At 72.8% G+C, this 57,671-nt stretch carries 44 protein-coding genes (2 of these 44 running past the window's edge); 26 read left to right on the top strand and 18 right to left on the bottom strand.

Translation table 11 applies throughout. The features are described 5' to 3' along the window. Positions 1 to 1,296, top strand: the 3' portion of a protein-coding gene (locus AWX74_RS14410; RefSeq protein WP_091276510.1) for a bifunctional 3-(3-hydroxy-phenyl)propionate/3-hydroxycinnamic acid hydroxylase. 276 nt of this gene lie to the left of the window's left edge; 1,296 of the gene's 1,572 nt are visible here — the last part of the coding sequence; the start codon falls outside the window, past its left edge; the stop codon is at positions 1,294 to 1,296. A gap of 22 nt (positions 1,297 to 1,318) precedes the next feature. On the opposite strand, the gene AWX74_RS41260 is transcribed toward AWX74_RS14410, so the two are convergent. The 6 genes from AWX74_RS41260 to AWX74_RS14380 all read right to left on the bottom strand — a co-directional run bounded on the left by AWX74_RS41260 (position 1,319) and on the right by AWX74_RS14380 (position 9,782). After that, positions 1,319 to 1,786, bottom strand: a complete 468-nt coding sequence (locus AWX74_RS41260; protein ID WP_226930889.1) for a hypothetical protein — start codon at positions 1,784 to 1,786, stop codon at positions 1,319 to 1,321. 180 nt (positions 1,787 to 1,966) lie between these two features. Beyond that, positions 1,967 to 2,953, bottom strand: coding sequence for a lysophospholipid acyltransferase family protein (locus AWX74_RS14400; protein ID WP_091276507.1), 987 nt, complete (start codon positions 2,951 to 2,953; stop codon positions 1,967 to 1,969). Further along, the gene (gene larAH, locus AWX74_RS14395) at positions 2,950 to 4,530 is read right to left on the bottom strand and encodes an NPN-dependent hydroxyacid isomerase, LarAH14/15/16 family (protein ID WP_091276504.1); all 1,581 of its coding nucleotides are present in this window, start codon (positions 4,528 to 4,530) and stop codon (positions 2,950 to 2,952) included. The genes AWX74_RS14400 and larAH overlap by 4 nt, the downstream gene beginning before the upstream one ends. A 175-nt stretch (positions 4,531 to 4,705) precedes the next feature. After that, positions 4,706 to 5,986 (bottom strand): zinc-dependent alcohol dehydrogenase, encoded by a 1,281-nt coding sequence (locus AWX74_RS14390; protein ID WP_091276501.1) that lies wholly within the window; start codon positions 5,984 to 5,986, stop codon positions 4,706 to 4,708. Further along, entirely contained in the window at positions 5,983 to 8,376 is a 2,394-nt protein-coding gene (locus AWX74_RS14385; protein ID WP_091276499.1) for an HAD-IB family hydrolase, read from the bottom strand. Before AWX74_RS14385 ends, AWX74_RS14390 begins: the two co-directional genes overlap by 4 nt. Positions 8,377 to 8,789: 413 nt before the next feature. After that, a complete protein-coding gene (locus tag AWX74_RS14380; protein WP_091276898.1) occupies positions 8,790 to 9,782 on the bottom strand; it encodes a 5'-3' exonuclease in 993 nt (330 codons plus the stop codon). Between the two features lie 278 nt (positions 9,783 to 10,060). Between AWX74_RS14380 and AWX74_RS14375 the strand changes: the two genes are divergently transcribed. The 3 genes from AWX74_RS14375 to lnt all read left to right on the top strand — a co-directional run bounded on the left by AWX74_RS14375 (position 10,061) and on the right by lnt (position 15,227). Continuing rightward, positions 10,061 to 10,522, top strand: coding sequence for an Lrp/AsnC family transcriptional regulator (locus AWX74_RS14375; RefSeq protein ID WP_006539935.1), 462 nt, complete (start codon positions 10,061 to 10,063; stop codon positions 10,520 to 10,522). A 28-nt stretch (positions 10,523 to 10,550) separates the two neighbouring features. Beyond that, complete coding sequence (locus AWX74_RS14370; RefSeq protein WP_242666230.1) at positions 10,551 to 12,155, top strand: amidohydrolase; 1,605 nt, start codon at positions 10,551 to 10,553, stop codon at positions 12,153 to 12,155. Between the two features lie 444 nt (positions 12,156 to 12,599). After that, complete coding sequence (lnt, locus tag AWX74_RS14365) at positions 12,600 to 15,227, top strand: apolipoprotein N-acyltransferase (protein WP_091276492.1); 2,628 nt, start codon at positions 12,600 to 12,602, stop codon at positions 15,225 to 15,227. Positions 15,228 to 15,411: 184 nt separating this feature from the next. On the opposite strand, the gene AWX74_RS14360 is transcribed toward lnt, so the two are convergent. Next, positions 15,412 to 15,762 carry an RNA polymerase-binding protein RbpA gene (locus tag AWX74_RS14360; protein ID WP_006539931.1) on the bottom strand — a complete coding sequence of 117 codons (351 nt, stop codon included), beginning with the start codon at positions 15,760 to 15,762 and terminating at the stop codon, positions 15,412 to 15,414. Between the two features lie 142 nt (positions 15,763 to 15,904). Here AWX74_RS14360 and AWX74_RS14355 point away from each other — a divergent pair, with 142 nt between their 5' ends. The 3 genes from AWX74_RS14355 (at position 15,905) to AWX74_RS14345 (ending at position 17,711) form a co-directional block, all read left to right on the top strand. Beyond that, entirely contained in the window at positions 15,905 to 16,321 is a 417-nt protein-coding gene (locus AWX74_RS14355) for a hypothetical protein (RefSeq protein WP_091276489.1), read from the top strand. A 139-nt stretch (positions 16,322 to 16,460) separates the two neighbouring features. Beyond that, positions 16,461 to 16,889, top strand: a complete 429-nt coding sequence (gene msrB, locus AWX74_RS14350; RefSeq protein WP_091276486.1) for a peptide-methionine (R)-S-oxide reductase MsrB — start codon at positions 16,461 to 16,463, stop codon at positions 16,887 to 16,889. A gap of 156 nt (positions 16,890 to 17,045) precedes the next feature. Continuing rightward, positions 17,046 to 17,711 (top strand): DUF4262 domain-containing protein, encoded by a 666-nt coding sequence (locus AWX74_RS14345; RefSeq protein WP_091276483.1) that lies wholly within the window; start codon positions 17,046 to 17,048, stop codon positions 17,709 to 17,711. 381 nt (positions 17,712 to 18,092) lie between these two features. Here AWX74_RS14345 and AWX74_RS14340 read toward each other — a convergent pair whose 3' ends face one another. After that, the gene (locus tag AWX74_RS14340; protein WP_207550315.1) at positions 18,093 to 18,905 is read right to left on the bottom strand and encodes a GNAT family N-acetyltransferase; all 813 of its coding nucleotides are present in this window, start codon (positions 18,903 to 18,905) and stop codon (positions 18,093 to 18,095) included. Between the two features lie 208 nt (positions 18,906 to 19,113). Here AWX74_RS14340 and AWX74_RS14335 point away from each other — a divergent pair, with 208 nt between their 5' ends. The 3 genes from AWX74_RS14335 (at position 19,114) to AWX74_RS14325 (ending at position 21,514) form a co-directional block, all read left to right on the top strand. Continuing rightward, positions 19,114 to 19,806: a TetR/AcrR family transcriptional regulator gene (locus AWX74_RS14335; protein WP_091276475.1), complete on the top strand. Its 693-nt coding sequence runs from the start codon at positions 19,114 to 19,116 to the stop codon at positions 19,804 to 19,806. 260 nt (positions 19,807 to 20,066) lie between these two features. Beyond that, complete coding sequence (locus tag AWX74_RS14330) at positions 20,067 to 20,690, top strand: cyclodeaminase/cyclohydrolase family protein (RefSeq protein WP_091276472.1); 624 nt, start codon at positions 20,067 to 20,069, stop codon at positions 20,688 to 20,690. Continuing rightward, positions 20,687 to 21,514: a bifunctional 5,10-methylenetetrahydrofolate dehydrogenase/5,10-methenyltetrahydrofolate cyclohydrolase gene (locus AWX74_RS14325; RefSeq protein ID WP_091276468.1), complete on the top strand. Its 828-nt coding sequence runs from the start codon at positions 20,687 to 20,689 to the stop codon at positions 21,512 to 21,514. The genes AWX74_RS14330 and AWX74_RS14325 overlap by 4 nt, the downstream gene beginning before the upstream one ends. A 99-nt stretch (positions 21,515 to 21,613) precedes the next feature. Here the strand turns inward: AWX74_RS14325 and AWX74_RS14320 are convergent, their stop codons facing one another. Together AWX74_RS14320 and bioA are read right to left on the bottom strand one after the other, a co-directional pair. Continuing rightward, positions 21,614 to 23,401, bottom strand: a complete 1,788-nt coding sequence (locus AWX74_RS14320) for a GGDEF domain-containing protein (protein ID WP_226930891.1) — start codon at positions 23,399 to 23,401, stop codon at positions 21,614 to 21,616. A 446-nt stretch (positions 23,402 to 23,847) separates the two neighbouring features. After that, positions 23,848 to 25,161: an adenosylmethionine--8-amino-7-oxononanoate transaminase gene (bioA, locus tag AWX74_RS14315; protein ID WP_091276464.1), complete on the bottom strand. Its 1,314-nt coding sequence runs from the start codon at positions 25,159 to 25,161 to the stop codon at positions 23,848 to 23,850. 144 nt (positions 25,162 to 25,305) lie between these two features. Here bioA and AWX74_RS14310 point away from each other — a divergent pair, with 144 nt between their 5' ends. The 3 genes from AWX74_RS14310 to AWX74_RS14300 all read left to right on the top strand — a co-directional run bounded on the left by AWX74_RS14310 (position 25,306) and on the right by AWX74_RS14300 (position 29,732). Beyond that, positions 25,306 to 26,151 (top strand): 4'-phosphopantetheinyl transferase family protein, encoded by an 846-nt coding sequence (locus AWX74_RS14310; protein ID WP_242666229.1) that lies wholly within the window; start codon positions 25,306 to 25,308, stop codon positions 26,149 to 26,151. Between the two features lie 141 nt (positions 26,152 to 26,292). Then, a complete protein-coding gene (locus AWX74_RS14305) occupies positions 26,293 to 26,787 on the top strand; it encodes an SRPBCC family protein (RefSeq protein WP_242666228.1) in 495 nt (164 codons plus the stop codon). A gap of 194 nt (positions 26,788 to 26,981) precedes the next feature. After that, on the top strand, positions 26,982 to 29,732 hold the full coding sequence (locus AWX74_RS14300) for a HelD family protein (protein ID WP_091276461.1): 2,751 nt from the start codon (positions 26,982 to 26,984) through the stop codon (positions 29,730 to 29,732). A 377-nt stretch (positions 29,733 to 30,109) separates the two neighbouring features. On the opposite strand, the gene AWX74_RS14295 is transcribed toward AWX74_RS14300, so the two are convergent. Next, positions 30,110 to 30,352, bottom strand: coding sequence for a hypothetical protein (locus AWX74_RS14295; protein WP_054570141.1), 243 nt, complete (start codon positions 30,350 to 30,352; stop codon positions 30,110 to 30,112). A gap of 239 nt (positions 30,353 to 30,591) precedes the next feature. Here AWX74_RS14295 and AWX74_RS14290 point away from each other — a divergent pair, with 239 nt between their 5' ends. Both AWX74_RS14290 and AWX74_RS14280 read left to right on the top strand, forming a co-directional pair. Then, positions 30,592 to 33,225 (top strand): DEAD/DEAH box helicase, encoded by a 2,634-nt coding sequence (locus tag AWX74_RS14290; protein ID WP_091276457.1) that lies wholly within the window; start codon positions 30,592 to 30,594, stop codon positions 33,223 to 33,225. A 932-nt stretch (positions 33,226 to 34,157) separates the two neighbouring features. Next, positions 34,158 to 35,006: a helix-turn-helix transcriptional regulator gene (locus AWX74_RS14280; protein WP_006539916.1), complete on the top strand. Its 849-nt coding sequence runs from the start codon at positions 34,158 to 34,160 to the stop codon at positions 35,004 to 35,006. A 214-nt stretch (positions 35,007 to 35,220) separates the two neighbouring features. Here AWX74_RS14280 and AWX74_RS39490 read toward each other — a convergent pair whose 3' ends face one another. Beyond that, entirely contained in the window at positions 35,221 to 35,601 is a 381-nt protein-coding gene (locus tag AWX74_RS39490) for a hypothetical protein (protein WP_131799460.1), read from the bottom strand. Positions 35,602 to 35,980: 379 nt separating this feature from the next. On the opposite strand from AWX74_RS39490, the gene AWX74_RS14275 reads away from it, so the two are divergent. Beyond that, positions 35,981 to 39,025, top strand: a complete 3,045-nt coding sequence (locus tag AWX74_RS14275; RefSeq protein WP_242666227.1) for an MMPL family transporter — start codon at positions 35,981 to 35,983, stop codon at positions 39,023 to 39,025. A 296-nt stretch (positions 39,026 to 39,321) separates the two neighbouring features. Next, complete coding sequence (locus AWX74_RS14270) at positions 39,322 to 40,143, top strand: acyl-CoA thioesterase (RefSeq protein WP_091276885.1); 822 nt, start codon at positions 39,322 to 39,324, stop codon at positions 40,141 to 40,143. A 36-nt stretch (positions 40,144 to 40,179) separates the two neighbouring features. Here the strand turns inward: AWX74_RS14270 and nagA are convergent, their stop codons facing one another. Further along, positions 40,180 to 41,412, bottom strand: coding sequence for an N-acetylglucosamine-6-phosphate deacetylase (nagA, locus tag AWX74_RS14265; protein ID WP_091276447.1), 1,233 nt, complete (start codon positions 41,410 to 41,412; stop codon positions 40,180 to 40,182). Positions 41,413 to 41,458: 46 nt separating this feature from the next. Then, positions 41,459 to 41,887, bottom strand: a complete 429-nt coding sequence (locus AWX74_RS14260) for a cold-shock protein (RefSeq protein ID WP_091276444.1) — start codon at positions 41,885 to 41,887, stop codon at positions 41,459 to 41,461. Positions 41,888 to 42,414: 527 nt separating this feature from the next. Here AWX74_RS14260 and AWX74_RS14255 point away from each other — a divergent pair. Then, positions 42,415 to 43,131 (top strand): nuclear transport factor 2 family protein, encoded by a 717-nt coding sequence (locus AWX74_RS14255; RefSeq protein ID WP_091276441.1) that lies wholly within the window; start codon positions 42,415 to 42,417, stop codon positions 43,129 to 43,131. 63 nt (positions 43,132 to 43,194) lie between these two features. On the opposite strand, the gene AWX74_RS14250 is transcribed toward AWX74_RS14255, so the two are convergent. Next, positions 43,195 to 45,606 (bottom strand): PAS domain-containing protein, encoded by a 2,412-nt coding sequence (locus AWX74_RS14250; protein WP_091276438.1) that lies wholly within the window; start codon positions 45,604 to 45,606, stop codon positions 43,195 to 43,197. Positions 45,607 to 45,855: 249 nt separating this feature from the next. Between AWX74_RS14250 and AWX74_RS14245 the strand changes: the two genes are divergently transcribed. Further along, positions 45,856 to 46,749, top strand: a complete 894-nt coding sequence (locus tag AWX74_RS14245; RefSeq protein ID WP_091276882.1) for an aminotransferase class IV — start codon at positions 45,856 to 45,858, stop codon at positions 46,747 to 46,749. An 83-nt stretch (positions 46,750 to 46,832) separates the two neighbouring features. Continuing rightward, positions 46,833 to 48,113, top strand: coding sequence for a nickel pincer cofactor biosynthesis protein LarC (gene larC, locus AWX74_RS14240; RefSeq protein WP_091276435.1), 1,281 nt, complete (start codon positions 46,833 to 46,835; stop codon positions 48,111 to 48,113). Between the two features lie 41 nt (positions 48,114 to 48,154). Here the strand turns inward: larC and AWX74_RS14235 are convergent, their stop codons facing one another. Then, positions 48,155 to 48,376 (bottom strand): hypothetical protein, encoded by a 222-nt coding sequence (locus AWX74_RS14235; protein WP_091276432.1) that lies wholly within the window; start codon positions 48,374 to 48,376, stop codon positions 48,155 to 48,157. Between the two features lie 391 nt (positions 48,377 to 48,767). On the opposite strand from AWX74_RS14235, the gene AWX74_RS14230 reads away from it, so the two are divergent. After that, positions 48,768 to 50,345, top strand: coding sequence for an ABC transporter substrate-binding protein (locus AWX74_RS14230; RefSeq protein ID WP_091276429.1), 1,578 nt, complete (start codon positions 48,768 to 48,770; stop codon positions 50,343 to 50,345). 72 nt (positions 50,346 to 50,417) lie between these two features. On the opposite strand, the gene AWX74_RS14225 is transcribed toward AWX74_RS14230, so the two are convergent. Further along, complete coding sequence (locus tag AWX74_RS14225; protein WP_091276427.1) at positions 50,418 to 51,410, bottom strand: ParA family protein; 993 nt, start codon at positions 51,408 to 51,410, stop codon at positions 50,418 to 50,420. A 338-nt stretch (positions 51,411 to 51,748) separates the two neighbouring features. Between AWX74_RS14225 and AWX74_RS14220 the strand changes: the two genes are divergently transcribed. After that, positions 51,749 to 52,861: a DUF2637 domain-containing protein gene (locus AWX74_RS14220; RefSeq protein ID WP_242666226.1), complete on the top strand. Its 1,113-nt coding sequence runs from the start codon at positions 51,749 to 51,751 to the stop codon at positions 52,859 to 52,861. A 42-nt stretch (positions 52,862 to 52,903) separates the two neighbouring features. Here the strand turns inward: AWX74_RS14220 and AWX74_RS14215 are convergent, their stop codons facing one another. Beyond that, a complete protein-coding gene (locus AWX74_RS14215) occupies positions 52,904 to 54,346 on the bottom strand; it encodes a selenium-binding protein SBP56-related protein (RefSeq protein ID WP_091276421.1) in 1,443 nt (480 codons plus the stop codon). 254 nt (positions 54,347 to 54,600) lie between these two features. Between AWX74_RS14215 and AWX74_RS14210 the strand changes: the two genes are divergently transcribed. The 4 genes from AWX74_RS14210 to AWX74_RS14200 all read left to right on the top strand — a co-directional run. Then, complete coding sequence (locus AWX74_RS14210; RefSeq protein WP_091276418.1) at positions 54,601 to 56,037, top strand: FAD-binding oxidoreductase; 1,437 nt, start codon at positions 54,601 to 54,603, stop codon at positions 56,035 to 56,037. A gap of 914 nt (positions 56,038 to 56,951) precedes the next feature. After that, positions 56,952 to 57,257 carry an LLM class flavin-dependent oxidoreductase gene (locus tag AWX74_RS14205; RefSeq protein WP_226931816.1) on the top strand — a complete coding sequence of 102 codons (306 nt, stop codon included), beginning with the start codon at positions 56,952 to 56,954 and terminating at the stop codon, positions 57,255 to 57,257. Continuing rightward, positions 57,176 to 57,418: an LLM class oxidoreductase gene (locus AWX74_RS41255; RefSeq protein ID WP_226933201.1), complete on the top strand. Its 243-nt coding sequence runs from the start codon at positions 57,176 to 57,178 to the stop codon at positions 57,416 to 57,418. The genes AWX74_RS14205 and AWX74_RS41255 overlap by 82 nt, the downstream gene beginning before the upstream one ends. 57 nt (positions 57,419 to 57,475) lie before the next feature. Further along, on the top strand, positions 57,476 to 57,671 hold the 5' portion of the coding sequence (locus AWX74_RS14200; RefSeq protein WP_091276416.1) for an LLM class flavin-dependent oxidoreductase. It continues 1,013 nt past the right edge of the window; 196 of the gene's 1,209 nt are visible here — the first part of the coding sequence; its start codon is at positions 57,476 to 57,478; its stop codon lies off the right edge, out of view.

Genomic DNA, 57,671 nt, shown 5'->3' with positions numbered 1-57,671 from the left:
GAGCTCGGCGTCCCCGTCGGAGCGTTCATCCACCAGCCATCCCTGGAACGTTCCCTGCGCGCGGGCATCGCCGACCTGCCCTCGGTGGACGTCCGCCTCGGGGTGGGGGTGAGCGGGCTGCGTGAGAGCCCCGACGCGGTGCAGGTCGATCTGGACGACGGCAGCGTCGTCCGGGCCCGCTGGGTGGTCGGCTGCGACGGCGCGTCCAGCACCGTGCGCACCCTGATCGGCGCCGGGTACGAGGGCACGACCTTCGCCCAGCCCTGGCTCGTCGTCGACGCACGCTCACCCGGGCCGCTGCCCATGCCTGCCGACATCGCCTTCGTTCTCGATCCGCGCCGGCCGGCGGTGACCATGCCCATGCCGGGCGGACACCGATGGGAGTGGATGCTGCTTCCCGGCGAGGATCCCGCGCGGATGACCCGGCCGGAGACGGTCACCCGCCTGCTCACCCCCTGGATCGACCCGGGCACGGTCACGATCGAACGGGCCGCCGTCTACACGTTCCACGCCCGGATGGCCAGCCGGTGGCGGGTCGGCCGGGTGCTGCTCGCCGGGGACGCGGCGCACACCATGCCACCGTTCGCCGGGCAGGGCCTCGCCTCCGGCATCCGGGACGCCGCCGCGTTGGCCTGGCGGCTGACCGAGGTCGTCACCGGGCGCCGCGACCCGCGGACCCTCGACGACTACGAGCGGGAACGCCGGCCCCAGGTGGCGGCGATCACCACCCGCGCGATCCGCGCCGGACGGGTCGTGCAGACCACCAGCCCCACCCGCGCGGCGCTGCTGCGGACGACACTGCGCACCGCCGCGCACACCCCCGGTCTGCGCCAGGCGCTGCGCTCCGGGGCGGCGCGGCCCCGGACCCGCCTACCCCGGGCGGCGCGCACGCCGCGCGATGGTGGCCGCTGGGCCGGCCGGGTCCTGGCGAACCCGCGGGTACGCACGTCGGCCGGTACGACCGGCCACCTCGACGACCTTCTCGGCCTGTCCTGGGCGCTGCTCGGGCTCGGTGTCGACCCCGGCGAGCACCTGCCCCCGCAGGTCCGACGGTGGGCGGACCGTCACGGTGCCGCCGTGGTGACGGTCACCGGCCCCGGCCGGGCCGGTGACATCCGCGCGGGCGGCCCGGCCGGCAAGGACCTTGTCGTCGAGGACCTTGAGGGCACCGTGCTGTGCATGCGTGGGCGGCATGGCCGCGCACGGATCGCCGTCGTTCGGCCGGACCGCTACCTGCTCGGCGTCTTCGAGCCGTCGCACCTGCCGAACGCACTCTTCGACCCGGACGAGCTCTGACGGACGCCGACGGGCCGCCCTCTCAGGCGGACAGCCGGCCCGCGGGGCTGGTGGCCGCGGCCATCCGGTCGCGGCGGCGGGCGAGAAGCCGCTCGGCCAGCGCGTCGGCGCGTTCCATGTCGTCGAGGGTGGCCCGGGTGCGGTCCTCGACCTCCAGGATCGCGGCGAGCAGCTCGGCGGACAGCCGGGTCCGCGCGGCGACCCGCGCCACGCTCGGCGGCAACGCCCGTCCGGTCGGACCGGCGGGTGGGGCCGCACCGTCACCGGTGCCGGCGGGCCGGCGGACCGTCAGGACCGCACCCTGAGTGCGACGTGAACGGACCCGCGGGTCGCGATCTCCCGCGATGTCCGGGCCCGGACGGGCCGGTAGCGCCGCGGGATGGCCGGCGGCGGTGGGACGCCCACCGACGCGCGCGGCGGGGCGCGCGGCCGGTACGGGCCGGTCGACGGGACGACGCTCGGGGCGGTCGGAGCGGTGCAGCAGAGCCATGTGTCCAGTCATACCTGTGACACAGCGTGAGGCAACGCCTTGACTTCGCGCGCGGGGGCGGGGAAGGCCCTGACCCACAGGTCATCCCCAGGCCCACCCCGACTACCCACCGCACCATGAACAGGTTTATCCACAAGACGATCTTGATGTGACGAGAGTCACATCACCGGGCTGGTGTGATCAGCGTTCCCACGGCGACCGCGACCGCACCGGCGCCGGCGGCTCGGTGGCCTCCCACACCCGCCGCCACCGCGCCACCGGGGCCTCACCCCGCCCGGCCCGCGCCGGCGGCACCGCCACCGAACCCGGAACCGACGACGTCGACGGGCCCTCACCAGCACCGGACGCCCGCAGCGACGCCCACCAGCTGGTGGAGTCCTCCACCCCGAGCCGGTCCACCTCCGCCGACAGCCGCGCGGTGAACACCCGCACATCCTCACCGTCCCCAGCCCGGATCGGCGACCCGAACCGCACCGACACCCGCGGACGGCCCGGCAACGGCCAGGCCCGCCCACGCGGCATCGCCGCATACGCGCCCCGCAACGCCGCCGGCACCACCGGCACCCCCGCCGTCACCGCCAGATACCCCGCACCGAGGCGGAACCGGCCCCGCGCCCCGTCCTGCGACCGGGTGCCCTCGGGGAACACCACCAAATTCCACCCGTCACGAAGCAGATCCAGCGGCAACGTCGACGGCACCCCGCCCCGGCGCTCGATCGGCACCGTCCCGAACGCGAACGCCGTCGACAGGCCCCGCCACGTGCTCTCGAAGAAATAGTCCGCCGCCGCCGTCACCGCGGTACGTTCCCGCACCTTCCGCGGAAGCGCACACAGCAGCAGCGGAGCGTCCAGATGACTGGAGTGGTTCGACACCACGATCACCGGGCCGTCACCGACCTCGTCGAACACCTCCGCCCCGGCCACCGTCGGGGTCAACGCCGCATGCAGCAGCGGATTCATCGCCCCTTCCAGGAACGCGGTCCGCGCCACCCGCGCCGGGGTGCTGCGCGCCCACGCCGTCGGGAACTCCCGCGCCGGCATCGGCGGGCGGTGCGCCTGCGCCGACGCCGGCACCAGCGACCGGTTACCCCAGCGGAACCCCCGCACGACCTCCGCCGCGGAGATCCCCGGCCGCGGCGGCCCACCGAAGCGGCCCGCCGAACTCATCGCACGTCCGCCATCGTGTGCGGCGGGGTGTGCAGGTAGGTGATCGACGGATCACGGCCCACCGTGCCCGACACCATCTCCAACGCGTCCGCGAGCGTCGACGCCGCCCGGAAACCCATCCGCGCGCACGCCGCCCGGTCCCCCCCGACCCACACCACATCACCCAGATGGTCCATGCCGTGCGCGGCCCAGTACCACATGTAGAACGGGTGGACGCCGTGATAGGCGTGCGAGGTGCGGTACAGGTGGATGTACCACGGGTCCGTCGCGTACTGCTTCTCGAACTTCGCCTCGATCGTCGCCGGGTCGGTGGACTCGGCGAGCACCTCGGTGAAGAAGTCCACATACGACGGATGGTGCAGCTGGGAGAACTCCGGTGTCACCGGGTGGTAGAGAATCATCGCACCCTGGTGCCGCACCAGCGGCTTACCCCGGTACATGTTGAAGAAATACCCCAGCCCCATGCAGGTCGCCAGGATCGGGTTCATCACCGAGTTCACGTTGTACGGGCCCACATACGGCAGGCCCGCCACCAGCACGTCGGACTGCCCGTGCACCTCGACGAGCTGCTGACGGTGCACACTGGCGATCGTCTGGTCGTGGGTGGTCTCCGTCTCCCCGGCGAACACCCCCGTCACCTGGTAGTCGGCCAGCAGATCATGGAAGATCTTGCGCCGCGGCCGGGACGGCATCACCGACAGCCCCCGGCTCATCCCGTACGCCATCGCCTGGTCCCGCACCGACCACTCCCACTCCCGGCGGGTCAGGAAGCTGTACTTGTCCGGGAAACAGGCGTTGTTCAGCGTCGTCTCGACATGGAAGATCTTCAGATGGTTCGCCAGCAGCCGACCCATCCGCCACGCCGACGAATGCATCTCCGAACGGGTGTGGTCCATGAACGACCGTGAACGCACCATCGTGTGCGAGTTGTGATGGTGACGGATGCTGTTGTACGACGCCAGCCCGATCGGCACCGACTTGTGCCCACCGTCCATCGCGACCAGGTTCACGTTCACGTACACCAGCAGGTCGCTCTCCGCGGCCCGCCGGTTGATCTCCACATCCTCACCGTGGTCGGTCACCCCGATGTGCAGGAGGTTGTCCCGGTCCTCGGCGTCGTGGTTGTACAGGTTGTCCGGCCAGAACGACCGGAACACCCGCTCCCCGACGATGTGCTCGATCTCCGCCGCCGTCATCCGCCGATGCAACGCGTTCGCCGCGATCAGCACCACGTCGTCGACCCCGGCCGCCGCCGCGAGCGTCAGCACCTGCTCGATGATCCGCTGACGCACATCCGGACGGCGCATCCGCGGCAGCGGAATCGACAGATCGTCGAACGCGATCGTCAGCCGCATCCCCGGCCGCAGCAGCTCCCGCAACGGCTCACAGTTGTACGGATGCTCCAACGCGTCCGCGATCGCCGCGTCCACATCGCCCACCCCCGGAAGGGACTCCGGCGGATACACCACCCGGGTACCCAGGGGGAACCGCTCCAGCGTCAGCCCCTCACCCTGATGCACCAGCAGCGGAGGTGTGCGCTCGTCGACCTCGAGCACGAACCCCGGTCTCACCTGCACGTTCCCCTCGTCTGTGTGTCACCCCGACCGGACGCGGTGCCCCCGCACCCGCCCGGCCCGCGACGGAACCCGCCGCCTGGGACGACAATCCCGAAAATCTCGACTAGCCCGACCGTGCCACGTCCCGCGGCACCCCGGCACCCGCCCCCGCACCCGTCGGCGTGTCTCACCCCGATCACGCCGACGCCGCCGGATCGAACACGATCTTCACCGCACCCAGCCTCCCCGCCGACAACGCGTGATCCAACGCCTCCCGCCACCGTGCCAGCGGATACACCGCCGACACCACGCCGTCGAGCGGCGCCGTCGCGGCCAACGCCAACGCCCGGCCGAAATCCGACTCGTCGTCAGGCCCGCCCTCCACACCGGCCGCAGCCGGATCGAGGCCGGGGTCGGGGTCGCCGCGGCGCGCACCGCCCGACGACGCGTACGTGCCGACCAGCTCCAGCTCCCGGTACCACAGCGGAGTCAGATCCACCGACCCCGACGGCACCCCCGACAGCACCACCCGGCCCCCCGCACGGGTCACCCGCAACGCCGTCGACAACGACGACGCGCTGCCCGCGCAGTCGATCGCCACATCCACCCCACCGAGCAGGAAATCCCCACCCAGCTGCGGCGTCAGCCGCAACGCCCGGTTCGCCCGGCGCACCCCACCGACCGCGTCATCCGGTGCCAGCACCTCGTCGGCGCCGAACCGACGGGCCAGCTCCACCTGCCGGCGATGCTTCGCCACCAGCGTCACATGCTCGGCCTTGGTGTACGCCCGCACCGCCAGCAACGTCAGCAGACCCACCGCCCCCGCGCCCACGATCAGCACCCGGTCCCCGGTCGCGATCCGCGCCCGCCCGGCCGTGTGCACCGCCGTCGCCAACGGCTCCACCAGCACCGCCCGCTCATCCACCAGCGTGTCCGGCACCGGATGCAACTGGCTGTGATGAGCCACCATCGCCCGGCTCCACCCACCCCCGGTATCCGCGCAGTACCCCGTCTGCAACCCCGGCGACAGATGACCCACCGTGATCGAGTCACAGCGTGACGACCGGCCCGCCGCACACGCCGGACACAGCTCCAGACCCCGCGCCGCACAGCCCAGCACCGGATCGATCACCACCCGCGACCCGGCCGCCAACCGCCGCCCGTCCGCCAGGCTCACCGCCTCCTGCAGATCACCGACGATCTCATGGCCCGGCGTGAACGGCATCGACACCAGCGGCGAGAAGTAGAACGAGCTCTGCCCCGTCACCGTCGCCAGATCCGACCCGCAGATCCCCGCCAGCCGGGGGCGCACCGTCACCCAGCCCGGCCCCGGCAACGCCGGATCCCCCCGGTCCACCAGCCGCAACGGCGCCGCGGACGTCGCCGCCATCGACGACAGCCGCGGCAGCCGCCCCGACACCACCCGCGCCGCCGCGTACCGCGGCAACGACCGGTACAGCTCCAGACCGCGGGTCACCGGCCCTCACCCACTCCCACCCGAACCACCGTCGCATCCCCACCGTTCCCACCGTCACCACGACCACCGGCACGCCCCGCACCACCGGCGCCACGGCCACGGCCCTGGGCGACCGCCGCCGCCGCGAACAGACCCCGCTCCACCCGGCTACCGACCAGCAGCCGCGACTCACCGGGCGTCGACGGCCACTCCTCGATCGGCCACCCCGACGCCCGGGCCACCTTGTGCAACGCCACATCCGGATTGACCACCACCGGATTACCCACCGTGCGCAGCATCGGCAGGTCCGACAGGCTGTCCGCGTACGCCCACGACGCCTCCAGATCCGCCCCCCGCCGCCGCGCGTAATGATCCAGGAACGCCGCCCGGGAATCCCCGACCAGCGGCGACGCCAACAACCGGCCCGTGTACAGACCGTCCGCCCCGACCTCCAGATCGGTCGCGACGATCTCGTCGAACAGCGGCGCCAGCGGCGCCACCAGCGGCGCCACCGCCCCCGTCAGCAGCACCGTGCGATGCCCCGCGGCCCGATGCTCACGCACCCGCCGCACCGCCGCCGGCTTCACCCGCCGCAGCACCACGTCCGCCCCGGCCTGCGCCACCACCGCCTCCAGCTCCGCCGGGTCCACCCCCGCGTACCGGCCGTACACCGAACGGATCAGATGCCCCCGGTCCCGACGCTCCGCGCGCAGATACCCCGGCAACGCCCGCGCCAACGACGCGATCTCCCGCGCCCGTTCCGCCGGCCCGGCATCGGCCAGCCGCAGCCACAGGTAGGACTCGACCACCGTCGAGGACACCAGCGTCCCGTCCAGGTCGAACGCCGCCAGCACCCCCTCGCCGGCGGTCAGGTTCCCCGCGCCGCGCCGGGGCGGGGCGGGATCCCGCGGCCGGCGCAGCACCGCCGTCACCGCCGGGCAGTGCACATCCTGCAGGTAGTGCCGCCAGTCGTAGCAGGCCGGGTCGAACCCGAACTCCTCCTGGTCCGCCGGATCCATCGCCGCATGCAGCGCCGCGGTCGCATCGTCGACGTAGACCAACTCCGCGCTCGTGTACGCCCGGTACACATCCGAATAGCGGCGCAGGAACGCCACCCGGCTCTCGTGCCGTTCCAGATCCACCGCCCACCGGCGCACCCGCTCCGACCGCGGCGCCTGCCCCAGCGCCCGGTTCGCCCACTCCACCGCCTTCTCCCCGCGGCGCAGCTTCGCCTCCACCGCCACCGAACCGGCGAACGGCCACTCCGGCACCGCGATCGCACCCCGGCCCCGCTTCGGCAGCGGATGGGCCAGGAAGTAGCCCCGCACATAGTCGTGCAGATCCCGGAACAGCAGCGGGTTACGGAACCCCGAACACACCGTGTAGTACGCCGGGCTGTCCACCGGCGGCGGGGACGCCGCCGCCGCCAGCAACGCGTTGACGACCAGATCCACCGGAATGATGTCGACCACCGCGTCCGGGGACGCCGGGAAGTCCACCAGCTCCGCCCGACCGAACGCCAGAATCAGCGGCTCGGCCATCTTGAACCCCTCGATCCACCCGGGGAACGGCCGCGCGACCGCACTCTCGATGATCGAGGGACGCACAATCGTCAACGGCAGATCGCCGTGCGACTCCTCCAGATACCGCTCCGCCAGCGCCTTGGTGAACGTGTAGGCATCCGTCCACCCCAGCACCTGCGCCCGCTCGGCACCGGCGGCGACCATCCGCCGCGCCACCCAGTCCCGCCGCGCCGCCTCCGCGGCCGCCGACACCGTCTGCGCCCCGGCCCGGCCATGCTCACCGGCCGCCTGCTCCCGCAGCCGCGCCGAGACCTCCGGCGACCGCGACGCGTCCTCCGCCGCCTGCCGCGCCCGCCCGGCCGAGGCCTGCTCGGCCCGCCAGTCCACCTCGTGCGCCAGCCGGCCCTCGGCGATGTGCCCCGACCGCAACCCGGCCACATACGCCGTCGACACATGCACCACATGCGGCCGCGCACCACTGGCGTGCACCGCCCGCAGCAGCTCCTGAACCCCACCCAGGTTGGTCGCGAACCCCTCGTCGATCGGCGGGTCGAACGACACCTCCCCGGCGCAGTGGATCACCACGTCCAGGTCGGTGGGCAACGCCCCCATGTCGGCCAGGTCACCCTCGATGACCTGCACCCGCTCGGCGAGCAGCGCGGCCAGCCCCTCCCGGCCCAGCCGCTCCCGCAGCCCGGCGAACGCCGGCTTACGAGTCATCCGCGCCAGCCGGGCCGCACCCGAATGGCTACCCCGGGGCCGGACGAGAGCCACGATCCGGGTATCCGGGAAGTCCGAAAGCAGCCGCTCCAGCAGCGCCTCACCGACGAACCCGGTCACCCCGGTCATGAACACACGCCTGCCCGCGAGCCGCTCGCGCAGCCCCACCAGGTCACCTCCACCCTCACCCGCACCCGACGCCCACGCGGGGCCTTCGGTGCGCAACAGTAGGCGACCCCGGACCGTCGACGAACGAACCCATCGGTCACCTGCGTGTACACCCACGCTGTCAGATGAGGGGCAACCTACCGTCACTGCCGGTTCGGCCGTGCCGGCGGCCCGCACCGATCCACCCACACCGCCCTCACGTCACGGTCCGCAGCAACACCTCCACCCTGCCGGACCGGACCAGACCCCCGCAGACCCCCTCCGCGTGAGCGCGGACGATCCCGGATGTCCCCAGCGGCACCCCAGTGGCACCCCAGCGGCGCTCACCGTGACGCTCCCCACACCCCCGGCCCGGCGCCGCACACGCCCCCCACCCGGCCTCCGACGGCCGCCAGGCGCCCGTTACAGATGGCCTAGGCGGGGGCGACGGCCGCCAGCGCCGCCGTCAACCGCCCCACCGACCCGGCCAGGCCGTACCGCGCGGTCAGCTCCGCCAACCCCACCGGATCCACCGGAGCCGCCGGCAACACCCCCGACACCGCCCCCAGCGGCACATCCCGCACCACCGCCACCACCCCGACCGCCGCCGCCAGGTAGTCCCGCGCCGCATGCAGCCGCGCCGCCGCCCGCGCCGGGAAGCCCTCGACCACCCCCGCGTCCAACGCCGCCAACGCCGCGGACAACGACCCGAACCGCACCAGCAGCGCCGCGGCCGTCTTCGCACCGATCCCCGCCACCCCGGGCAGCCCATCACTGGGATCACCCCGCAGCACCGCGAAATCCGCGTACGCCCGGCCCGGGATCCCATACCGGGCGCTGACCGACGCCTCATCCACCAGCGCGAACTTCTCCACCGCGTACCGCACCGCCACCCCGGCGTCGTCACACACCAGCTGGAACAGGTCCCGGTCCCCGGTCAGGATGTCCACCGGACCCACCCGGCCCACGCTGTGCCGGGTCGCCAACGTCGCGATCACATCATCGGCCTCGAACCCCGCCGCCTCCGCCCGCGCGATCCCGAACGCCGCGAGCACCGCATCGATCACCGGCAGCTGCGCCTCCAGCTCATCGGGCACCTCCTCCGCCACACCACCGGCATCCGCCACCGGGGACACAGCGACCGGAGCCGGCACCGGATCGGCCACCCGATGCGCCTTGTACGACGCGATCAGCGCCACCCGAAACGCCGGACGCCAGTCCGCGTCGAAACAGCACACCAGCCGCCGCGGCCGCAGCTCGACGATCTGCCGGGCCAGCACATCCAGCAGCCCCCGCACCGCGTTCACCGCCGTCCCGTCCGGCGCCCGCACCGACCGCGGCACCCCGTGAAAGGCACGGAAATACAACGACGGGGTGTCCGCGAGCAGCAGCCGCTCACCACCGCCGGACACCCCGAATTCACCCATCGGAACCTCCACGATGGTCATCTTGTCAGACTGGCATGCCCTGCCGACAGCCCAACCCCACCACCCCCAACCAGCCAACGGCCCCTCCCACCAGCACCCCTCCCACCAGCACCGGACCCGCACCAGACCCCGACCCTCCGCCACACCGACACCGAACCATCATCCACACCACGCACCGAGAAGATCACCATCCGTCACCGGAACCTCCGCCGCGACACCCCCACCCGCCACACAAAGTCCCGACGGGACCAGAAACTCCCGTCACGACCGGCCGTTCTGTGCATAACCTCCGGAACGTGTTGGAGGATCTAGACCGTCAGATCGTGCAACTGCTGTGCCGCGACGGCCGGATGAGCTTCACCGACCTCGGTCGCGCCACCGGCCTGTCGGTGTCCGCCGTGCACCAGCGGGTCCGTCGCCTGGAGCAGCGCGGCGTCATCACGTCCTACGTCGCCCTCGTCGACCCATCCCAGGTCGGCCTGGCACTCACCGCGTTCGTCTCCATCAAGGAGATCGACCCCAGCCAGCCCGACGACGCACCCGACCGGCTCACCCACCTGCCCGCCATCGAGGCCTGCTACAGCGTCGCGGGGGAGGAGAGCTACCTGCTCAAGGTCCGCGTCTCCGACCCCGCCGCCCTCGAAGCGCTCCTGCAGGAGATCCGCGCCGCGGCCAACGTGTCGACCCGCACCATGGTCGTGCTCTCCACCCCCTACGAAGGGCGCCCCCCGAACCTGTGACGGGACGGGCTAGGCCACCCTGGGCACGGTGAGCACACACCCCACCCACCACCAGCCACACCACACACCCACACGTCCCACACGTGTGCTCTACCGGCACGCCCACCTGCTCGCCCCCCACAGCCACGCCCACACCCAGCGCACCGCACTCCTCGTCGACGACGCCACCATCACCTGGATCGGCACCGCCGACGAGCACCCACCCGGCACCGTCGACACCACCATCGACCTGCACGGCGCCACCATCACCCCCGCGTTCGTCGACGCCCACATCCACACCACCGCCACCGGGCTCGCCCTCGACGGCGTCGACCTCACCGACGCCCCCACCCTCACCGACGCCCTCGACCAGCTCACCCGCGCCGCCCGGCGACGACCCGGCCGACCACTGCTGGGCACCGGCTGGGACGAGACCCGCTGGCCACAGCAACGCCCACCCACCGCCACCGAAATCGCCCGCGCCGCCGGACCCGTCGACGTCTACCTCGCCCGCGCCGACGGCCACACCGCCGTCATCTCCCCGACCCTGGCCCACCGCTCCGGCGCCGACCAGGCACCGGGCTGGCTCGGCGACGGCCTGTGCCGCGACGAAGCCCACCACCGCGCCCGCACCACCGCCTACCACGACCTGCCCCGCACCACCCGCCTCGACGCCGCCCGCCGCGTCCGCACCCACGCCGCCGCCCTGGGCATCGCCGCCCTGCACGAGATGGCCGGCCCCGAGGTCTCCAGCGCCGACGACCTCGCCGACCTGCTCACCCTCGCCCGCGACGAAACCGGCCCCGCCATCCACGGCTACTGGGCCGGTGACCTGCCCACCGCCCTCACCCTCACCGCCGAACCCGGCCTGGGACCCGTCGGCTACGGCGGCGACCTGTTCGTCGACGGCTCCCTGGGCTCCCACACCGCCGCCCTGCGCAGCCCGTACCACGACCAGCCCGCCCACAGCGGCCAACGCCACCGCGACGCCGACGACATCCGCGACATCGTCCGCGACGCCACCCACGCCGGCCTGCAGACCGGCTTCCACGCCATCGGCGACGCCGCCCTCGACCTCGTCCTGGCCGGACTACACGCCGCCGCCGACCAGCTCGGCACCGCCACCATCGCCGCCGCCGGCCATCGCGTCGAACACGCCGAGCTCGCCCACCCCGACCAGATCCACACCATGGCACGCCTCGGCCTCGTCGCCAGCGTCCAACCCGCCTTCGACGCCCGCTACGGCGGCCCCGACGGGCTCTACACCACCCGCCTCGGCGCCACCCGAGCCGCACTGATGAACCCGTTCGCCGCCTTCACCGCCGCCGGTGTCACCCTCGCCCTGTCCTCCGACAGCCCCGTGACCCCGCTCGACCCCTGGGGCGCCGTGCACGCCGCCACCCACCACCACATCGCCACATCCAGGATCAGCCCCGCCGCGGCGTTCAGCGCCGCCACCCGCGGCGGCTGGCAGGCCGCCCGCGCCGACACCGACGGCTCCGGTCAGCTCACCACCGGCGCCCCCGCGACCTTCGCCGTCTGGGACCTCAAGCCACCACCGCCCGGCACCGACCCACTGGCCTGGGCCGCCCACACCCGCCCGACCTGCCTGCGCACCGTCCTGCGCGGGCAGATCATCCACGACCAGCTCTGACCCGCCCACCGAACCGGGAACCACACCAGCTCGCAGCATCCAGGCAGCCGGGATCCGGACCGTCCTTCGGACCGGCACCGCGCACACCGCACCCGGCCACGCCAGCACCGTTGTCTAACGAACGGTCCGGAACCCCACCCCCCGCCGGCCCACACGGCACCAGACCAGACACCCGCGGCACACCCCGACACCGGGGCACCGCGAGATTCGACCACACACGTCCCACCCACGGAAGCACCCCACCCCGACCCGAAAACCTCCAGGTAGTCCCAACGTGGTCCAGACACCGCCACCACCGCGGCCAGGGAAGGGCACCGAACCCTTTACACCACCCACCACCAGGCCTGAAACCGAACCCACAACCAGACCCGCAGCCGACCACCCACGACGGACAGCACACAGCCCGGGCTACCCGACCCCGCCCGCGTACCGGACACTGGACCGGTGACCCACGCGCCCGCCACACCACCCCCGCACGACCCGGCCACGGCAGGCGCGCCCCCCACACCCCCGGCGACCACCCGGAAACCCCAGCAGCCCACCAGCACCGCCGCGCGCCGCCTACACACCACCAGGCGCCGCCTCACCCGGCCCGCCCTGGCCACCCTCGCCGGCCTGCTGCTCTACACCGCCTTCCCCCCCATCGGCTGGTGGCCCCTGGCCCCCGTCGCCGTCGCCGTCCTCACCCTCACCGTCCGCGGCCGCCGCCTCCGCACCTCCTGCGGACTCGGCCTGCTGTTCTCCCTCGGCTTCCTGCTACCCCTGCTGCGCTTCGTCTCCTTCGTCGGCGCCGACGGCTGGATCGTCCTGTCCACCGCCGAAGCCGCCATCCTCGCCGTCATCGCCCCCGCGACCACCCTCGCCTGGCGGCTACCCGCCGCCCCGCTGTGGACCGGCGCCGCCTGGGTCGCCCAGGAAGCCCTCCGCGGCCGCGCACCCTTCGGAGGCTTCCCCTGGGGCCGGCTCGCCTTCAGCCAGCCCGACAGCCCCTACACCGGCCTCGCCGCCCTCGGCGGCGCCCCCCTGGTCACCTTCGCCGTCGCCGCCACCGCCGCCCTGCTCGCCACCACCGCCATCCACCTCCACACCCAGGCACCGGCCTGGGCCCGGCGACGGCACCCTCACCCCACACCCAGCCACCCCACACCCCCGCACGGCGCACGCCGACCCACCCTCGCCCTCACCGCGACCGCCGCCACAGCCGGCGCCCTCACCCTCGCCGGACTCGCCGTCCCCCTACCCACCGCGGCCCAACACGGCACCCTGCAGGTCGCCGCCATCCAGGGCGACGTCCCCGAAGCAGGCGGCTACCACGCCCTCGGCCGAGCCATGCAGGTCACCACCAACCACGTCCAGGGCACCGAGAACCTCGCCGCCGCCGTCCGCGCCGGCACCACCCCCCAGCCCGACCTCGTCCTGTGGCCCGAGAACTCCTCCGACCTCGATCCCCTCACCGACCCGGACGCCGCCACCGCCCTCACCCACGCCGCCACCGTCGCCCGCGCCCCACTGCTCGTCGGCGCCGTCCTCGACGGCCCCGGCGACCGGCACGTCCGCAACGCCGGACTCATCTGGACCACCGCCGGCCCCACCGGCGACATGTACGTCAAACGCCACCCCGTCCCGTTCGCCGAATACCTCCCCGGCCGGGCCCTGCTGGAAAAACTCATCACCCGCTTCGCCGACGAGATGCCCAACGACTTCCTCGCCGGCACCAGCCACGGCGCCCTGCCCGTCGCCGGCACCACCATCGGCGACGTCATCTGCTTCGAAGTCGCCTACGACGGGCTCGTCCGCGACAACGTCAACCGCGGCGCCGAACTCCTCGTCATCCAGACCAACAACGCCTCCTTCGGCCGCAAGGGCGAAAGCGAACAACAGCTCGCGATGAGCCGCCTGCGCGCCGTCGAACACGGCCGCGCCACCGTCCAGGTCTCCACCAGCGGCCAAAGCGCCATCATCGCCCCCGACGGCACCATCCTGTCCCAGACAGGCCTGTACGAACCGGGCGTACTGACCGCGCAGCTTCCGCTACGCACCACACACACCCTCGCCACCCGGCTCGGTATCGTCCCGGAGATGGCCCTCACCGCCCTCGCGGTGATCGCCATGCTCGGCGCCCTGCTCCGCAGCCGCCGCACCACCCCGCACGACCACGACACCACCCCGACCGGAACCGACCAGAAAAGGAGAGGCGTGGAAGCCACCCGCGTCGTCGTCTGCGTCCCGACCTACAACGAACGGGACAACCTGCCGGACACCGCCCGCCGCCTGCGCACGGCGAACCCCGCGGTCGACCTGCTCGTCATCGACGACGCCAGCCCCGACGGCACCGGCGACATCGCCGACGAACTCGCCGCCGCCGACAGCCACATCCACGTCCTGCACCGCGCCGGCAAATCCGGCCTCGGCTCCGCCTACATCGCCGGCTTCACCTGGGCGCTCCAACACGGCTACGACATCATCGTCGAAATGGACGCCGACGGCTCCCACCAGCCCGAACAGCTACCCCGCCTGCTCGACGCCCTCACCGGCGCCGACCTCGCCATCGGATCCCGCTGGATCCCCGGCGGCACCGTCCACAACTGGCCACGCAGCCGGCTGGTCCTCTCCCGCGGCGCCAACGCCTACGTCCGCGCGGCCCTCGGCGTCCCCCTCCGCGACGCCACCGCGGGATTCCGCGCCTACCGCGCCGACGTACTGCGCGCCCGCGACCTCACCCTCGTCGCCTCCCAGGGCTACTGCTTCCAGGTCGACCTCGCCTGGCGCGCCTGGCAGTCCGGCTTCCGCGTCATCGAAGTCCCCATCGACTTCGTCGAACGCGAACGCGGCGCCTCCAAGATGAACCGCTCGATCGTCGCCGAAGGATTCTGGCGCGTCGGCTGGTGGGCACTGTCCTCCCGCCGCCGCGGACCCGCCGCCACACGCACCCCACACACACCCTCCACCACCACGATCCCCGCACCAGCACCCCCCGGCGATCCCGCCCCCACGACGAGCACCCCCACACCCACCGACAGCACCGCCGAAACCGGGCCGTCCGCAACCAGCACCCCCGCCGGCCGGTCCTGACCCGGATCAGGGCCGGGGGCCCGCAACGCCCCGGAAACCCCGACCCCCACCACCAGGGGACCAGCCGTCACACCGGGGCACCATCAGGCCACGGACATGGCGAAGGGGTGACAGCGCCAAACGCTGTCACCCCTTCGCCAACCAAGCCCAACGGCGCCGCGCCCGGCACCGAAGGCAGCCTTGCTCAGGCCGACCGGCGATCCTCGCCAGTGCCCCGCAGCACCGCCAGCCGCTCGGCCAGCACCTCTTCCAGATCGTCCGTCGTACGACGCTCCATCAACATGTCCCAGTGCGTCCGCGGCGGCTTGCTCTTCTTCGGCTCCGGCCGCTCACCGTCCACAATCACCGAAGGCGACCCGCACACCCTGCACTCCCACACCGACGGCACTTCGGCCTCGGCGGCGAACGGCATGGCGAACTGGTGCCCGTTGGGGCAGTCGTACGACGCTGTCTGCCGCGGGGCAAGCTCCGTGCTGCGGTCAGTCTCGTAGGACACTGCACCGAGACGGCTGCCCCGCAGAATGCGCTCGCCCATATGACTCCTCAGAGCGTCGTGGCATGTTGACCTCAACCGAGTCCAACGTACGAACAAGCGAAGTCGTTCCCACCCCAGAAGGCCAGGTAACGAGATCGTGATCACACTACGTGTTCCCTCGACCGCAAAGGATACACGCCGGGTGACGAACCGGGCCCAGATCCTGCTGAACAGCCTCGCACGCTCCGCCGTCGGACTCACCGCCCTCACCAGACCCGTACCGATCATCCGCCTCGCCGGCGTCGACCGTGTCACAGCCGAGAAAATTGCCTGGATCGCACGCCTCGCCGGCATCCGCGACCTCGCCCTCGGCCTCGGCCTGCTCCACGCCCACACCACCGGCGGAAAGACCCAACCCTGGCTCGTCGCCGGCCTGCTCAGCGACACCGCCGACACGGCCGTCCTCGCCCACGCCACCGCCCACCACCAGCTCCCAGCCGCCTACGGCACCGTGATGACCCTCGCCGCCGGCAGCGGGGCAGCCCTCGCCACCACCACCCTCACCACCGAACGCGACCGCCACCGCACCCAAGAACAAACCGGCCAGCCGCCGCGTTGACCACGACGAACCGACCAGCACGAACCCGATACCGCCGACCACACGACAACATGGCCGCACCCAGCCCGCCGGCCCCCGGTGCCCCGACCCGGCACCCGGAACCGAACGCGCGCCGCCTGCACAGGAGAGGACCCAACCCGTGAGCGACAACCCGACCAGCAGCAAAGTCGTCCGCTCCGACAGCGAATGGCGTGAGCTGCTCGGCCCCGAGCGCTACGCCATCCTGCGCCAGGCCGCCACCGAAGCCCCCTTCAGCGGCGCCTACACCTACAACAAGACCGACGGCACCTACCAGTGCGGAGCCTGCGGCGCACCGCTGTTCACCTCCGCCACCAAGTACGACTCCGGCTCCGGCTGGCCCAGCTTCTACCAGCCCGTCTCACCCGACGCCGTCACCCTCGTCGACGACACCAGCCACGGCATGGTCCGCACCGAGGTCCGCTGCGCACGCTGCGACTCCCACCTCGGCCACGTCTTCGACGACGGGCCGGCCCCCACCGGCCAGCGCTACTGCATGAACAGCCTCGCCCTCGACCTCGAATCCACCGGGTCACCCGAATCCGCCTGAACAGCGACACCGCCGCGGCGGCCGGCACCCCGGCAGTGTCGGAACGTCAACCGCCGTGACCCCACCAAGATCCACAGTCACGGAGCCGGCTCGCCGCCGAAACGCCCGATCCCACCCGCATACGGTTCACCCACCAACACGGACCGAGGTGAACCCATGGCTGCCCGTCACCCACCACGCGACGACGACTCCTGCGACGACGAGACCTGGGCGGCCTACGCGGCGGACAACGACCCCGCCACCACCGCCTGGGTCGGCAGCCAGGATGCGCTGCTCGATCAGATACTGCGCACCCGCGGGTGGGCCGTGCAGCCGGTAATCGACGACGGGCCCGACGAACCGGCCTACGCCTACACGATCGGGCTGTTCGCCTTCGACAGACACCCCGAACTCGTCGTGAGCGGCCTACGTGACGACGAGGCCACGAGGGTCCTCGACCTGCTCGGGGAGCGGGTCCGCCACCACGAACGCCTGCACGACGGCCAGCGCCTCACGCTCGCACCCCTGCTGACTGTCGAGCTCCGCGCGATCACTCCGTTCGCCAGCGACCAGCTCCTGCTCGGCGCGAACTCGCTGTACCGCCACCCGGACGGGCCGGCCGTCCCCGGTCTGCAGGCCGTCTGGGCCGACCACACGGGCAGCCTGCCCTGGGAACCGACATGGGCGGGCCCGACGCAACCCCTCGCCACCGCGCCGCCCGCCGGGCGCGGCATCCCCGGCAGCCGGGTCTGGCACACAGCTGGGCGTTCCGGGCCTCGGGGGAGACGGTCTGGGCGCCCGTTGCGCCTCCCGCCACCCAGGCCCCCACGAGAACTGCCGTAGGAGCGAGGCGAGTGCCGACTCGCCGATTCACCTTCCCCTTTGATCGCCTCAATGCCCGTTATGTCAAGTAGCTGGTGGACGGGATCGGGCCGGATGTCATCGCCAACCGACAACGCCGTCGCCGGGCCGGCACGGCGACGGCGCAGCCCGCGGCCGCGGAACGCGACCAACGGTGACCGTTCCCGAGGCGATCCTTTTCTGAACCAAGCAGAGAATCTCTTTTTGGAGAGGGATGTTTTTGTTCCGTTTTGGTTTATTCGCGACCCAAGATCAAACTCGCACAGCACGGCGCGTCAACACTGTTGACTATCTTGGTGGGGAGCGGTCGTGCCGGGTGCTGCCGGGCTCCCCACTCCCCCAGGCGCCCGGGTCCGGTGCGTTTCAGGCGGTAGGCGGATCCGGGCCGAGGAGCACCCTGTCCGCGACAGGGACGTACCCGATCCGCCGGTAGAGACGGTTGCTGGTCGGGTTCGCCAGATCGGTGAACAGAACAGTCGTCGTGGCTCCCCCGTCGCGGGTCGCCTGGCTGGCCGTGACGGTCAGCGCTCCGGCGTAGCCGCGCCGCCGATGCTCGGGCGGGCTGTAGACAGGTCCGATCCGCGCCATGCCGCTGACGACGCGGCTGTGGCCGACCATGCAGACGGGCGTGTCGTCGACGTGCCACAGGTACAGGCCGCCGTAGCTGAGCCGGTCGTCGACCCGCGCCGAAGAATCGCCGCCCTGGCCTGCCTCGTCGTTGAACGCCTGATGCCAGGCCACGAGGAGATCCCGGTCCGCGGCGGTCGCCGGTCGCGCCCGGCCGGGAGGTCGCCGCTCGAGCGGGGTCAGCGCTCCCAACCGGTAGAGACGCTCACGGTCCTGGACTCGAAGCGAAGTCCCGGCCCGGTCGCGCCACGCGGCGACGACGGCCGCCGCGGCCCGCTCGTCGGTGTTGACACTGGAGACCGTCCGCTCGGCCAGCGCAGGGCTGTCGGCCAGCGGACCGATCGCCTCGACCGGCATGACACCCAGATGCAGTGGGTTGCCGTGGGTGTGGAGAAAGACGCCGCTGACCGGGCCACCGATGGATCCGTACCAGCCGAACAGGGTCTCGGCTCCGCCGAAGGCACCGGCACCCCGCGCGCGGACGTCCGCCGCGACCGTGAGCACAACGGTGTTCTCCGCCGCCGCCGTCCGGAGAAAATCGCCTGCCACGGCCAGGAAATCGCCTGCGTCGTCAGTAACCGACCAGATCATGGGCCATATGGTCGCAACCGCCGCCAACGCACGCATCCCGTTTTTCGGGCACGCAGGCCTTTTACCGTCGAGCCCCGCGACATCCAGAGACAAGTCTTGATCAACAGAGGCGGCCAGGGCTGTCAACGTTGTTGACCACGGTGCTGGCGTCGTTAGGATCAGCCGTGTGACAGCACCGGACACTCAGGAGGACGCGCCGCACACCGGCGCACCCGTGCCACCCCACCGCACTCCCCGTGGCACCCTGTCCCGGGAGCTTCTGCTCGACGCGGCGATGGAGATCGTCCGGATCGGCGGGGCCGACGCGTTCAGCATGCGGGCCCTGGGCTCCCGCCTCGAGGTCGACCCGACCGCCTTCTACCGCCATTTCCGGACGAAGAACGAGCTGCTCGACGCGCTCGCGGACATCCTGATCGCCGGCGACGAGCCGCTGCCGTCCACCGGCGACGCGCGGGCGGATCTGCGGGAGAGCCTGCACCAGCTGCGCCGTTGCCTGCTGCGGCACCCGACGATGGCCGCCGTGATCCTGCGCCGGCCCCCGGGCGGGCGCGCGTACTGGGAGCGGGCGAACCACGCGATCGGCCTGCTGCGTGGGCTGGGGCTGAGTGCGGAGGCAGCCACCTCGGTCTACCAGACGCTGCTGTTCTACTGCCTGGGGCACGTGCTGTCCGAGGCGCGCGCGGTGGCCGCCGCCGTCGCCCGCGACCGTCGGCCCGGCACCCCGACGGCGACGTTCAACCCCCCGGCGCACCAGCTGCCGGACCTCGCCGCCGCCGTCCCGTTCCTGCGGGCCGACACACGCACCCAGTTCAACGAAGGCCTGGACCTGATCCTCGGCTCGCTGCCCGCGCCCGGCTGAATGCCACCTCCCGGCACCGCACCACGATCTGCCAGCAGACGCGGCGAACCTCACAAAATCGTGCCGGACCGGCGTGTGCCGGCCCTCCTCGCACCCAGCACGTCGATCCACTTGCTACGGTGCACTCCGGCCGACGTCATTTCCGTCACCTGCCGGTGGCGGCTGGTCGGACCTCCGCGCGGGCCCTGGCAGGGGCGGGGCGGTTCACCGCCGGGGCGGGTACGGATGGCGAGACGGATCGAGGCGGGGAGTCGGAAACGATGGCGAACGAAACGCTCGACGGGTTCCTCGAGGCACTCGCCTCCGCGGCGCCCGCGCCCGGTGGTGGCGCCGCGGCAGCGCTGCAGGTAGCCATCGGTGCCTCCCTGGTGAGCATGGTCGCCAACCTCACCATCGGCAAGCCGCGCTACGCCGAGCACGAGACGACCATGATCTCCGCCCGTGACCAGGCCACCGGGCTGCGTCTCGACGCGCTGAGGCTCGCCGACGCGGACGCCGTTGCCTTCACCGCCGTCACCGACGCCTACCGGCTGCCCAAGGACACCCCCGAGGACAAGGCGGCCCGCACCGCGGCGATCCAGCAGGCGCTGATCGGTGCGGCGGACGTCCCGCTGCGCACGGCCGCGGCCGCGGCCGAGGTGGTCGGCCTGTGCCAGCTGATTCTCGACGGGGCGAACGTGAACGTCCTGTCCGACGTCGCCGTGGCAGCCGCGAGTGCCCGCGCGGCGCTCGACTCGGCCGCGATCAACGTCCGGATCAACCTGGCGTCGATGACCGACGCCGCCACCCGCGACGCGACCGCGGCCGAGCTGGACAAGTACCTGTCGTCACTGGCCGGCGCGGACAGCGTGGTGCGCGCCGTGGGAGAACGGATCGGGTCATGAGGTTGCTGGACGGGCGGTCGATGGCCGCCGACATCGGTCGCACTGTGGTCGACGACGTCGAACGGCTGGTCGCGACCGGGATCACCCCGACCCTGGCGGTCGTGCTGCCGACCGTCGACGAGGCGGCGCGGTCCTATGTGCGGGTGATCGAGCGCGGCGCCGCCAAGCTCGGGGTCGGCTGCATGGTGCATGAGCTGTCCGGTGATCCCGACGAGCTCATCGCCACCGTCGACGAGCTCGCGACCGACTCCTCGGTGCACGGGATGATCGTGCAGACCCCCCTGCCGGGTGACCTGACGGCCGCCGATGTCGGGGCGCGGATCCCGGTCGGCAAGGACGTCGACGGGATGAACCCGCTGAGCCTGGGGCGTCTCGCGTTGGGCCTGCCCGCGTTCGCGCCGGCGACCGCGGCGGCGGTGCTCGAGATCCTCACCCGGGCCGAGGTGCCCCTCGACGGGGCGCGGGTGTGCGTGATCGGGCGCAGCTCGGTGGTCGGCAAGCCTGCGGCGCTGTTGCTGCTCGCCGAGAACGCGACCGTCACGGTGTGTCACTCGCGTACGAAGGACCTGACGACGGTGGTGCACGAGGCGGATGTCGTCGTCGCCGCCGTGGGGCGGCCGAAGATGGTCGGCAGCGGGCATGTCCGCCCGGGCGCGGTGGTCATCGACGTCGGTACCAACTGGACGGACGCCGGCCTGGTCGGGGACGTCGACGCGGACGCGGTGGCGCCGGTCGCCGGCGCGCTCACCCCGGTCCCCGGCGGAGTCGGCCCGGTCACGACCATGCTGCTGCTGCGCAACACCGTCCGAGCCGCAGGCGCCTGACACCGCACCACTGACCCGCACTCCCCCTCCTCCCCCGACCTGCTCTGCCTGCGGGCCGGGCGTCTGGCCGCTCGATCGGCCAGGCGCCCGGCCCGCGGATCAGGTGGTGGGCCGTGCCTTCCGGGGGACCGGCGCCGCGGCGAGGCACACCCGGTCGCGCCCTTCCCGCTTGGCACGGTAGAGGGCCGCGTCGGCACGTTCGAGCAGGTCGGTGACAACCCCGTGGTCGTCGTGGGAGGCCGGCGCGCCGCTGGCCACGCCCACCGACACGGTGACCCGCTGCTCGCCGCGGGCGAGGTGGACGCGGACGGCCGCGACGCTGTCGCGGACACGTTCGGCGATGGCGGCCGCGGCCGCGAGGTCGACGCCGACCAGCAGCACGACGAACTCCTCCCCACCGAAGCGCCCGACGAGGTCCTGCGGCCGGGTCGCGTGGCGCAGCGCGTCGGCGACGGCGAGCAGCACCACGTCACCGTCGATGTGGCCATGCCGGTCGTTGACCTGTTTGAAATGGTCGATGTCGACCAGCAGCACCCCCAGTGGCCGCCCGAGCTCGTGGCTTCGGGCTGTCTCGGCCGTTGCCACCTGCCGCCAGTAGCCCAGGGTCGCCAGCCGGGTCTTGGCATCGGTGCGCGCGGCGGACAGCAGCTCGGCATGGGCGAGCCCGCGACGCAGCAGAAGCACCGGTGGCACCGCGATCACCAGCAGCACCGGGCTAGCCGCCCACACGACCGCCAGGACGAGCGCCGCGCAGAGCTGGACGGTCACTGTCGCGGTGTGGTCGCGGCCGGCCGCCCAGCGGCGGGGCCGCAGCAGGCGGTCGACGGCCAGGTAGACGGTGACCGCGGCGAACAGTGCCGTGACGCCGCGGGCTGACCCGGCGAGCCGGTCGGCGGACCCGGGGTCGACGGCGGGGTCGAGCAGACGGTGCGCGAGGGCGGCGGCCGCACCGGCGATCCCGAGCGCGGCACTGTCGTGGAACAGGCTGTGGGTGGGAGGGCCGTCGCCACCGGTCCGCCCACGGCGGGCCGGTCGGGCGCGCCGTGGTGCGGCCGCCAGCCACAGCGGCACGTGCGCGAGCAGCGCGTACAGCGGAGGTAGCAACAGGGCCACCGGCAGCGTCCAGGTGGTGGTCATGGCGGGGTAGGCGTCCCGGCCGGCCTCGATCGTGTCCTCGCCGTCCTCGCCGCGCGCGCTGCCGGCCCAGCCGGGGGCGCCGGCCAGGCTGGCACCGAACGGACTGGCACCGAACAGGCTGGTGAGGACGGCCAGCCCCGTGAAGGTGGCGAAGGTCGCGAGCTCGGTGGCCCGCGCTGTGCCCGCGCCCATGACGCCGTCGGCGAGGAGCAGGGCAACGCTGAGCCCGAACAGGGCATCCACCACCAGTGCCTGGAGCAGGGGGGCCGGTGCCCCGCAGCGGCTGCCGCGGCGGATGTGCTCCAGGGCGGGATCGGTGGGCCGGGCGCGCAGGAACAGTGATGCGCCCAGCCCCGTGTCGCTGTGCGGTGGGCCGGCGGATGGGCACGGTGGGCCGGGAGACGAGCCGGGCAGCGCGCCCGGCTCTGCGCCGGATGGCGCGGTGGTGACCGGTGCGGTCGTTACCGGTGCTGTGTGGCAGGGCGCGGTGTGGCAGGGCGCTCCGGCCGGAACCGGGCAGCGGGCCACCGCGGCCAGCGGCAGTGGTTCGGCGGGCCACAGGGTGGGGTCGGTGGCCGGGTGCCCGGCGGGCCCACCGGGCGATGGTGCCGGTTCCAGCGGGCCGCACACCCGCGGCGGATCGATCGGGGCCCCCGCGGGCAGGCGGCCACGACGCCATCCGCGGCGGGCCGCGTTCACCACGGCCCGCAGGCCCGCAGGGGCGTACCCGGCCCCCGGCCCCCCTGACATCTGTCGTGACATCTGTCGTAACGGCATCCGCACCCGGCCCCTCTCGTTCACCGCCCGCGGCACCCCGCCTGCCGGCGATATCCAGATCACTCAGGGCATTCGTCGACCAGGCCGGCGATGGTGCCGCCCCCTTCCCCGGGTCCGGGCCCTCCGGAACCCGACAACGACACGCCGACCGCTACACACAGTGAAACCCCGTGAACGAAGGGTATGAAGGCTCTTCGGGCATCCGCAACTAGTTCCCCGATGTCGGATATGCAGCGGGCGGACGCAGGGCGGCGGCCTGGCACCGCGTCGGGCCCCGGCGGGCCGCCGCGGTAACCACCTGACCTGCGCCGTCGCCGCGACGGCGACGGCTGGCACGGCGACGCGGACGGCCCGGGCGAGCGCCCGGCCGGGAGCAGGAAGACCACAGTCGCCGACCCGGCCGAAGCCGGGGCGAGGGCCTACCGGGTGATACTCGGGACGCCCGTGGTGCTCGTGGTGGCGGCGACAGCCTCGACCATGGCCCCCGCCAGCGTGGCCACCTCGGCGGGCTCCATCACGAACGGTGGCATCGCGTAGACGAGACGACCGAACGGGCGCACCCACACCCCCAGCTCCACCAGCAGCGGCTGGATGACCGCCATGTCGACCGGTTCACGGGTCTCGATCACACCGATCGCGCCGAGGGTGCGTACCTCGGCCACCCCGGGCAGGTCGGCGGCCGCGGCGAGGCCGTCGGCCAGCGCGTCGTGCACCCCCCGCACCCGCTCCCGCCACGGCGAGGAGAGCAGAAGCTCGATGCTCGCCCGGGAGACGGCCGCCGCCAGCGGATTGCCCATGAAGGTCGGGCCATGCATGAACGCGCCCGCCGCGGAGGCGCACACCCCGTCGGCGACCTCCTCGGTGCACAGGGTGGCGCCCATGGTCAGGTAGCCGCCGGTCATGGCCTTGCCGACGCACATGATGTCGGGTGTGATCCCCGCATGGTCGCAGGCGAACAGCTCGCCGGTGCGCCCGAAGCCGGTCGCGATCTCGTCCGCGATCAGCAGGACCTGGTGGCGGTCGCACAGATCACGCACACGCGTGAGCCAGCCGGGCGGGTAGAAACGCATCGCCCCGGCCCCCTGCACGACCGGTTCGCAGATGACCGCGGCGAGCTCGCCGCGGTGGGCGGCGAGCAGCCGCTCCACGTCGGCGAGGTCGCTGTCGGTCACCGGGTCGCTGTAGCCACTGGTCGGGGCGGCGGCGAACAGGTGCTGGGCGAGCAGGCCGGTGAACAGGTGGTGCATGCCCGTGTCCGGGTCACACACCGACATCGCGCCGGAGGTGTCGCCGTGGTAGCCGCGGCGGATCGTGAGCAGCCTGGTGCGCTCGGGCCGGCCCCGGCCGGCCTGGTACTGCAACGCCATCTTGATCGCGACCTCCACGGAGACCGAACCGGAGTCGCAGAAGAAGACCCGGTCCAGGCCCGGGGGGGTGATCCGGACGAGCAGCTCGGCCAGGGCCACCGCCGGCTCGTGCGTCAGCCCGCCGAACATCACGTGGGCCATCCGGTCCAGCTGGTCGCGCACGGCCTGGTCCAGGACCGGGTGGCGGTAGCCGTGGATCGCCGCCCACCACGACGACATTCCGTCCAGCAGCTCACGGCCGTCGGTCAGGGTCAGCCGCACGCCGCGGGCGGACGCGACGGCGAACAGCGGCGCATGGTCGCGCACCGAGCCGTAGGGATGCCAGACGACCGCACGGTCACGCGCGACGAGGTCCGAACCGTCCATGCCCTCACCCTCTCCCAGCAGGGGCATGATGTTGCCCGCAGGTGTCGCAAGAGCCACAGGTGTCACAGAAGCCACCAGCGGAAGCCACCACCGGCGACGTGGAGCCACCGGTGACGCCCAGTGCAGCAGAGGAGTCGTGCGCCCATGCCGTCCACAGGCCGTCGTGATCGGGGAAGTGGCGCCGTCCCCCCCGCCGCCGCCATCGCCGGGGGGGCGGTGCTGCTGGGCGCGGTCCTGCCGGCGCCCGGGCCGTCGGCGGATTCAGCCGGCCCCGGCGACCCCGCGCTCGCCGCGGTGGAGAAGTACGACGACGACTTCGGGGGCGACCCGGACGCGGCGCTGTTCCCGGCGGAGGCGGCCGTCCTGACCCGCGCCGTCGACAAGCGACGGCGCGAGTTCACCACCGGGCGGATTTGCGCGCACCGGGCGCTGCGGGCGCTGGGAGAGGCCGCGGTGCCGATCCTTCCCGGTGAGCACCGCGAACCGCGGTGGCCCGACGGGGTGGTCGGCAGCATCACCCACACCGCCGGATACCGGGCCGCGGTCGTGGCGCGGACGGTCGCGGGCCGGGCGGTCAGCGTGGGTATCGACGCCGAGCCGAACGAGGCGACCCCGGGCGGTGTGCTGCGGGAGATCTCGCTGCCCGACGAACGGGACCGACTCACCGAGCTGGGGCGGGCACATCCGGCGGTCGCCTGGGACCGGCTGCTGTTCAGCGCCAAGGAATCGGTCTACAAGGCCTGGTTCCCCCTCGCCCGCCGATGGCTGGGTTTCGGTGACGCCGACCTGACCCTCACCGTCGACGGCGACCACGACGACGACCCGGGCTTCGGGGCCGGCGGCGATGGCCTGGTGGCGCGGGGCGGGTTCCAGGCCAGGCTGCTGGTCGCGGGCCCGACGCTGCCCACCGGCGAGGAACTGACCGGGTTCACCGGGCGGTGGGTCGTCGGCCGCGGTCTGCTGGTGACCGCCATCGCCTTCGGCTGCTGACACCTTCGGCTGCTGACCACGCCGGGCACAGCCGTGCTGGCTACCACCTCGACGGCGATGCCGACGTTACGTCCACAGGTGGATGCGCAGGGTGCGGGCGCCGGATGAAGTTCGGGCGCACCCGGCCTACCGTGGGCAGGTGTGAGCGTGGTTTTCCTGGACGCGTCCGGGCCGGCGCCGCCGCAGGTGTGCTGGGAGCGGTATGCCGTGCCGGCGGCCTGGCCTACCTGGGCGCCGCAGATCCACGCCGTCACGCTGGCGGACGTCCCCGTCGGCGTACGGCGCCAGGCGGCCGTGCCGGTGGGCTCCGGCGCCGGCGGCACTCCCTCTCCCCCGGGCTGGCCGGGCGCCCGCAGGGCGCCGGCCACCGAGGTCCGGATCTTCCCCGGGCTGCGCGGCCGGATCCGCGGGCTCTTCCCGCCGACGGCCCGGTTCGTCATCACCGCGGTCGACGAGACGGACCGCACCTGGAGCTGGCAGGTGGGAGTCGGCCCGCTGCGGCTCGAACTCGACCACGGCGTGGACGCCTGCCTGGACGGCGGGACCTCGGCGTGGCTGCGGATCACCGCGCCCGCGCTGGCGATCCGCGCCTACGCTCCGATCGCCCGCGCCGCACTGCGCCGCCTCGTGCGCTGAGCCGCCTCGTGCGCTGAGAAAACCGCCGTCCGGAGACCACTGCTGGTGGACCAGCCCGCGCGTGGCCGTGCGGCGGCCTGCCTGCGCGGGGTGTGGCTACGGGAAAAGAACGACCCTGGGCTAAGCTGAGAGCCGGGACGCGGGCGCACGAAAAAGAACGCGCCACGCGGGATAGTAACCGGAGAGGGCTGGGGTTGTCAAAGGAAACGGTGCCGGCCAGGTCGGCCGACTCACTCGAACCCCGCGACGAGCCCCGGGTGAACCACAACGAGACCCGGGTGGACCAGAAGGCGGATGCGGATGACGAGCGGGCCCTGGAACAACGCTACCTGACCATGCTGCACGAACGGCTCGACGGCCTGCGCGCCACAGCCGCGGCCGGACTGGCCGAGGCGCTCCTGCGTGACGATCCCGAGCCCGGCGCCCGGGCCGACCGCGACGCGGTCGCCGCCCGCCACGCCGACCAGCTCACCCGGGTCGACGCCGTCCGCGACCGGCTGATGTTCGGCCGGCTCGACCTGGCCGACGGCGAGCGGCGCTACATCGGCCGGATGGGCCTGCTCGATCCCGACGCCGACTACGACCCGCTGCTCATCGACTGGCGCGCGCCGGCCGCGCGCCCGTTCTACCTGGCCACCGGCGCGACGCCGCTGGGTGTCGCCCGCCGGCGCCACATCCGCACGGTCGGGCGCCGGGTGACCCACCTCGACGACGAGACCCTCGACACCGGCGCGCTCGGCGACGGTGTCCTGGGTCTGCTCACCCTCGACGGCCTGGGCGCCGCCGAGGACACCGAGGACACAGCCGAGGAGGCGGCCGAGGACAGGGAGGCGGCCTGGGCCACCGTGGCCGCGTCCCCCGCGTCCCCCGCGACCGCACAGACCCCGTCCGGGGAGGTGGCCCGCGGCACCCTGGTCGGCGAGGCCGCGCTGCTGAACACCCTCGCCGCGCACCGCACCGGCCGGATGCGGGACATCGTCGCGACCATCCAGTCGGAGCAGGACCGCATCATCCGCTCCGACCAGGACGGAATCCTCGTCGTGGACGGCGGCCCGGGCACCGGGAAGACCACGGTCGCGCTGCACCGGGCCGCGTTCCTGCTCTACTCCCGCCGCGAGCATCTCGCCCGCCGCGGAGTGCTGATCATCGGTCCGAACCCGGCGTTCCTGCGCTACATCGAGCACGTGCTGCCCTCGCTCGGCGAGACCGGGGTGCTGCTGTCGACGATCGGCGACCTGTTCCCCGGGATCCGCGGCCGGCAGCCCGAGAGCACGCTCGCCGCGGCGGTCAAGGGCCGGTCGGCGATGGTGGACGTCCTGACCGCGGCGGTGCGCGACCGCCAGCGCCTGCCCGACATCCCGCTGGAGATCACCGTCGCGGACGGGGTCGCCCGCCTCGACGAGACGATCGTCGTCCCGGCCCGCGCCGCGGCCCGGCTCACCGGGCGGCCGCACAACCTGGCCCGGCCGGTTTTCGTCCGCGAAGTGATCGCCGCGCTGACCCGCCAGATCGCCGACCGGTACGAGACATCCATCGACGAGGTCGACATACCGGACTTCGTCGACGACTTCATGCTCTGGCCGGACACCGACGCCGCCCGTGACAACCTCGACGACAGCGAGGCCAACGACGCCGACTGGGCGAGCGCGGCCCGGGCGGCGGCGACCGCGGCGGCCAGCCAGCCGGTCCTCGACGCCGCCGACCTCGCCGACCTGCGCCGCGACCTGAGCTCCGACCCGCGCCTGGCCGCTGCGATCGACGGCCTGTGGCCGCTGCTCACCCCGCAGGACCTGCTCACCGACCTGTTCGCCGACGACGACGCGCTGCGCCGTGCCGCGCCGGACCTGACCGCCGCCGAGCGGGCGGCCCTGCGCCGCGAGCCGGGCGGCGGCTGGACGCCGGCGGACGCCCCGCTGCTCGACGAGGCCGCCGAGCTGCTCGGCGACGACCCCCGGCTGGCGATCGACGCCGCGGTGGCCGAACAGCTGGAACGGCGCGAACGGGCCGAGTACGCCGGCGGGGTCCTCGACATCCTCTCCCGCGGGGACACCGAGGACCCCGACGGCGAGGTCCTGATGGCCACCGACCTGATCGACGCCGACCGCTTCGGCGAACGCCACGCCGAGATCGACACCCGCAGCACCGCCGAGCGCGCCGCCGCCGACCGTGGCTGGACGTTCGGGCACGTCATCGTCGACGAGGCGCAGGAGCTGTCCGCGATGGCCTGGCGGATGGTGATGCGGCGCTGCCCCAGCCGGTCGATGACGATCGTCGGGGACGTCGCCCAGACCGGCGACGCGGCCGGGACGTCCTCGTGGGCGCGGGTGCTCGCCCCCTACGTCGGCACGCGTTTCGTGCTGGAGCGGCTCACGGTGAACTACCGCACCGGCGCGGAGATCATGGCGGTGGCCGGCGACGTCCTGGCCATGCAGGGGCGTGGGTTGCGCGCGCCGCGATCGGTGCGCCGCTCCGGGCACGTCCCCTGGCGCCTCGCGGTCCCCGAGGCCGATCTGGAGCCGCGGCTGGCCCGGCTGGTGGCTGACGAGCACGCCGCGTGCGGCGGGGGGCGCCTGGCGGTGATCGTCCCGACCTCGCGACGGGAGCAGCTGGCCGGGTTGGTGGGCTCCGCCGCGGCCGGCCCGGCGGCCTCCGGCGACCCGGGCACCGCGGAAACAGGTACGACACGCGCAGACGCCGCAGGCACGGCAGGGACAGCCGGTGAGGACTCCGCCGCGGAGGACCCGGTGGTGGTGCTCACCGTACGGGAGGCCAAGGGGCTGGAGTTCGACGCCGTCATCGTGGTGGAGCCCGAACGGATCCTCGCCGAGTCCCCGCGGGGAGCCGGCGACCTGTACGTGGCGCTCACCCGGCCGACGAACCAGCTCGGTGTGGTGCACGTCGAGGAACTGCCGGCGGTGCTGGACCGGCTGCGGCCCCGCGGCTGACCGCCACCGGCGGCCCCGGCCGGCGAGTGGCAAGAGCGGAGGATTTTGGTCGCCCGAACGACCAAAATCCTTCTTCCTTGCGGGCCACCAGGCGAAACGGAGCCGGTTTTGCGGGGAACTGGGGGGCGCTCGCGGTGTGGGATCGCCGGTAGGCGGCCGTGCGGACCGGTTCGCGTCCACCCGACCTCGACCCTGCGGGCTCCGGAAGGTCGTCGCGCCCGCATGGATCGGTCCGTCCCGGGGCGGGGCACCGGGGCCGCGTCCCGGGACGGAGAGGAAAATTAAAGATCATCTATTGACGCACGACGGCGTCAACGCCGTTGACTATCTTGTGCCGGGTGGACGCACCGGCGGCCGGACGGTCAGCCCACCGCCGATCACCCGCCCCGCACGGTCGAGGCGAGCAGGCGATGCCACCGGTCGGGCTCCAGGTTCAGCCACCGGTCGACATCCTCACGCCACCAGATCCGGGTCCCGTTCCAGGCAGAGGTCCGGTTCACGACCCCCGCGGCCGCGGGCGCCGCCGGATCACTGCGCAAACGGTGATCGACAGCCTGTCGGGTCACGCCCAGCGCGCGGGCGATGTCACCCGACCCGACGAGCAGAGGGAGCTCATCCACCTCGCAGACGCTAACCGCAAACAGGACATAGCGGCCTGTCGCCGGATGCCGGTAGGTGGGGCGGCAATCTCACGCCGGGACCAACGGACGGTACACACCGGGACACAGACCCTGGTCGCCGGGGACCTCCGCCCGTAGATGGGACGAGCGTGACGACTCCGTCACAGCCAACCCGTCCAGCGCCGGCAGGCACGCCGCCGCCCCGGCCAGCCGGTCCGTACGGCACGATCGAGAGCACCATGACGCAGCACAGCCAGCCACCCGTCGCCGTCTCGCCCGCCGCCTCGCCCGCGAGCGACCCGCCCGCCAGCACCTCGCCCGCCACAGAATCGACGGTCACGACGCTGACCTCGCGGCTGCCGGCCGGTCGCGATGCCGACACACCCGCGGACGCGGACGCGCTGTTCGACGCGTTCGGTGCCTGGGTGGCTGACCAGGGCCTGACCCTCTACCCGGCGCAGACCGAGGCGCTCATCGAGGTGGTCAGCGGCTCGAACGTCATCCTGGCGACGCCGACCGGCAGCGGGAAGAGCCTGGTGGCGACCGGCGCGCACTTCGCCGCGCTCGGCTGGGGCCGGCGCACCTTCTACACAGCGCCGATCAAGGCGCTGGTGTCGGAGAAGTTCTTCGCGCTGTGCGCGGTGTTCGGCGCCGCCAGCGTCGGCATGATGACCGGCGACGCCTCGGTCAACGAGACCGCGCCGATCATCTGCTGCACCGCCGAGATCCTGGCGAACATCGCCCTGCGCGACGGCGCGGAGGCGGATGTGGGTCAGGTCGTCATGGACGAGTTCCACTACTACGCCGACCCCGACCGGGGCTGGGCCTGGCAGGTGCCGCTGATCGAGCTGCCGAACACCCAGTTCCTGCTCATGTCGGCGACGCTGGGCGACGTCACCAGGTTCGAGGAGGACCTGACCCGGCGCACCGGCCGACCGACGGCGGTCGTGCGCTCGGCGCAGCGGCCCGTCCCGCTGTTCCACCGGTATGTCACCACGCCGCTGCACGAGACGATCGAGGAGCTGCTCGAGACCCGGCAGGCCCCGGTCTACGTCGTGCACTTCACCCAGGCCTCGGCGCTGGAACGGGCCCAGTCGCTGATGAGCATCAACGTGTCGACCCGCGCCGAGAAGGACGCGATCGCGCAGATGATCGGCGGGTTCCGGTTCGCCTCCGGGTTCGGCAGGACGCTGTCCCGCCTGGTCCGGCACGGTATCGGCGTGCACCACGCCGGGATGCTGCCGAAGTACCGCCGGCTCGTCGAGCTGCTCGCGCAGGCGGGGCTGCTCAAGGTCATCTGTGGGACGGACACCCTCGGGGTCGGCATCAACGTCCCGATCCGGACCGTGGTGTTCACCGCGCTGTCGAAGTACGACGGCACCCGCACCCGGATCCTGACCGCGCGGGAGTTCCACCAGATCGCCGGGCGGGCCGGACGGGCCGGTTTCGACACGGTCGGCAACGTCGTCGTGCAGGCACCCGAGCATGTGGTGGAGAACGAGAAGGCGCTCGCGAAGGCCGGTGAGGACCCGAAGAAGCGGCGCAAGGTCGTGCGGCGCAAGCCACCGGAGGGGTTCGTCTCCTGGGGCGTGCCGACCTTCGACCGGCTCGTCGCCGCCGAGCCGGAGCCGCTGGTCTCCCAGTTCGCCGTCAGCCACTCGATGCTGCTCAACGTGGTCAGCCGGCCGGGTGACGCGTTCACCGCCATGCGCCATCTGCTCACCGACAACCACGAGCCGCGCCCGGCGCAGCGCCGGCACATCCACCGCGCGATCGCGATCTACCGGGCGCTGCTCGCCGCCGGGGTGGTGGAGAAGCTCGACACGCCGGACGAGACCGGCCGCACGGTTCGGCTCACCGGCGACCTGCAGCTGGACTTCGCGCTCAACCAGCCGCTGTCACCGTTCGCGCTGGCCGCGATCGAGCTGCTCGACCGCGACTCCCCCGGCTACGCCCTCGACGTCCTGAGCCTGCTCGAGTCGACGCTGGACAACCCGCGTCAGGTCCTGTCGGCCCAGCAGTTCCGGGCCCGCGGTGAGGCGGTGGCCGCGATGAAGGCCGAGGGCGTGGACTACGACCGGCGCATGGAGCTGCTCGACGAGGTCACCTGGCCGAAGCCCCTGGACGAGCTGCTGCACGCCGCGCTGGCCACCTACCGGCGCGGGCACCCGTGGGTGGACGACTACGAGCTGGCACCGAAGTCGGTCGCCCGGGACATCTTCGAGCGGGCGATGACCTTCGCGGAGTACGTCGACTTCTACGGTCTGGCCCGCTCCGAGGGGCTGCTGCTGCGCTATCTGGCGGACGCGTTCAAGGCGCTGCGCCAGACGGTGCCCGAGGAGGCCCGCACCGAGGAGCTCGGTGACCTGACCGAGTGGCTCGGGGAGCTGGTGCGCCAGGTCGACTCCAGCCTGCTCGACGAGTGGGAGGCGCTGCGCGATCCGACCGCCGCCCCCGACGCCTCCGCCGGCGCGGCGATCGCGCTGGTGGAGCGCACCACGGCGGTCACGGCGAACCTCCGTGCGTTTCGGGTGCTGGTGCGCAACGCGCTGTTCCGCCGGGTGGAGCTGGCCGCGTTGCGCCGCCACGACCTGCTCGGCGAGCTCGACGCCGCCGCCGGTTTCGACGCCGACGCCTGGCAGGAGGCGTTGGAGGGCTACTACTCCGAGCACGACGAGATCGGCACGGGGCCGGACGCGCGTGGCCCGGGCCTGCTGCTCGTCACCACCGCCGCCGACCGCTGGACGGTTCGCCAGATCTTCGACGACCCGGCCGGCGACCACGACTGGGGAATCAGCGCCGAGGTGGATCTCGCCGCCTCCGACGAGGCGGGAACGGCCGTCGTGCGCGTGACGGCGGTCGACCAGTTGTAGACCTTCGGGTGCGCGGACCCCGCGGGCCCCGCGGGGTCCGTGAACCCACGGGGGCAGCGCACCCCCATCTCGACAAAAGGCAAAACGGGCATGGCACCGAAGTGTTCACGCCCGTTTCGACCAGTCGATAACCGGCACTTTTGTTCCAGCCCTCCCGCGTAGGTCACGCATTCGGTGTGGATGCCCTGTGAGGTGGCGCGGTGACCGAGCGGAACGGACCGGCCGACCGGCAGGCCGGCACACCCTCGCCCGCCTCGGCCGACGGATCGCACCGACGATCGCCCACCGGCGCCCACCCACGACCAGGGGTGACGACGGCAACGTCGGCACAGCCCCGACCCTGGACCCACCGAACCGGTTTTTACCCAACCGCACCGGCGCACATTCCCACACTTCGATCATCGGAAACACAACTGACAACCGCTCGACCCGCAAGAACGGCCATCGGCCGACAGGGGAGCGGATCAATATCAACGGAGGACGAACGTCCGATCATCGGCTTCCCGGCCCACCGGGAAGCCACGGCGACCGGGCGCGGCCCGATCCGGCGATCCACCACCGGCCGGCCACCGCCTCCGGCGCCACCCCCACCCGCCGGGTCACCACGGGTCAGCGCCACCGGGCCACCCCCTACACCCGCGGCCGATCACAACCCTCACTGCCCGCGTTCGGCACCACGGTGCACAATGCGCGGATTGCCGGGACGAAGATCCCCTTGCTAGTCTCAATTCCCGGCAAGGAGATTTGTCTGCCGTAAAGGGCCACGCCGACCCGGCTGCGTGGACACCGCACGGCACGACGCCGGTTTCGCTGCCCCGCCTTGTCTTCGGTCGTCTTCAGACCGCGGAAATCGGGCGGGCCGGCGGCACCATTTGCCGTTTCGGAGTTTTGTTCGTTCTTAGTCCGCGAGACCCCCGGACGAGAGGAAGACGATGACATCGGGCACTACCGATGGCTGCTCGGTCGAGGCGATGCTGCCTCGGGCCGTCACCCGGCTGCGCGCCCGTACCGGCGCCGATCTGGCCTATGGCGGATCGGTCGACCCCCGCTCGCGCTACCTGACCATCAGCGCGCTCGACGGGAACCGCACGAACGCGTTGCGCGGAATGTCCCTGCCGCCGGGCCACGGCGTGGGCGGACGGGTGGTGGCCCTGGGCCGGCCCGTCGTGATCGACGCGGGCACCCGCCCGCGCTACACCGAGGACCAGCGCGACTGGGCTGTCCTGGGTGAGGACATCTCCTCGGTGGTCGCCGTACCGGTGCGCGCCGGCGGCATCGTGCACGCGGTGCTGTACTGCGGGGTGCGGGCCGACAATCCGGTGCCGCCGGCCGCGGTGGAGACCGCGCTCGGTGTCGCCCGCCGGTTCGAGGCCATGCTGGCCGATCGCACGACGACCGCCCGGGCGGACGGCGCCGCGGCCACCCCGGGCGCGTCCCGGCTGCGGGTGCTGTGCCGGGTCGACTCCGAGCTGGAGGAGCTGACCTACCAGACCAGCGACCAGGCGCTGCGGGAGCGGATCATCGCGGTACGCGACCTGTTGGAGGACCTGTTCCCCGACACCGCGCCGCCGACCCGCGCCCAGCCGTTCGGGCTGTCCCCGCGTGAGCTCGACGTCCTGCGGCTCGTCGCGGAGGGTATGTCCAACGCCGAGACGGCCCGCCGGCTCGCGGTCAGCCCGGAGACGGTGAAGGCGTATCTGCGCAGCATCATGAACAAGCTCGGTGTGCACAACCGCACCGCGGCGGTGAATGTCGCGCGCCGCTCCAGCCTGCTGCCGTGAGTACCGGCGCCGGACCAGCCTCAGGCTTCTCCGGCGGCGCTCGCCCGAGCTTTCCCGGCCGTGCCGGCCGGCACCCGCGCGGGCGGCGCAGGAAACATCCGAAAATACCGACGGGGTGCGGGCGTGGAGATCGCCCGCACCCCGTCGGCGGATTCGCGTGGTCGAAAGTTCCCGTGCAGCCCGGGACCGAATGCGCGCCGTCCCGGGACGGATATCACCGCCGATGTGTCGGCCTGGGGCAGAAGGTGCGCCCGACCGGTGCCCGCCGGGGGCTGGTCGCGGCCGCGCCCGGCGCGGGCAGCGCCAGCGGGCCGGTGGACGCCGGCGAGGCACCGCCGCCGGTCTCGGCCGCCCCGGACTGCTCCTGCCCTGGTGGCGGCGCCGATCCCGCCCCGCCACGGGACGATTCGCCCCCGGAACGCCCGCCGCCGGCGGCTGGGCCCGCAGGCCCGCCGGCCCGCTCGGAACCCTCCGGACGACCCGCCGACTCGGCCGGTCCACCCCCGCGTGGCTGTGCCCCGTACTGCGGCCGGGGGCACCTCTCCCGCTGCGATGGCGATCCGCCGTTGTTGTGCCGTTCGAACTTGTCTGTCACGACGAACTCCCCCTCCTCCGGATACCCGACTGGCGTGACTCACGACGTCATCGGGGTACTGGCGCCATCGGCGTGAACATTAAAGAGGTATTCACGACTTTGGTACCCCTCTACGGGGGTATCACCCAATCTTTCGCACTTCTACGTTGAAGGCATGTCATTTCCCGTCGAAGTCACGCGGCGGTTCAGGGGCTCGACGGGGCGCCCCGACAGCCACCGGTCACCCGCCCACGCGGGAACCGTGGCCGCGTCGGCGACGGTGTCGTCGCCGCCACTGACCCCACGCGCGATGCCACCGCCCACCAACCGCCTTCTGCCGGCACCGCCAGAAATCCGCCCGAAAGGGCCAGCAGCGCTCCCCCCGGCCCGGGCTCGGCTGGTGCGGGCGAGCGCGGTCGCTCCCGCCGACGAGCAGGCGAGCCGCGTGCCGGGACATCCCGGTAACACCGGTAACACCGGTAACACCGGTGGCGCGGGAAGCGCGGGCGGTATGGGTAACCCGCGCAACAGCGGAAACCGGGGAAACCCGGGAAACACCCCCAGCGCCGGCAGCGCCGGAAACGCCGGGAACTACGGCAGCTCCGGGAACTCGGGCCGGCACGGCGGCACGGGTGGTTCGCCGGGGCCGGCCAGCATCCCCGCCGGCGGTCGCGGCGGGCTGTTCGCGCTGCTGGCCCGGATCGCGATCAATCGCCCGGGCCGGGTGCTGACCATCACCGGGCTGGTCATCGCCTGCCTGCTCCCCTGGGCCGGCGGGGTCTTCGACCGGCTCGCCACCGGCGGCTTCTACGCGGCCGGCGACTCGGCCACCCGCGCCGAGGCGATGCTCGACGCCGAGTTCCCCGGCGCGCCGCCCAACGTCGCCATCATGGTCACCGCGCCGGGCACCATCGACGGGCCCACCGCACGCCGCCTCGGCGAGCACGTCACCGGGGAGCTGCGCCGCGAACCGGGTGTCAGTGGAATCGTCTCCTACTGGTCCCAGGAGCCCACCGCGGGCCTGCTGCGCTCCGAGGACGGCCGCAGCGGTCTCGTGCTCTTCCGGCTCACCGGCACCGAGGACGCCATCGCCCGGCACATCGAGGCGCTGCACGACCGGTACGCCCACGACGGCCCGGGAGTCATGGTGCGCTTCGGTGGCGCACCGGCGGTCATGCGCGACGTCACCGAGCAGAGCCGCTCCGACCTCGAACGGGCCGAGCTGGTCACCGCGCCGCTGGTGTTCGTCGTGCTGCTGTTCGCGTTCGGGGGTGTGGCCGCGGCGCTGCTGCCGATCGTCGTCGGCGGCACCGCGGTCATCGCGAGTCTCGCGCTGCTGCGCCTGCTCTCCGAGATCACGCACATCTCGGTGTTCTCGCTCAACCTGACGACGGCGCTCGGCTTCGCCCTCGCCGTGGACTACTGCCTCTTCCTGCTGCGCCGGTTCCGGGAGGAACGGACCGGCGGTGCGCCGGCTCCCGTCGCGCTGCGCACCAGCCTGCGCACCGCGGGTCGCACGGTGCTGTTCTCCGGCCTGACGGTCGCGCTGTCGCTGACCGGCGCGTTGCTGTTCCCGCTCCCCTACCTGCGTTCCTACGCCTACGCGGGTATCGCGGTGGTGATCACCTCGGAGCTGGCGGCGCTGCTGGTGCTGCCGGCGGCGGTCATACTGCTGGGCGAGCGGGTCGAGCGCGGCCGCCGGTGGTCACCACGCCGGGGCCCGGCACGCCCGCGCACGTCGGACCGGCGCACAGCAGACCGGCGCACAGCGGACCAGCGGACGTCAGACAGGCAGCCGGCGGGCCGGCGGCCGGCGTGGCGGCGCGAGCCGGGAGCGGCGTGGATGGGCCTGGCACGGCGGGTGATGGCCCATCCGGTGCTGTTCGGCGGGGCCGCGGTCGCGCTGATGGTGCTGCTGGCGCTGCCGCTGGGCAACCTGCGCGTCGCCCTCGCCGACGACACCGTGCTGCCGACCACCGCGGACTCGCATCTGGTGAACGACGCCATGCGCGACGACTTCACCGTCTGCCTGCCCTGCCAGATCCCCGTCGTGGTGCCCGGGGTGGACGCCCGGGAGCCCGCGGTGGTCGCCGAGCTCGGCGGGTACGCCGCCCGGCTGTCGCGCGTGCCCGGAATGGCGCGGGTGGACACCGTGGCCGGCAGCTACACCGACGGCGCGCTCGTCGCCGCCGTGTCCGCCGAGGCCGGCCAGCAGTTCGTCGGGACCCACGGCGGCGCCTGGCTGTCGCTGTGGCCGACCGAACCCGACCCGATCTCGAGCGCGACCCAGCGCACGGTGAACCTGGTGCGCGACATCCCCGCCCCGTACCCGGTCGAGATCGGTGGGCTGGCGCCGCATCTGGTGGAGACCCGTGACACCGTCCTGCGCGGCCTGCCGGGGGCGATCGCCGTCGTGGTGACAGCCACGTTCGTCCTGCTGTTCCTGTTCACCGGCAGCATCCTGCTGCCGCTCAAGGCGCTGGTGCTCAACGCGCTCAACCTGGCCGCGGTGATGGGCGTGATGGTGTTCGTCTTCCAGAACGGGCACCTGCAGAACCTGGTCGGGCACTTCCAGGTCTCCGGGACGGTCGAGCTGACCAGCCCGGTGCTGATGTTCTGCATCGCCTTCGGACTCAGCATGGACTACGAGATCTTCCTGCTCGCCCGCATCCGGGAGGAGCACCTGCGCGGGTCCGGCAACCGCCGTGCCGTCGCCCGCGGGCTCGCGGCGACCGGCCCGCTGCTGACCTGCGCCGCGCTCGCCCTGATCGTGGTCATGGTCGGGGTGGCGACGTCCGGCATCAGCCTCATCAAGATGATCGGGGTGGGCCTGGCGCTGGCTGTGCTGCTCGACGTCACCGTGGTCCGCGCCGTGCTGGTGCCCGCGTTCATGGCCCTGGCGGGCCGCTACAACTGGTGGGCGCCCGGGCCGCTGCGCGTGGTGCACGAACGCCTCGGCCTGCGCGAGGCCGGCGGGGAGGCGGCGGGCGAGCCCGCGGACGCCCTGACCGTCCCCCGTGGGGTCTTCCCGGCCGTGCTTCCGGTGACGTCGGGACGGCTGGGGGTTCCCGTGCGGCCCGACGCGGCGCCGGTGCGGCCCGACCTCGGACCGCCCCGGACAACCCCGGCCGACCCCCGCACCGGTGCACCGAAGGCCCTCTTCTCCGCCAGCACCTACGGCCGCGCGGAGGACGGGCTGTTCGATCCGGACGGCTACGGGCCCCCGGCCACCACCACGCCTGCCTCACCCCCGCCGCCGGCGTCACCGGGCCCGCACCCGGACCCCGACGGCGCCCACGACCCGGCCGACACCGTGGACGGATCCGCCGGCCATCACCTGCCCACTCTCGGCGAACGACAGCCCGATGACGGCGGCTGGTCACCGGACGCCTGGTTCTCCCCGCACGGCGACACCCGCCGCGACGACACCCACCGGGACGTCTGACGCAACACCACCGGGACGTCTGACGGGACGTTGGCGGGACAGCTGGCGAAAGGTGTGCTGGGGCACACCACGGGGTGCCGGGCCGAGCAATGCAGTATCCCGGATCTGCGGCGGGCACAGCGCCGCGATCAGGGCAGTCCCGCCGCGCCGGGGCCCGGCGGGACCGGGAGCGCGGGCGGGCACGGGTCCGGGTCGGGGCGACCCGGACCCGCGGCGGAGGGCGAGGGCGGAGCATGCGACCAACAGCCGACAGCAGGTCGGTCAGCGATTTCAGGCCGGCGAGCGACATCAGGCCGGTGAGTGTCGATCCGGCCGGGTCCACGCTCCTGGGGCTGCTGGACCTGGAGGAGATCGACCGCGACCTGTTCCGGGTCCGGCAGGTGTTCGACGACCGCTACGCGCTCTACGGCGGCCAGGTCGCGGCCCAGGCACTGCTCGCCGCCGGGCGCACCGTCGCCGAGGGCCGGGTGCCGCACTCCCTGCACGGCTACTACCTGCGCCTGGGCGACGCGTCCCGACCGACCGTGTTCCGGGTCGACCGCGACCGCGACGGCCGGTCGTTCTCCGCCCGCCGGGTCGTCGCCGTACAGGGCGGCAAGGTGATCTTCAACATGTCGGCGTCGTTCCAGGCACCGGAGCCGGGGGTGGACCTCACCAGCGATCCGATGCCACCGCTGGCGGCTCCCGAGGGCCTCGACGAGTTCGTGCTCGCGCGCCCGATCTCCTTCGAGGCGCGCGCCGAACCGCTCGCGGCCGGCGTCGACTTCCCGATCCGGCTGTGGGCCCGGTGCACCGACCCGCTGCCCGACGATCCGCTGGTCCACGCGGTCGTCCTGACCTACCTGTCGGACGGGCTCGCGGGCCTCGCGCCGTACCACACCGCGCAGGCCCGGTCGGGTTCCAGCCTGGACCACGCCGTCTGGTTCCACCGGCACATCCGCCTGGACGAATGGGTGCTGATGGATCATGTGCCGCGCACGGTCGCGGGCGGCCGGGGCTGGTACACCGGCACCATCCACGCCCGCGACGGCCGCCTCGGCGCGAGCCTGGTCCAGGAGGCGCTGTTCCGCCCACCGCTGGATCACCCCCGCCGCCTCCACGGCGAGGAGGAGGCCTGACGGACGTCACACGGCATCGGACGTCACACGGACGTCTCACGGTGCCGGACGTCTCACGGTGCCGGGCGGCCCCGCGCCCGCCCACCGCCCGCCCGCCAGGACGCCGGTGACGGCGAGGTCGGCGTCGAGCACCACCAGGTCGGCTGCCAGACCGGGCTCGATCGCCCCGCAGCTGCCCCGCAGGCCCAGGACCCGGGCCGGGGTCGTCGCCGCCGCGGCGACGGCGGTCTCGATCGGCAGGCCGGCCCGGACGGCACGGCGCACCGCGGCGTCCATCGTCAGGGTGCTCCCCGCGAGCGCGCCGTCGGCGGCCAGCCGGGCCTCGCCGCCGCGGACCCGGACCGGCTGGCCGCCGAGCCGGTAGTCCCCGTCGCCCACCCCGGCAGCGTCGACGGCGTCGGTGACCAGCACCAGCCGGTCCGGCTGGGCGGCGACGAACCGCAGCAGCGCCGGGTGCACGTGCACACCGTCGTTGATGAGCTCGCAGACGACCCCGGCGTCGAGCGCCGCGCCGGCGGCCCCGGGCTCGCGGTGATGCAGCGGCCGCATGCCGTTGAACAGGTGCGTCGTGAGCGTCATACCGGCCGCGAAGGCATCGGTGGCCTGGTCGTAGGTCGCGTCGGTGTGGCCGACCGCGGCGATCACGCCGTCGGCGAGCGCGGCGGCGACAACGGCACCGGCGCCGGGCAGCTCGGGGGCGACGGTGACAACCCGCAGCGTTCCGGCCGCCGCGGCGGCCAGCTCCGCGTACACCCCCCGGTCGGGCTGGCGCAGGTGTTCGGCCGGCTGGGCGCCGCGGCGGGCCGCGGCGAGGAACGGGCCCTCCAGATGCGCGCCCACGACATGGCCACCCGGGCCGGGTCCCGCCGCGGCGAGGGCGGCGATCCAGCCGAGCTGCTCGGCGAGGCGCGCCACCGGCGCGGTCACGAGGGAGACCAGCGTGCGGGTCGTCCCGTGGGCGCGGTGGAAGGCGACCGCTGCCGCCAGGTCCGCCGGGGAGGCGGTGACGTCGTGGCCGCCGCCCCCATGCACGTGCAGGTCGATGAAGCCGGGTACGAGCCACGCCCCGCCCAGGTCGACGACCTCGGTGGGCACGGCCGCCGCGGCCGCGATCTCGGTGGGCACCTCGACCCGGCCCCGCCCGACACCGGCGATCAGGCCGCCGCGGACCCGCACCCAGCCGGGGTCGAGGATCCCGGCCGGGGTGATCACCCGGGCGCCGGTCAGCACGGTCACCGCCTGCTCACCGGCCGAGAGTCCGGACGCCATGCCTGTCGAGGGCCCTGGTTCCCCGCCTGCCGTGTTCGCGGCCGCGCTAGTTCTCGACCCAGCCGTACTTGCGCGCGAAGCTGGCGAGCTGGCGACGCACGTGCAGGATCTGCGTGCCGGTCAGCGGCGGCTCGGTCTGCAGCAGCACCTCGGTGACCTCCTGCGTGAACTCCTCCACCGGCAGGACGTCACACAGCCCGTCGCCACCGTCGTCCGCCCTCGCGGACACCGGCCCCGGACCCGCCACCGGCGACGGCCCACCGGGGGCCGAGCCCCGCACGATCCGGGCCGACGACGCCTTACGCCCCCGGTCGCTGTCCTCGACGTCGAACTCCATCAACACGCCCGGCACCACCAGGCTCTTCTCGACGAGGAGGTCGTTCGCGTGCAGGAAGACGTCCTCGCCGCCGTCGCTCGGCGCGATGAACCCATAGCCACGGACATGATCGAAACGAAGGACTTTACCCGTGCTCACAACTCACCCACAACCCCTGAGGAACCCAAGATCCGACCCGCTGCCGAGCGGGCCCGTCCGTCACCGCGGGAGGGGACCGTGGCAGTCGCCCGACATCTTAGGCAAGCCGCGGCGGCATGGCCGGGTTTCGGTCGTCTCCGCTCACGGACGGGCGACATCGCGGGCCACCCTGGTCCGGTTCTCGTGCGGTCCTGGCGCCGACACGGCCACCCGCGCCGGATAATTCAGGTCACCCCTGGGCTACCCTTCGACCCCCGACGGCGGCAGATGTACCTGTCCCATAGGGACTTTCGACGTTCCTCCGGGGACGAACGGTGTGGGCCTGGCAGGTTGTTCCGCGACCAGACTCATGAAGTACCCCGTTACGTCGCAAATGACGCATTCCGCCACCCAACCGGACCGTCGAGACGACCACCCGGGGAACACCGATCGAGGTCTGCGTCAGCCCCTCCCTGGCCGACGCATCAGTCCGCCAGAACCAGCCAGACCGTCAGAGCCAGACAGCCAGACCTCCGGAGGACGACACGGTGACCGACAACGGCCCGACCGGCACGACTCCGCTGCACCTACAGGGCCGCGAGGCGGTCCTCGCCGCCGCGACGGCGGCGGCGGACACGCAATGGCGCCACGGCGCCCCGCCGGACTACCACTTCTCCCGCGAGGTGATGCCCGGCGAACGGACCACCCGCCACGAGCCGGGATCGCTCGCCGACATCGTCGAGAACCTCGTGCAGGTCTTCGAGATGGAGCTGTCCCACAAGGCCGACCCGGCACAGTGGGTCAGCATGGTCGTCGACCGGGTCAAGGTGAGCCTCAACGGCGGAGCGCCCGCGGGCAGCGCCGAGCTCGCCGAGCGCGGCAGCTACAACATCCTGATCGGGGAGAATCCCTACTACAAGGCGAGCGAGGAGACCTTCGAGTCCTCGCACGAGGTCTTCCACACGGCCTTCCCGGGCGGCTTCTTCTGGGAGGTCCTCGAGGTGTACTCGCCGCCGCCCGTCATCTCCTTCAAATGGCGGCACTGGGGCAGCTTCACCGGCCCCTACAAGGGCAACGCCCCCACCGGCGAGCGGATCGAGCTGTTCGGCGTCACCGTCGCCCGGGTCTCCGACGACCTGAAGCTGCTGGAAACCGAACATTTCTACGACAACAGCCTCTTCCTCGGGCAGCTTGTCGGCACCGGTGCGACCGGTGCGACCGGGTCGGATGAGCCGGGCAGCCCCGGCTGCCCGGCCGGCGCCTGACCGCGGGCCTCCAGGCGCCGGGAAGGTGGGGGCAGGCCCGGATCCGGGCCTGCCCCCTTCGTCTCAGGCGCCGACCGGCGTCGGCTGAAGCCTGAAGATCGTGCGCCGGATGTCCTCGATGCTCGAATCAAGACCGTTGATGGCCGCGTTGAGCCGCGCGGCCGTCACGTCACCGACGGCTCGGGTGAGCGACTGCAGGTGCAGCCCGATGGCGAAAAGCCGCTGGATGACCAGGTCATGCAGGTCACGGGCGATGCGCTCACGGTCCTCGAACACCGCGAACCGGGCCCGCTCGCGCTGCGCCTCGGCCAGGTGGATCGCCATCGCCGCGTCGTTCGCGAACACCCCCACGAGCTCCGGGTCGTCGGCGGCGAACGGAACGCCGTCCGGAGCGTTGCCCAGCACCAGCGCACCCAGCTGCTCGCCGGCGGCGGTCAGCGGGACGACCAGCGCGTCGCGCAGCCGCGGTCCCGGCGGGATCGGCGGGATCGGCACCGCCACCAGCAGGTCGCCCGCCCCGTCCACCCCACCGCGGACCGAGCCGGCGTCCCGCTCGTTCCCCGGCTCCGCCGACGAATCAGCCAGATCCGACGAATCCGCCGCCGTCTCCGCTGCCGCCGCCGCAGCCGCCTCCGCGAGCGGCGCCAGGGCGATCGGGCCACTCCAGGCATCGGAATCGTCCAGGCCGTCGACGAGGACCGGACGACCGGCGAGGAACTCGGACCGGCTCTCGGCCGCCTCCAGCGCCAGCGCGAGGCTGTGCAGGGTCTCCGGGTCGGAATGCCGATGGCCGGCGGAGTCCACCTCGGTGGCGACCAGGTTGCCGGCCTCGTCGGGCAGCGCGACCGCACCGACGTCCGCGGAGGTGACCGCCCGCGCCAGCGACGCCAGCAACATGCGCGCCTGCTGCGACTGGCCGGCCACCATGGCACCGGCGGTGATCTCGGCGCTGGCCGCGAGCCACGCCCGGCCCCGCTGGGCCGCCTCGTACCGCGCCCGGGCGCGGCGCTCGGACCGTTCCCGGTCGATGGCCGCGCCGAGGGTGTTCGCGACGGCCTGGACGAAGCGCGCCTCGTCGCCGGTGAACCGGCGCGGCAGCAGGCTGGCCACGGCGAGCACCCCGTACGGGGAACCGGCGCTGCCCACCCGGGACGCCAGCGCGGCCTGCGCGCCGCCCGCGTCCGACCAGCCGCTGCGCAGGTGCGGGCAGGCGTCCAGGTTGTTCGCCACCACCGGCTCGTCGACGTCGAACGCGAGATGGACCAGCGACCGCGCCTCGATCGCGAGCGGCCCGGTGAGATAGATCGGGCCGACACCGAGCGCCGTGGGTGCCGTCGGCGCCGCCGGGTCGGTCAGCGCCGCGGTGGCCGCCGCCGGGTCCGTCAGGAGCACCCCTGGAGCGGTGGGCGCCGCGTCCCGCCGGCCGGCAGGATCCCGGTCCCGCCCCGGTCCGGGCCCGCCGTCCACCTCATGGTCCAGCTCACGGCCGTCCACGTCCCGCTGGATCACCTCGCAGACGGCCACCTCGAGTGCCCCGGCGACCAGCTCGACCGCCTCCGCCAGCAGGGTCGGCAGGTCGACGCCGGCCAGTGCCCGCTGGCCGAGCCGGGCGAGCCCGGCCTGCTGCCGCTCGGCGCGGCGCAGGTCGGTGATGTCGGACAGCACCAGCGCCGCCAGCTCCTCGCCGCTCTGCTGGAACGGAATGACGGTCGCCCGCACGGAGCGCGCCGACCCGCCCTCGACGTCGAGCTCCAGATCCCCGAGCTGGCTGCGGCCCGTCCGCAGCGCGACCGGGACCAGGCCCCATTCACCGCCGAGGGAGCGCGAGCGCCAGTCGGCCGGCCGGACCCGCTCGACGAGCCGATCCAGCGGCTCACCGACCCGCAGCGCGGCGCCGACCATCCGGTCGACGGCGCTCGAGGAGCGGCGCACCCGCAGCTCACGGTCGTAGACGGCGACACCGGTCGGCAGGTCCTCGAAGGCGCTCCCGGTGCCGACCGACTCCAGCAGGGTGGCCTCCTCGCCGACGACCTGGGCGTGCGAGCGCGACCCGGAGACGTCGACGATCGTCCCCGAGTTGCCGACGACCTCCCCGGCGGGCCCGCGCAGCACGCTCGCGCGGATCTGGACCCGCAGGTAGCCACCGTGGCGGGTTCGGCAGCGCGCCTCGTGCACACACTGGTCCGTGCCGGCCCGCGCCACGTCGGCGAACACCGTCGCCGCGTACTCCACCTCGTCGGGGTGGACGTAGTCGAGGAGGCGGGCGCCGAGGCTCGGGCCGACCTCGTAGCCGGTCAGCGTCGTCCAGGCCCGGTTCAGGTAGGTCCAGCGTCCGTCCGCGTCGGTCCGGAACACGACCTCGCTCAGGGTGTCCAGCAGGCTGACCGCGGAGGTCTCCGCGGTCGCCGCCCGGCCCAGCCCGCCGCGCGACCAGGGCCGGCCCGCCGCCTCAACGTGCCTCGTCTCGGACGTCACCGAAGACCCCCATTCGTTCACGGCCCGCAGTCGTCGCCCGCGCCCGGCCAGGGTGACGGGAGATCTTCGTCGCGACGACACCGTACGCGCTACCGGAATTCGCCGCTGGCGGAACAACATCCTCCCCCGCGAACATCACGTGCCCTCCGGCGGGGGCGGACGAATCGGGCCTTCACCTGTGTCGGCCCGGCCGGACCGGCCGCCCGGAAACGGTCACGATGACGCCGATGCGGCACTACGGTGGACGCCGTGGAGACGCCGTCGCCGCACGTCGAGGTCGACGCCCGCCCGGCCGGCCCGGCCGATCTGCGCCGGCTGGCGCTGACCAACGACGGGCATGTCACGACCATGCAGGTCCGGGCCGGCCGGGTCCGCGGGCTCGAGCTGCACCTGCGCCGTCTGGACCAGGCGAACCAGGAGCTCTACGGAACCGGCCTGGACCCGGACCTGCTGCGCGACCGGATCCGACACGCCCTCGCCACGGCACCGACGCCGACGCCGGCAACACCGGCGACCGCCGCGGCTGCGACCGCGACCGCGACCGCGACGCAGGGTCCGGAGCGCCGCGGTGACGCGACCGTACGGGTGGTGGTCTTTCCGGGCGCGAACGGGGCGGTCCATGTCCTGGTCTCCGTCGGCGCACCGGCGGAGCCGGCCGTCACCCCGCTGCGGCTGAGCTCGCTGTGCTCCCCGCGGCCGTTCCCGCATCTCAAGCATGTCGGGACCTTCGGGCAGCTGCACAGCGCCCGGCTCGCCCGCCGCCGCGGGTTCGACGACGCGCTGCTCGTCACCGCGGACGGGCTGGTGTGCGAGACCACCGTCGCCAACATCGGCTTCCTGACGACCGGCGACGGGACCGGGGACGCGGCTGGCGGGACCGTTGCCGGGCCGGCCACGGTGATCTGGCCGCAGGCCCCGATGCTGACCGGCGTCACGATGACGCTGCTCGACAAGCGGCTGCCGGGCTCCCGGCGGGAACCGGTGCCGCTGGCGGGCCTCGGCCGGTTCCAGGCCGCCTTCGTGGTGAACGGGCGCGGCCTCGCGCCGGTGGGGCGGATCGACACGACGACGTTCCCGGCCGCGCCGGCGGCCGTCGCCGCCCTGGCCCAGGTGTACGCCGCGGTGCCCTGGGACGACATCTGACCGACGCCGGAGCCGGACCCGACCGGGACCTGCTCGGGTGGGTGGATCGCCGGCCGCCGGCCGCGGCCGGCGATGATGGGGCCATGGCGGGCGAGACGATCTCTGCGGACAATGTCGGCTGGCTCGACGTGACCGGCGGCATCAGCGGGGACATGCTCCTCGGCGCCTGCGTGGACGCCGGGGCACCCCTGGACGTCCTGCGCGCCGCCGTGGCCGCGCTCGGCCTGGCCGACGACGTGGAGCTGGCGGCGCGGACCGTCACCCGCCGCGGGCTGCGGGCGACCCAGGTGCTGGTGCGCTGCGCGCCGAACCAGCCGGCCCGGGGGCTACGCGACATTCTGGGGCTGCTGGAGTCGTCCACGCTCGCCCCGGTGGTTCGCGGGCGTGCCGCGGACGTGTTCCGCACCCTGGGTGCCGCCGAGGCGGCGGTGCACGGCCGCCCGATCGAGCAGGTCCACTTCCACGAGGTCGGTGCGCTCGACAGCATCGCCGACGTCGTCTGCGCCATCGTCGGGCTGCACGCGCTGGGCGTCGGGCGGCTGGTGTGCAGCCCGATCTCGCTGGGAGGCGGGCGGGTCCATGCCGCGCACGGGGCGATCCCGCTGCCGGGGCCGGCTGTGCTGGAGCTGCTGCGGGCGAGCGGGGCGCCCGCGGCGGGCGGCCCGGTCGACGTGGAGCTCGCGACACCGACCGGCGTCGCGCTCGCCGTCACCCTCGCGGAGAGCTTCGGCGCCATGCCACTGATGCGCACGACCGCGGTCGGGCTCGGCGCGGGCGGGCGGGACCTCACCGAGCACCCGAACGTGACCCGTCTCGTCGTCGGTCAGGAGAACCTGGCCGGCGCGGCGGTGGCACACGGTGCCCGGCACGGCGAGAACGTCGTGCTGGAGGCGAACGTCGACGATCTGGATCCACGGCTGTGGCCGTCGACTCTGGCGGCGCTGCTCGCGGGTGGCGCGCTCGACGCCTGGCTCACGCCGATCCTGATGAAGAAGGGCCGGCCGGCGCACACCGTCTGCGCGCTGTGCGCCCCCGCCGACACCGACCGTGTGCGCGACGTGCTGTTCCGCCACACGTCATCGATCGGGGTCCGTGAGTACGTCGTCACGAAGACGGCGCTGGCCCGCCGGGAGCTGCGGGTGCCCGTCGCCGGTGGGCAGGTCCGGGTGAAGGTCGCCTCGTCGCGCGGCGAGGTCGTCAACGCCTCCGTCGAGCATGAGGACGTGCTCGCGGTCGCCGCCGCCCGGGGGCTGGCGCCGAAGATCGTGCTGGAGCTGGCGCGGGCCGCGGCGGCGGAGCACCTGGGCACACCGGCGGCCCCGGGCACACCGGCAGCGCGGCCGGACCAGCCTGAGCACACCTGAGGCCGCGCGCGCCGGAGGCGGGCTGGGCGCAGCCTGAGCCGTCAGAGGTGTGACATGCCCTCGAACGGACTCGCGATGCGTTTCTGGCTTGACCCGAAATCCACCAGGACGGCATGGGGGCCCTCGACCCGGGTGACCCGGCCAAGCCCGAAGGCGTCGTGGACGACCCGGTCGCCCTCGGCGAACTCGGGGGTAGGCACGATGACGGGCGCCTTGAAGGGGCTGGTCGGCAGGTGACGTCTGGGAACCGATGACTGGCTCATCGCCGTCAGTATGCAACGTGGTGGCTCCGGGCCCACGCAGGGGGCCCACCGTGGCGCCTGCGGCCGCGACGGTGCCGACTCGTCCGGTGGCTGCGCGCCGACCGCGCACCGGCCCGGTAATCGGGCGAAAACGCCAGCTCGGAGTTACGCAAACCGTCAACAACGCTGCGAGAAGCTCGCTATCTTCTCGTGAAAGATAGCTGTCTCACTGAGCGAGAACGCGCCTACCGGCGCCGCTACGGCGGGCCGGCCGACGCCTGAACGTCGACCGACGGCTGCGGGAACTCGACCAGATGGCAGCGCGCCGGTCCGGGCGCCCGCCAGCGCCAGCTCGGACGCAGGCGCACGCCCGGACCCGCGGGCTGCCGCGACACCGACGAGGGGACGACTCATGGCTCGGCGAGCACGATTACTGACCACCGCCATCGCCTGTTGCGCGGCACTCACCCTGGGTGCCGCCTGTGGCGGTGGCGACGACACAGGCGCGGGTCCGACGGCAGGCGGTCCCACCGGTGCGCCGGTGCAGGGCGGCACGGCGCAGGTCCTGCAGATCCGGGAGCCGAGCTCGATGGACCCGGTGACCATGACGAACGCCTGGCAGATCAGCGGGTTCGTCGGCAACGCCCTGTACGGCACCCTGATGGTCAACGACGAGAAGACCGACGAGCTCAGCTACACGATGGCCGAGTCGTTCGACACGACCGACAAGGGTGCCACGTTCACCCTGAAGCTGCGGCCCGGCCTGCTCTTCTCCGACGGCACCCCGCTCGACGCCGAGGCCGTCAAGGTCAACTGGGATCGCCACCGCGACCCGGCCAACGCCTCGCCGTACCTGTCCGAGGCCTCCCTGGTCGCCGCCACCGAGGTCGTGGACGCCACCACCCTCACGGTGAGGATGAAGGCGCCGACGCCGAGCTTCCCGCGGGCGATGCTCACGACGTCCATGAACTGGATCGCCTCGCCGGCGGCGCTGGCGAAGGGCAGGGAATCCTTCGACAGGAACCCCGTCGGGGCCGGTCCGTACACGCTGAGGAGCTGGACCCGCCAGGACCGCATCGAGCTCACCCGCAACACCCGCTACCACGACGCACCGCGGCCCTACCTCGACACCATCACCGTCCGCACCTCGAACGACGCGAGCCAGCGCTACAACACCCTCGTCAGCGGCGGGGCCGACGTGGTCATCGAGACGAACGCGGACAGCCTCGACAAGGCCGCCGACGCGGGCTACACCACCGATGTCACCCCGCTCAACGGCGGGCTGTTCCTGGCGATGAACATGCGCCGGGCGCCGTTCGACGACCTGCGCGCCCGGCAGGCGATCGCCGCCGCGATCGACATGGAAACCCTCAACCTCGCCGTCTACAACGGCGCCGGGAAGACCGTCGACACCCTCTTCTCCGACTCCTCCCCCCTCTACGTCGACGAGCCGTTGCGCAGGACGGACAAGGCGACCGCGCAGCGGCTGTTCGACGAGCTGGCCGCCGAGGGCAGGCCGGTTGAGTTCACCTTCACCGCCTACACCACGTCCGAGATGAAGGACACCGCGGAGAACATCCAGGCGCAGCTCAGCGCCTACAAGAACGTCAAGGTCGACATCCGCGTGGTCGACTTCCCGGAGGCCACCAAGATGGGCATGGCCGGCGACTTCGACATGCTCGTGTGGTCCTCGAGCTTCGTCGACCCGGACCCGCGGGTGTGGACCGCGTTCCGCAGCGACTCCCGCGGCAACTTCCCCGGCGTCGACGACCCGCAGCTCGACGAGGCGCTCGCGACCGGCCGCACCGCCACCGACACGGCCACCCGCAAGGCCGCCTACGAGACGTTCCAGCAGCGGCTGACCGCGCTCGTGCCGGGTGTGTTCACCGTCCGCGCGAACCCGGGCCTGATGGCGGCCAAGGACGTCGGCGGCGTCACCCAGTACGGACTCGGCTCGCTGCTGCCCGACCAGCTGTGGATCAGGAAGTAACCGAGGTAGCCGCCCCACCCGACCACGCCACGGCCGGTGGGACGCGCACGCGTCCCACCGCGCCGGGTCCGGTCACCGCTTCCAGTCGGACGTGACGGGCACGGCGTCGTCGCACACCCGGGCGGCGCCGCGGCCGGCCGCACCCATCCGCAGCAGGAACTCCTCGACCAGGTCGAGCAGCTCGCGGGCCAGCTCCGGGGTGAGATCCGGGGAGAGCACCGCCGGCAGCGGGGTGCCCGCCACACCGGCGAACCCACGGTTGTTCACCCGCAGCATCGACGAGAAGATCGGGATCCCCAGCCCCTCGGCCCGCTCGATGTGCGGGCGCAGGAAGCTCGTCGGTGAGCCCCGGTAGTACTGCACCATCGTCAGGACGACGCCCAGCAGCCGCGGCTCGAGCGGCTTCACCGCCTGGTGGATGCCGGACTGCAGCTCCGCGACCCGGTTGTACTCCCAGACGAAGCGCCCCAGCCGCGCCATCAGGTGCTCGACGCCCACCGTCGACTGGTTGTCCGGCCGTGACGGGATGAGCAGGTAGTCGCAGGCGGCCACCGCGGCCCGGGTGATGACCCCGAAATGCGACGGGCAGTCGATGAGGACGAGGTCGTAGTCCGTCGGGGAAAGCGCGGCGAGCCCTGCCGCGAGCTGCTGGTACACCTCGAAGTAGTAGCGGGTGGACCGGTGCGCCTGCGCCCCGCCGAGATGGCCGACGAGCGCCATCTCGATGTCGCCGAGCGCGAGATGGGAGGCGAGCAGGTCCAGGGTGCCCCCGCCCTCGGCCACCACCGCCTGGGCGACGGGGGGGCTCGTGACGTACCCGGCCAGCGGTGGCGGCGGTGTGCCCGGCCGCCAGGACTCGAACCAGGCCTTCACCGTCCTGCGCTGGTCGGCGAGATCCCGGCGCCACTGGTCGGCGCCGTAGAAGTTGAAGGTCAGGTTCGTCTGCGGGTCCAGGTCGACGAGCAGGACGCGCCGGCCGAGGCGCGCTATGGCCGCTCCGAGGTTCGCGGTCAACGTGGTCTTGCCGACACCGCCCTTGTAGCTGGCGATCGTCACGACCTTCACGGCATCCTCGCTCCCCGGTCGCGCGCCGGCCTCGCGGAGGACGGGCACCCTACGCCCTCCGGACATCCCGTGCACCCTTATGCCCCGTAGACAAGAAGACTACGGCCGAATCAGGATTCATCCCGTATTTGGGCACTGGACGCTCTTCGCGTCGCGCGCCACTCCCCCCGCCGCACCCTCGCAACACCGCCGCAACAACCCCGGGCGGCCGCGGCTGGCACCAGAGTGTGGAGCGAACGGACCCGGATTTCGCAAAATCCACACTTCATGCCATGGTTTGCCGCAAGTTGTTCCCGGCACGGACGATCCAGACCGCCGGGACTGGGCCCGGAGACTGGGTGAGCGGTGTGGTGGACGAACAGGCGACGACGGGACCTCCGCGGGCGGGCGCGCGGTCCGAACGGGCGATCCGGATCACGACGGTCATCGCGGTGGCCACGGTCGCCACGGTCGCGGCCTTCGTCTCGTACCGGCACATGCGCGGTGTCGCCCTGCAGTACGGCGAGGACCCCATGACGGCGACCGTCCTGCCGTTCAGCGTGGACGGCCTGATCGTGGCGGCGTCCATGGCCATGCTCGGTGACCGGCGCGCGGGGCGGCGCCGGTCCTGGCTGTCGGGAGGCCTGCTGGCCGCCGGAGCCTGTGCCTCCCTGGCCGCGAACGTGCTGCACGCGGACCCCACCATCAGCGCCCGCGTCATCGCCGGCTGGCCGCCGCTGGCTTTGCTCGGCTCGTACGAGCTGCTCATGCGCCAGATCCATCCCGACCGGCGGCTCGCGACCCCGCCTGCCCAGACACCGGCGGACCCGACAGCGACGCCCGCCCTCTCCGCGGCACCAGCCGAGGCCACGGGCCCGCAACCCGCGCAACCGCCGACACCGGGACCGGCGCCGGCGTCGCCACCGACGCCGGCTCCGGGGGCGACGCCGGCCTCGCCACCGGCGACCGCGACAGCAGACGCCGGGACGTCGAACTCGTCCGCCAGCCCGGACGGTCCGGACAGCCCGGCGGCGGGCGGCCAGCCCACCGCGGCCGGCCTGTCCCCCGGCCCCGGCCAGCTCAGGTCCGCGGCGGCCGCCGTACGCCAGCCAGCACCCGGCAGGCTCGGCACCCGGACCGGACCAGCGCCACTGACCGGCCTCGACGCGACGGACCCGTCGGTGAAGCGCGCGGCGATCATCCGTGCCCTCGACGAGTCCGGCGGTTCGGCCACGGCCGCCGTGGCCCTGCTCGCGCGGTGGGGCGTCACCGTCAGCAAGAGCTGGGTCTACCAGGTCCGCAAGGAGACCCGCTACGCCGGCCTGGCCACCGGCCCGCTGCCCGTCGCCGTCCCCACGCCCCGCGCCGCGGACCCGGGCACCAGCACCGGTGCCAATGCCGGTGCCGGATCGTCAGGACGGCGCCGCGGCATGGCCACCCCCGGCCCCTCCCTGACGCTACCGATCCGCTGACAGCACAGCTCACCCGACACCGCGTCCGGGGAGGGCACCGCGTCAGGCGAAGCAGTAGGAGTCGGACGAGGCGTCGCCGGCCTCCAGCCGGATCTGGTGCACGCGTCGGCCGCGGAAGTCGGCGCCGTGGGGGAAGAAGCGGACGTCCGGGCTGATCCCGCCCGCGTCCACGTCCGCATCAAGGCGCGCCATCCACGCGCCGACGCCGTCCGGGTAGAACTGGTCGTCCCACGCCGAGTACAGCGAGTTCGTCAGGTAGACCCGACGTCCGTCCCGGCTGATCTCGACCATCTGCGGCCCGCCTGCGAGCGGCTCGTCCGGGGCGGCCGGATGAGGGGTGCGGCGCGTGATCCCACCGAGGCGCACCGACCCGACCTCCCGCGGTGAGAACGGGTCCCGGACGTCGAACTGCTTGAGCTCTCCGGTCCCCCAGCAGGACACGTAGAGCCATCGATCGTCGACGGACAGGTCGATGTCGGTCACCAGGGCGGGGACCGCGCCGAACGGACGAATGACCGGTGGCAGATCAGCCGGGTCCGCGGGTTCGGGCGGAATCGTGATGACCTTCCGCGCGGCCCATCCGTCACCGTCGCGGTACCACAGCCACACGGACGCGGAAAGATCCGTGACGTTGGTGACGACGCCGGCGAAGCCGTGGGAGGCGCGCGGATCGTGGGCCGGGCGCACCTCCAGCACCATCTGGTTGTCGTGCCCCAGATCGACGGTCTGCAGGTGCTTACCGCTGCCGAGGTCCCAGAAGTGCAGAGCGTGGCCGTACTTCCGGCCGAGCAGGAGCTCGGCGTTGACCCCGTCCTCGATCATTGACGGCGTGCCCCACTCGGAGGTGACCGCCACTCCCTGCGCGAGATGCCACCACAGGTCGTACGCCAGGTACTGCGGGCCGCGGTCCTGCTCCCAGGGGCCGACCACCTCGAACGTGTCATGGTCGAGCAGCGCCACCCCGCCGGGCCCGTCGGCGCCGTCCGCCCCGCCCAGCGCCGACACGTACAGACCATGCGGCCCGCAGTGGACGGTGTGCGGCCGGGAGTAGCCGGCCCTGGCGGCGAGTTCGGCCGCCTCGATCGTGTGCACCAGGCGCGGGCTGGATGGATCCGGCCGGGTGTCCAGTATGTGGATCCGGGAGGACCGCAGCCCCGGGACGACGAGATAACGTCGCTCGAGGCCGCCGGTATGGCCGTGGTTGCCGGTATGGCCGTGGTTGTCGGTATGGCCGTGGTTGTCATGGCAGAGCGCGCTGCTGCACGCGTTCCAGCCGAAGTGGTGCAACTCGTCGCGGAGCCCCGGCAGGTCCGTCCAACCGACGATCTGGCCACAGGACGACGAGGTGGAGTCAACGTCGACCACGGTCATTGCATCCGATATGGCTCCTTTCGGATCGAATGCTGCGACATAGGCCAGATGTTCCGGCGGGGCCGCCACGGCATCGCCCGGCGAGCGGTAGAAGGTCGGATCCGGGTTGCTCACAGCCACTCCTCGGTCAGGACAACGGGGCGGTCCAGCTCGTCAGGTCGTTCGATCACGTCCGTCCGCGGTTCGAGATCGGCCCATCCAGCTACCTCCTTGCCCCGTCTGAAACACCGAAACCGGTGACTGGACCTGATGTCCCCGGCACCGGCACGCTTTGCGGCCATCCGGTCGTGGCGCGAGTCTGGAGAGGTGAGTGACGCAGACCGGTGCTTACCGGTGAGCACCGGTGAGCACGAGGGGAGGGACGCGCCATGTCGGCACAGGTGCTTACGCTGGAAGGCGAGCGGCAGACGCTTTCGGACGAGACAGTCGAGGAGATCCGCGCGATCTTCCGCGGGGAGGTCCTGACCGCGGACGACGCCGGATACGACGACGTGCGGGTCATCCAGAACGCCATGCTCGACCGCAGACCAGGCCTGATCATCCGGTGCACCGGGGCCGCTGACGTCGTCGACGCCGTCCGTCTCGCCGCAACGCGAAACCTGCTCGTCGCCGTCCGCGGCGGCGGCCACAGCATCGCCGGTACCTCCACGGCCGACGACAGCCTGATGATCGACCTGTCGGCGATGCGGGGTGTCTGGGTCGACCCGCAGCAGCGGCGGGTGCGGGTGGCTGGTGGTGCCACCTGGGGCGATGTCGACCGTGAGACGCAGCTGCACAGGCTCGCGGTACCCGGTGGGGTCGTGTCGACCACGGGTGTGGCGGGCCTGACGCTCGGGGGCGGAATCGGCTGGTTGCACCGCAGGTACGGGCTGGCCTGCGATGCGCTGCGTGCGGCCGAGGTCGTGACGGCCAGCGGCGACGTCGTGCGGTGCAGCGCCTCCGAGCACGAGGACCTGTTCTGGGCGCTGCGCGGCGGGGGCGGCAACTTCGGCGTGGTGGTGTCCTTCGAGTTCGAGGCCTATCCGCTCGGCCCGGTCGTCTGGAACGGCATGGTCGCCTACCCGATCGAAGATGCCGCCGAGATGCTCCCCCGCTGGCGGGACTGGACGTCCACCGTCCCCGACGAGGTCACCAGCCGTGCCATGCTGTGGTCACTGCCGGCGGTGCCTGCGCTTCCGCCCGCCGTACACAACCGCGACGTGTTCATCGTGGCCGCCGTGTACGCGGGCGATCCGGACGAGGGCCAGCGGGCGTGTCGGGCGCTCGCCGAGTTCGGCTCGCCGCTCGCCGACATGAGCCAGGCCCTGCCCTACCGGGCAGCGCAGTCCTCCCTCGACGCCTTCTTCCCGAAGGGCGGGTTGCAGAGCTACTGGAAGTCCGTCTACCTGGACCGCCTCGACGAGGACGCGACCGCGTTCGTGGCCCGCGTCGGCCAGAACCGTCCGCATCCGATGACCATGGTCCACGCGCCTCTCCTGGGAGGCGCCATGGCGCGGGTCGGGCCGACGGAAACCGCGTTCGGCGACCGCAGCGCCCGGTACATGCTGAGCCTCGACGGAAACTGGCTGGACCCGGCCGACGACGGCGCGAACATCCGTTGGGTGCGCGACGCCTACGACGATGCCGTCAGGCTTCGGGCCGCGTCGGGCACCTACCTCAACTTCGGCGGTGACGCCGACCTCGACGACGCCGCCCGGGCACGGGCCTGGGGAAGCAACGTCGAGCGACTTCGACAGGTCAAGCGCCGTTACGACCCGGAGAACCGCTTCCGGCTCAACCCCAACATCCCCCCTGCCGAGAACTGAGGCGACACCTTGCGTTCCCGTTCCCAGCCCGTCGGCCGGGCGGCGGGCCCGGGAGCCGCGTCCTCCCTTCCACTGAGCGTGCGTGGCGCGCTGGACGATGATGTACCCCGGATCCGCATCGCACCCTGATCCGGGGCTGCGGCGCTTCAGTTGATCCCGTCGAGTTCCTCGATCGGCCGCCGTGCAGGAGACGGGACTGCCCGATCGGCTGGCCGTGCCCACGGACGCCGATCCCGCGCTCCCACCGGTTGAGGATGCGGGCCCCAGGTGTTACTCGCGCGTGAATCGGAAAACTCGCTTATCCGGTAGAGATTGACGGAATAGAGTTCCGTCCCTAGTGTTTCACCTGTACCAGGTGCCGGTGCCTGGCAGGCACTTTGACCCGCTCATCGTCTTCAGGTGGGCGACTGGGCAGGGATCCGGAAATTGTGCGTCGGTCATGCGTCGGCAGGCGGCAAAGGGAGAGGCACGGTGGATACCCAACGAGCTGTCGACGTCGCGTCCCCGCCCCTTCTGGTGACGCGCCGGCACATCGATCAAGGCCGTGTCAGCAGCGCCCTCTGTCCCTGGTGACCAGATGTCCCTCACGGTCAGCCGTGAAGACTCCCGGCGGCCGGGGAGCTGACTTCAAGCGACTTTGACCTGTCGGCCCGCCGCCCTGGCGGCCGGTCCTCCGGTCTTCCGCCGGCGAGCCTTTCCCATGGTGACACCGTGTTTTCTTTCGCGGTGCCCACGTGCGTGCCGTAAAGCACATCTCAGCGGATAGCGCGCGCTTACCCCGGCCGCACCCCGGCTCGGGCCGTTTCCCATCCATGGACGCTTTGGGTGAGTGCAGACCGTGAGTGAAGGAGCGGACGCGTCGTCGGCTCGCCCTGCTGGCGTGCCCTCTGAAGCTGTCGACCGAAAGGCTCTCCATGTCGGACGTCCCGCTTTCCGTGCTTGATCTCGTTCCTGTCAGCGCCGGAGCGACGCATGCGGCGGCGTTGCGCAACGCGGTGGACCTGGCCCGTCAGACCGAGGCTTTCGGTTATCAGCGTTACTGGTTCGCCGAGCATCACCTCGCCGGCGGCGTGATCGGTTCGTCGACCGCGGTCGCGATCGCCTTGGTGGGCGGCGCGACAACAACACGGGTGCCGGGGTGGTCCCCTTTCCCCCGCCGGAGGAGGCCCTCGCGCGGATCTGGACCGACGAGGAGCGGGCGCTGGTCGCCGACCGGGTGAGCACCCAGCTGGTCGGCTCGCCGCGGACGGTGGCTGACCGCCTGGAGCAGCTGCGGGACGCGACCGGCGCGGACGAACTCGCCATCACGACGATCACCCACCAGCACGCGGACCGGGTGCGGTCCTACCAGCTGCTCGCCGAGGAATGGCACCACCGCTGATCAGCACGTGACAGCACAGGCACGTGACGGGACGAAGACGAACAGGAGAGGGCCTCGATGGTGGATTCGGCGCGGACGCCGTTGCGTCTCGCGGTGGCGCTGGACGGCGCTGGATGGCATCCGGCGGCGTGGCGCGAGCCGGACGCGCGGCCAGCGGAGCTGTTCACGGCGGGCTACTGGCTGGACCAGGTCGTCGAGGCCGAGCGCGGCCTGCTGGACTTCGTGACGATCGAGGACTCCCTCGGGCTGCAGT

Source organism: Parafrankia irregularis (genome assembly GCF_001536285.1).
GTDB lineage: Bacteria > Actinomycetota > Actinomycetes > Frankiales > Frankiaceae > Parafrankia > Parafrankia irregularis.
The sequence above is the reverse complement of the archived record's forward strand: the minus strand, read 5'-3'. Positions and strand labels throughout refer to the sequence as shown.

Excerpts from the sequence above, each read along its gene's own strand:
- AWX74_RS41260 (WP_226930889.1), bottom strand. The coding sequence starts at position 1,786 with ATGGCTCTGCTGCACCGCTCCGACCGCCCCGAGCGTCGTCCCGTCGAC.
- AWX74_RS14400 (WP_091276507.1), bottom strand. The coding sequence starts at position 2,953 with ATGAGTTCGGCGGGCCGCTTCGGTGGGCCGCCGCGGCCGGGGATCTCC.
- AWX74_RS14380 (WP_091276898.1), bottom strand. The coding sequence starts at position 9,782 with ATGGGTGAATTCGGGGTGTCCGGCGGTGGTGAGCGGCTGCTGCTCGCG.
- AWX74_RS14360 (WP_006539931.1), bottom strand. The coding sequence starts at position 15,762 with ATGGGCGAGCGCATTCTGCGGGGCAGCCGTCTCGGTGCAGTGTCCTAC.
- AWX74_RS14345 (WP_091276483.1), top strand. The coding sequence starts at position 17,046 with ATGGCTGCCCGTCACCCACCACGCGACGACGACTCCTGCGACGACGAG.
- AWX74_RS14330 (WP_091276472.1), top strand. The coding sequence starts at position 20,067 with ATGGCGAACGAAACGCTCGACGGGTTCCTCGAGGCACTCGCCTCCGCG.
- AWX74_RS14325 (WP_091276468.1), top strand. The coding sequence starts at position 20,687 with ATGAGGTTGCTGGACGGGCGGTCGATGGCCGCCGACATCGGTCGCACT.
- AWX74_RS14320 (WP_226930891.1), bottom strand. The coding sequence starts at position 23,401 with ATGTCAGGGGGGCCGGGGGCCGGGTACGCCCCTGCGGGCCTGCGGGCC.
- bioA (WP_091276464.1), bottom strand. The coding sequence starts at position 25,161 with ATGGACGGTTCGGACCTCGTCGCGCGTGACCGTGCGGTCGTCTGGCAT.
- AWX74_RS14310 (WP_242666229.1), top strand. The coding sequence starts at position 25,306 with ATGCCGTCCACAGGCCGTCGTGATCGGGGAAGTGGCGCCGTCCCCCCC.
- AWX74_RS14290 (WP_091276457.1), top strand. The coding sequence starts at position 30,592 with ATGACGCAGCACAGCCAGCCACCCGTCGCCGTCTCGCCCGCCGCCTCG.
- AWX74_RS14280 (WP_006539916.1), top strand. The coding sequence starts at position 34,158 with ATGACATCGGGCACTACCGATGGCTGCTCGGTCGAGGCGATGCTGCCT.
- nagA (WP_091276447.1), bottom strand. The coding sequence starts at position 41,412 with ATGGCGTCCGGACTCTCGGCCGGTGAGCAGGCGGTGACCGTGCTGACC.
- larC (WP_091276435.1), top strand. The coding sequence starts at position 46,833 with ATGGCGGGCGAGACGATCTCTGCGGACAATGTCGGCTGGCTCGACGTG.
- AWX74_RS14235 (WP_091276432.1), bottom strand. The coding sequence starts at position 48,376 with ATGAGCCAGTCATCGGTTCCCAGACGTCACCTGCCGACCAGCCCCTTC.
- AWX74_RS14230 (WP_091276429.1), top strand. The coding sequence starts at position 48,768 with ATGGCTCGGCGAGCACGATTACTGACCACCGCCATCGCCTGTTGCGCG.
- AWX74_RS14210 (WP_091276418.1), top strand. The coding sequence starts at position 54,601 with ATGTCGGCACAGGTGCTTACGCTGGAAGGCGAGCGGCAGACGCTTTCG.
- AWX74_RS14205 (WP_226931816.1), top strand. The coding sequence starts at position 56,952 with ATGTCGGACGTCCCGCTTTCCGTGCTTGATCTCGTTCCTGTCAGCGCC.